Below are 57671 nucleotides of genomic sequence, written 5' to 3' on the forward strand. Positions count from 1 at the left end.
ATAAGTATATCGATCTTATTTTCATTAAAGTCTTTTAAAATAATATTAAGCTTTTTAATGCTTGTGATTTCATCGCTATCAAATTTTGCTATTTTTGCTAAAGGCAAAGCATTTTGCAAAAGCTCTAAAAGTTCAGCAGTCCCCATTTTTCTAGCTTCTAACATTTCTCCTTTGCAACTTGGACAATTTTGCTCTATTAAAGAAGTATAATTACAATAATGACATTTTAAAATATTTTTCTTTTTATGCATACTCATAGCAATAGAACAAAAAGGACATTTTATCGTTTCCCCACAATCCTTGCAAATGATTTGCCTAAAATTAGCCCTTGTAGGTAAAAACACTATAGCTTGTTTTTGATGTTTTAAACTTTTTTCTAATTCGCTTAAAAGCATAGGCGTTATACCAAGCTCATTTTCATCATATAAAAAATGCTTTTTACTCTCAAAAAAAGTTCCTTTTAGTCTAAAACTTTTTTGTTTGTAAAAACTCGTTAAAGATGGGGTTGCAGAACCTAAAACCACTTTAATATTATTTTTTTGACCCAAAAAAAGTGCTAAATCTCTCGCATTGATAAAAGGCTGATTAGAAGCCTTATAAGAATTATCATGTTCTTCATCTACTACAATAAGTCCTAAATTTCTAAAGGGTAAAAACAAAGCCGATCTTGCACCCGCTACTAAAAGCACTTCTCCCTTGCAAAAACGCTCTAAATATTCTTGCTTTTTTTTCTTTGAAATTTTAGAATGCCACAGGAAAAAATTATCCTTAAAATACACTTCTAAACGCTTTTGCATTTGTGGAGTAAGTGCGATTTCTGGCATTAAAAGCAAAGCTTGCTTACCCTGTTCTAAACACTCTTTTATCAAAGAAATATAAATTTCAGTCTTGCCACTACCCGTATCAGCAAAAAGCAAGGAATTGTTTTCTTTTTGAAGAAAACTTAAGGCATTTTGTTGTTGATTGCTTAGCTTAGGAGTATCTTTAAAAAACATTTTTTGACATTTATACTTAGGACTAGCTTCAAAAAAACCCAAAACAAAACCAAGTTTTGAAGCATAATAATAAACAATAAAATTTACCAATTCAAACTGCAAAGGAGTTAGAAAATACTCTGTAATTTCTTTAATTTCTACGGTTTTAAAATCGGGTTTTTGACATTCTTTAAGTACGATAGCTTTAAGGTTTTTTTTAGTTTTTAAATCCACTAATACTTGTGTTAAAGGTTTGATTTCATCAAAACTATGAAAAGTTAAATTATCCAAATACAAACCACAAATTGCAAGTTCATAATATCTTATATCAGATCTTTGCATCTAGAACTTCCTATACACTTTAACAAACCTTCTTTAGAATCATAAATAAATTCAACCATCTCTTTGGCATTTAATGCAAATCTATAGTGATTTTTACCTATTTTTATCCAAGATTTAAAATCAGAATAAATAGGTGTATCAAGCAAAGAATAATCACAATCATTTAAACAATAAAAGAGTTTTTCTTTGGCTTGATTATTTTGCGCATTATCTAAAATTTCTGGAAAATTTAAATTTTTAAGTCTCATTTGACTACGCATTAAAGCAAGAGCTGAGCTTAGCATTTCATAGTCCATTTTTAATTTTAAAATTTTAACCTCATCTTTTGTAGTATTGATAAAAGATAAAGATAAGCTTGACAAAATTCCCAAAATCAAAATCACAAAAACAAGCTCAAGCAGAGTAAAAGCTTTGTTCATTTTGTCGGGAGTTCTTCATTGATTGCTTTTATTAGTTTCTTAAGTTCTCTTTCTAGAATATAATTTTCATAACTTTTTTTAACAAACGCATCTACAAAGCGTTTAAGTTCTATTTTTTTAGTACCCCCTGAAATCAAAGCGATATCATCTTCTAAAAAATTTGCAAATTCTTCACTGCACTTAACAATGAAATCTTTTGCATTAACATTAACAATGACTTGTTTTAGATTATCTGCCAAGAACAGCCTCTATTTTCTTATAAATATCTTCGCTTTCTATATTGCGAGATTTAAGTTCTTCTTCTAAACGCATAATTTGATTACTTTTTGCTTCATTTTGTGCTTTAACGCTCACAAGCTCATTTCTTAAAGCCTCATTGGCTTCACAAACTTCGTTATACTTTTCAATTAATTCATTTACTTTATCTGTCATAGTATTGATTATTTTTTCATCAAACATATTTTTGCCTTCTTAAAAAATTTGTAATTTATGGAAAATATTATTTGATATTGTAGCAGAAAAAAATTTAAATTTAGGTTTTTATTGTCAATTAATTTTTAATTAAAGCATTTTCTTTTAAAATTTTTTCAAAAATAAAAATAAAGTAGAAAAATGTTAGAACTTACCAGCAAATTTAAACCTAGTCCTGATCAACAAGAAGCCATAAAAGGTATAGTAAAAAGTATAAAAAAAGGCAACAAATATCAAACCTTACTAGGCGTTACAGGAAGTGGAAAAACCTTTACCATGGCAAATGTCATTAAAGAACTTAATATGCCCACTCTTATCATGAGTCACAACAAAAGCCTTTGTGCGCAACTTTATAGCGAATTTAAAGTTTTTTTTTCTAAAAATCATGTGGAATATTTTATATCTTATTATGATTATTATCAACCTGAAGCCTACATTCCACGCACTGATGTTTTCATAGAAAAAGACAGCTCCACTAATGAAGACTTAGAGCGTTTAAGACTGAGTGCTACTGCTTCTCTTTTAAGTTATGAAGATGTAGTTTGCATAGCTAGTGTTTCAGCAAATTATGGACTTGGTAATCCAAATGAATACATAGGCATGGTTTTAATCTTTGAACTAGGTATGCAAATTTCACAAAAAGAACTTTTAAAAAAACTTGTAGATATGGGTTATAAAAGAAATGATAATTTTTTTGATCGTGCAGATTTTAGAGTTCAAGGAGATATTATAGACATTTATCCAGCTTATTATGAAGATGAAGTAGTAAGACTTGAATTTTTTGGCGATGAGCTTGATGCTATGTATCATTACAATGTTTTAGAAAATAAAAAAGGCAAAGATTTAAAACGCTTCATACTCTATCCTACAAGCCAGTTTAGTGTAGGTGAAACAAGACTAAAACAAGCGATAAAAGACATAAAAGCAGAACTTAACGAACGCCTTGCTTATTTTGAACATGAAAATAAACTCGTAGAATATCAACGCCTTAAACAAAGGGTTGAATTTGATCTTGAAATGCTTACAAGCACAGGAATGTGTAAAGGCGTTGAAAATTATGCAAGACATTTAACAGGGCTTAAAGAAGGTGATACTCCTTATACGCTTTTTGATTATTTTGCGATTAAAGATAGAAAATTTCTTGTCATAGTCGATGAAAGCCATGTATCTTTACCACAATTTAGAGGTATGTTTGCAGGAGATAGAAGCAGAAAACAAACTTTGGTAGATTATGGTTTTCGTTTACCTTCAGCCTTGGATAATCGTCCTTTAATGTTTGATGAATTTATCCATAAAAATTGTCAATTTCTTTTTGTTTCAGCCACACCTGCACCTTTAGAACTTGAACTTAGCAAAGAAAACATCTTTCATCAAATCATGCGTCCTACAGGACTGCTTGATCCTTTGATAGAATTAAAAGATAGTGACAACCAAGTTGAAATTTTATTTGATGAAGCTAAAAAAGTCATACAAAGAAACGAACGGGTTTTAGTAACCGTGCTAACTAAAAAACTCGCTGAAGAACTTACAAGGTATTATTTAGAGCTTGGTATAAAAGTCAAATACATGCACTCAGATATCGATGCTATAGAACGCAATGAAATCATAAGAGGTTTAAGAAGCGGTGCTTTTGATATGCTAATTGGCATTAACTTACTTAGAGAAGGACTAGACCTACCTGAAGTTTCACTCATTGCCATTATGGATGCAGATAAGGAAGGCTTTTTAAGAAGTGCTACAAGTTTAATCCAAACCATGGGAAGAGCAGCTAGAAATGTCAATGGTAAGGTTTTGCTTTTTTGCAAAAAAATCACAAAATCCATGCAAGAAGCTATGGATACCACCAATGAACGCCGCAAACTTCAAATGGCTTATAATAAAAAATACAATATCACGCCAACTTCAGTCAAACGCCACATTGAAGAGAGCTTAAAAAATGAAGAGAATTTGGGCGAAATTTATCGCAAAGGTAAAAAACTAGAAAAAATGCCCGCTAGCGAAAGAGCAAAACTTGTCAAAGAGTTAAGAAAGCAAATGCTTGAAGCAGCTAAAGCACTTGAGTTTGAAAAAGCTGCTGCAATTAGAGATGAGATTAACAAATTAAGGGATTTATAATAAAAATATATCCCTTGTTCTAACTCCTACCTCATTAAGTAAAGCACTTAAAATTTCATACTGAAAGTCTTGCAAGGGACGTTTTTCTTTTAAAACTATACCTATGACCCCTTTAGTTTTTTCCCATCTTCTATAGGTAAATACATAGCATTAGCATTAGGCAGGGTATTTGTACAAACACCTGCTCTTTCTTTATTTGTTGCAACCCATTGAGCAATAGCAATCTCATCGGCACTAAAACAATTTTTTAACATTTGCTTATCATCGTTAAAAAACAACAAAGGTTTCGATAAAATATTGTTTTTATTTATAGGATAAATAATAATAGGTAAATTTAATAATTTTAAAGCTTGATTTCCAAGTTGTTCCCAAAGCTCTTGTTTGCTTTTTACTCTTGCTAACTTTTCACTATTTTCAAGTAAAATAGCTGTTCTATAAGCTCTTTTGGTGAGTTCTTTAGATTGCAATTTTAATCTTCTTGTAAAAACAGCTGTTAAAAATCCAACTATAAACATAGTTGTAAAAGTAATAATATTTCCACTATCATGAACTTTAAGACTAAAAATAGGTTCTAAAAAGAAAAAATTATAAATCAAAACACTTACCAAAGAAGAATAAAAGGCGAAAATTTTATTATCAGAAATAAAAGAAGAGGCAAAAACTGCTAAAATAAAAATCATAACTATATTACTTGGTTGAGTATTAAATTTATGAAATACAAAAGCTATAAAAGTTGCCAAAAGTAAAACTCCTGTGATTTTTAAAAAACCTAAAAAATCAAAACCTTGTTTACTTCGTATTTTAGGAGTAGAAATTTGATTTTCATTGACAAGATATAAATCAATATTAGGTGCTTTTTTAGCAACAGCTTCAAAAATCTCTTCTTTAAACTTTTTTTTATCTTTATTTTTGCCTAAAACAATTTTAGAGACATTACTAAGGCTTGAATACTCTGCAATTTGTCTTGCTATATCATCATCATATACGCTAATGATTTCAGCATCAAAACTTTTAGCTAGTTCTATATTTTCTTCTAAAGCTTTTTCTTCTTTAATATTGGGATTTTTTATATAAAGCGCACTCAATTTAGCATGAAAAGCTAAAGCAAGTCTTGCAGCTGCACGAATAACCTTTGCATTTGAAGCATTAATACAAACTAAAATATGCTCTCCAGTATGATAAGCTAAATCATCATTAATAAGTCTTTGTTCACTTGCTCTTAAATTCACTCTTGAAGCAAGTCTTCTTAAGGCAATCTCACGCAAAGCTATAAGTCTTTCTTGGCGAAAGAAATTTTCAAGTGCTAGTTTAGCTTGTTTTTCCTTATAAATTTTACCATCTTGCATTCTTTTTAAAAGCTTATTAGGTTCAATATCAACAAGTTCAACCTGATCAGCCTCATCAAAAATACGATCAGGAATACGCTCTTTAACTTCTATCTTACTGATATTAGCTACTAAATCATTTAAGCTTTCTAAATGTTGTATATTTAAAGTAGTATAAACATCAATCCCTGCTTTTAGAAGTTCTTCTATATCTTGAAAACGCTTTTCATTACGTAAGCCTTTAGCATTAGTGTGTGCAAGCTCATCTACTAAAACCAAAGCAGGTTTCCTCTTAAGAATAGCGTCTAAATCAAATTCTTTTAATACTATATTTTTATAAGGAATTTCAAGATTAGCTATACTTTCAAAACCTTGTGTTAAAGCCATTGTTTCAGGTCTATCATGAGGCTCTATATAGCCTAAAACAACATCAACTCCATTATCCCTTAAAGTTCTAGCTTCACTTAACATAGCATAAGTTTTTCCAGAACCTGCAGCATAACCTAAGAAGATTTTTAATTTTGCAAGTTTGTTTTTTTCTTCTTCCTTAGCCTTAACCTCAAGTTTTTTAAGAATTTGTTCAGGACTTTGTCTTTGCATGTTTATTCTTTTTTCATGGCTTTAGCAATAGCTATATTAACACCTAAAACATTAACCTTTTCTTCCCCAAAAATCCCTAAAAATTTAGACTCTGTATTTTCTTGAATGATTTTTTCTAATTCTTCTTTGGTGATTTTTGAAGATTGACTTATCCTAGGAATTTGCACTAGGGCTGCTTGAAGACTGATATGAGGATCAAGACCTGATCCTGAAGCGCTTAATAAATCCAAAGGAATTTGTTCTTTTGTGATTTGCGGATTTTCATCTAAAAATTTTTGCAAATCTTTTTGCACACGCTCTTTTAAAGCAGGATTTGACATAGCATAATTAAATCCACCTGAACTCACACTGCTTTCATTTGTATCACTTGTATTGTAATTTGATACAGATGCTCTTGAATGTAGAAAATAAGGTTTATTAAAATCTTGACCCAAAAGCTTTGAACCTACCGCTTTGCTTATATCCAAAGTTGGATGACCTTCTTTATCCACTAAACTTCCACTTGATTGATAAGGAAAAATAAATTTTGCAACTGTATTTAAAGCAAAAGGATAAATAAGAGTACACAATATTAGCATTACCACAAAAAAACTAAGCAAAGTTCTAAGCATATCACACTCCTAAAATTCTAAGTATCCAAGCTGTAGGAATATCAATTATTTTTATCCCTATAAAAGGTGCTATCATACCACCTAAACCATAAATACTCAAATTTCTTAAAAGCAAATGCTCACTTTTCATAGGCTTAAATTTAACTCCACGCATAGCAATAGGTATGAGCAAAGGTATAATAATAGCATTAAAAATAAGTGCTGATAAAATAGCGCTTTGCGGGGTAGCTAAATGCATAATGTTTAAAATTTGCATTTGAGGTAAAACCGCACTAAACATAGCAGGTAAAATAGCAAAATACTTAGCAATATCATTTGCCATACTAAAAGTTGTAAGACTGCCTCTAGTAATAAGCAAACCTTTTCCTATTTCAACCACTTCTAAAATTTTAGTAGGATTAGAATCAAGATCTATCATATTGGCTGCTTCTTTGGCCGCTTGAGTTCCTGAGTTCATAGCTATACCTACATCAGCTTGCGCAAGAGCTGGAGCATCATTGGTTCCATCTCCTATCATGGCTACTATCTTACCTTGGGCTTGTTCTTTTTTAATGGCTTCTATTTTATCTTCAGGCTTGCATTCTGCTATAAATCCATCAAGCCCTGCTTCTTTAGCTATAGTAGCTGCTGTTAAAGGATTGTCTCCAGTACACATTAAAGTTTTTATACCCATTTTTCTAAGCTCGTCAAAGCGCTCTTTAAGCCCTGGTTTTACTGTATCCTTTAGATAAATCACTCCTAAAATTTTTTCATTTTTACACACTACCAAAGGAGTGCCACCAAGATTTGAAATTTCCATTACCTTAGTTTCTAAATCGCTAGGAATTTTTCCATTCATTTCGCTTATATAAGCTCTTATAGCATCAAAAGCACCTTTGCGAATTTTTGTATTATCTTGCAAATCCACACCACTCATTCTATTTTGAGCACTAAATTCTATAAATTCTTTAATATCATTACCTTCTAATTCATAACCCATTTTTTGAGCCAATGCAACTATGCTTTTGCCTTCTGGAGTTTCATCTTTTAAAGAGGATAAAACACAAGCTTTAATCATTTCTTCTTTGTTTATACCTTGAACTTCATAAAATTCATTTGCCAAACGGTTTCCAAAAGTAATCGTTCCTGTTTTATCCAAAATCATAGTATCAACATCACCACAACTTTCAACAGCCTTACCTGAAAGTGCGATCACATTAAAACGCGTTACCCTGTCCATACCTGCTATTCCTATAGCTGATAAAAGTCCCCCTATAGTTGTAGGAATAAGACATACAAGCAATGCTACTAACCATGAAATAGGCAAACTCACGCCTAAAAATTGTATAAAAGGATATAAACTTACAACCACCACCAAAAAACTCAAACTAAGTGCAATTAAAAGAGTATTAAGAGCAATTTCATTTGGAGTTTTTTGACGCGCAGCACCTTCTACAAGATTGATCATTTTATCTAAAAAACTTTCCCCAGCTCCAACTAAAATTTTAATCTTTAAAAAATCAGTTAAAACCGTAGTCCCACCTGTAACAGAAGAAAAATCACCGCCCGCTTCACGCATAACAGGTGCACTTTCACCTGTAATAGCTGATTCATCAACACTTGCAGCACCTTCTATAATTTCTCCATCATTAGGTATAAGTTCACCTGCTTTAACTAAAACTATATCACCTATTTTTAACTCGCTAGAATTAAGCATTTCTTCACTGCCATCACTTTTTATGCGTCTAGCTTTAGAATCCTTTTTGCTTTGTCTTAAGGTAGCTGCTTGGGCTTTACCCCTTCCTTCTGCAATACTTTCTGCAAAATTTGCAAAAAGCAAGATTATAAATAAAATAAAAGTGATTAAGATGTTATAAATTCTTTCATCAGAATTTCCATTAAACAAAGTAGGAAAAATACTTAAAATCAAAGTAAGAATCAATCCAACTTCCACCATAAACATAACAGGATTTTTTACCATCAAGCGTGGATCAAATTTTAAAAATGCTCCTTTTATGGCATTATTTAAAATTTCTTTTGTAATGAGTTTATTTTGTTTTTTAGACATTGACTCTCCTTAATGCCATAAAGATAAATATTCTGCAACGCTTGATAAAGTAAGCACTGGAAAAAAAGTAAGTGCAGCAAAAATATATATAATACAAACAAGCACAAACATAAAAGTTAAATTATCTGTTTTTAAAGAATTTGCAGTATTTTCTTGTGTATTTTTAGCCAAAAGCGATCCAGCTATAGCAAGCTGAGCTATTAAAACCAAATAACGCCCACAAAACATAGCAAAAGCTGTGCTTAAATTCCAAAATAAATTATCATCTTTTAAACCTTCAAGTCCTGAACCATTATTTGCTGCCGAAGAACTAAATTCATACAAAATTTGAGCCAAGTCATGAAAGCTAGGATTGCTTATACTATCTTTTGCAAAAACAACAGCTAATGCACTTAAAACAAGGATTAATAAAGGATGGATAAGAATTACCAAAGCTATAAGCTTCATTTGTGCGCTTTCTATTTTTTTACCCAAGAATTCTGGAGTTCTACCTATCATTAATGCACAAATAAACACGGTTAAGAGCACATAAATAATCATATTCATAAGCCCTACTCCTTCGCCACCAAAAGCCACATTTAGCATCATATTTAGCAAAGTAGCACTGATACTTAATGGATTTAAACTATCGTGCATATTATTAACGCTTCCTGCAGTAAAAGCAGTAGTTACAGCACTAAATAAACTCGAACCATCTGTGCCAAATCTTATTTCTTTACCTTCTAAATTTCCCAAATTTGCATTCAAACCCAAAGAATCCAAATTTGGATTTGGCATTTTTTCGCTAAAATAAACTAAAAGCAAAGAAATGATAAAAATAATCCCCATTGCACCAAAAATAACCCCCCTTCTTTTCCCATAAGAGCAAAACCTTGTCTTTCTTTTCTATGATAAACCATCAATCCAAAAGCTACAACACAGGCACTAGGAATAAGCATCATAGATAAAATTTGTAAAAAATTTGTAAGTAAAGCAGGATTTTCAAAAGGCATGCTTGAATTAGCACCAAAAAAACCACCCCCATTTGTCCCTAAATGTTTTATAGACTCAAGAGCTGCAACAGGACCTGTGGCAATGCTTTGAAATTTATTTTCTAAAGTAAGCACACTAAAATTTGCGTGATAGTTTTGCACCACGCCTTCAGAGATAAAAATTACAGCCAAAATAAAACTTAAAGGCAACATCAAACGCGTAATAATACGCGTAAAATCTTCATAAAAATTTCCCATTTGCATGCCGCATAAAGCACGACAAAAAGCCATACAAGCAGAATATCCACTCGCACTTGAAACAAACATAGCAAGTAAAATGCCTGTATTTTGCGAAAGCAAACTTAAAGCACTCTCTCCACTATAATGCTGAAGGTTTGTATTTGTAATAAAACTAATTACAGTATTGAAATTCAAATCCCATTTCATAGAATCTATAGAATTAGGATTTAAAAAAAGTTTATCTTGCAAATAAAAAATCACGAAAGAAAAAATAGCCACTAAGGCATTAAAAGCAATTAAATGCAAAGAATAATTTTTGCCAAGTCATATTTTTTCTATCAATTGCACAAATTTTATAAATTAAGTTATCAATTGGATTAAAAATAAAATCAAAAATAGTTTTTTTACAGCTTGCAATTTTATAAAGATAATTTCCAAAAATTAAAGCCAATATAAAAGCTATAATCAGTGTTATTAAATTTCTAGCATATTTTTCCTTTAAAATTTTTCAGGATATAATAGAGCATAAAATAAATAAAGAGCAAGCATTAAGCTTAAAACTAATAAAAATATCATCCACATACCCTAGTTTGAATTTCACAAAAACAGATAAAAAACCATAAATTACCAAAAGCTAAAAGCAGAAGCAAAGCAAAGATAACATCCATAGGATAGCCCTTTCTCATTGATTCAGAATAGGATTTATTCTATCCTTGTTAAGCTTATATTTTGATTAATACTAATTTTATGATTTATTTATAATTTTTATCTATATTAAATAAAAAGACAAATGAAGAATTTAGCAGGAAAAATCCTGCTAAAAATTGTTAAAGATAACCCGCTGCCATAGCGATAAAATATCCTGCTATACAAGAAGTGATTACACCTATAAGACCTGGTAAAATAAAACTATGATTGATAACAAATTTACCGATGTGAGTAGTACCTGATCTGTCAAATTGTATAGTAGCCAAATCGCTTGGATAAGTTGGTAAAATATAATATCCATAACAAGCAGCCGCAAAAGCAACAATTACACCAGGTTCAACACCAATTCCTAAAGCCAAAGGAACAAAAGCTGAAATAGCCGCTGCTTGAGAGTTTACAAATTTTGAAATTAAAAGAAGCATTACAGCATAAGTCCAAGGATGCTCTTTTACTATATCTCCAAGTACTGCTTTCATCATAGGAGTGTGAACTGCAAACATAGTATCAGCCATCCAAGAAATTCCAAAAACCGCAACAAGTGCTATCATACCTGATTTAAAAATTTCATTAGAGCCGATTTTCTTTGCATCTGTTTTAGTAAAGATGATAATCAAAGAACCTGCTAAAAGCATAAACATCTGAATAACTGAAACCATGGATAAAACATCCATTTTAGGATTGCCTAAAGCATCTACTTGAGGAATGCCATTTTTTACAACTTGTCCCCAGTTTGGACGCAAGAAATCAAATACACCCAATAAAGCTACTAAAGCAATAGCTCCTAAGAAAATCCACATTGCAACCCAATTGCTTTTTGGAAGTTTAACACCTAAAAGTGTTTTAGAATCCCCATAAACATATTTTTTAAATTCAGGATCTTTAAGTTTTTCTTGAAATACTTCATCTTTATCCAAATCTTTTCCTCTAAACCAAGAAAAAATTCCTATACACAATACGCCAAATAATGTACTAGGTATAGTAATTTGAAGAAGATTAATATAACCATCAAAACCTGCTAATTTATGATTAGCATTTAAAAGCAAAGCAGTCAAACTCACAACAGCCACAGATACAGGAGATGCAATAATACCCATTTGTGATGATATAGAAGCTGCTGCCATTGGACGCTCAGGACGAATACCGTTTTTAATCGCTATATCATAAATAATAGGCATAATAGTATAAACCACATGTCCTGTTCCACAAAGTATAGTCAAAAAGCAGGTTACAAAAGGCGCTAATATTGTTAAAAATTTGGGATTGCGTCTTAAAATTCTTTCTGCTATTTGAAGCATGACATCCAAACCACCACTTGCTTGCAAAGTTGCACTCGCAACCACTACCGCTAAAATTGTAAGCATAACATCTATGGCTGGTTTTCCAGGCTTTATATGAAAAGCAAATACAAGCATTAAAATACCTATACCACCAAGTAAACCAAGCGCTATGCCGCCTTTTTTTGCACCGTAAAAAAGACAAATTAAAACGATAATGATTTGGATTGCAAATTGCCCTCCCTCACTAAGGCTTGTTAAAAAGTCCATTTTAACTCCTTTGAAAATTAATATTTAAAAACAGTTATTATTGTATCACATTTTTAAATTAAAGAATAATATTTCTAAAAAATAAAACAATAATTTTTTATATTATTTAAATTAAATTTAAATATAAAACAAAAGTGTAATGGATTTGATAGATTGATAGAATTTTATCCTTCAAGTTCATATAATTTTTTTCTATCTGTAGAACTTGCTATATTAAGATGTTTGCGATATTTTGTAATAGTTCTTCGTCCTATATCGACTTTAAATTCTTCTTTGATTAATTCTAAAATTTTACTATCACTTAAAGGTTTATTGCGATCTTCATTCTTTACTAAATTTGCCACAAATTCTTTAACACCTACATTTGAAGTCTCTCCCTCTTCATCAAGAGCAAAAGCAAAAAAATCACGCAAAGGAATAAGTCCTCTTTCACAACTTAAATATTTATTTGCCACAGCTCTTGATACAGTCGAAGCATTGCGTTCTAAATCAAGTGCTAAATCCTTAAAAGTCATGGGTTTTATCTCTTTTCCCATGAAAAAATCATATTGATATTCTACTATCATAAGCCCTATTTTATAAAGAGTAGCTTTTCTCATCGCTAGAGCATCGACTAAATTTTTTGCTTCTTTGATGTAATGACTTAAAAAATCATGCTCTAAACCATCAGTTTGGATTGAAATTTCGGGATAATAATCATCATTGATTTTTACTTTAATTTCACCATTTTCTTTATAAACAAAAATATCAGGAACAATTGTACGAGAATCTTCAAAATATTCCAAAAAAGGGGGAGTGCTAAAACGCTTAAGTACAGCTAATGCTTCTTTATATAAAGGCTCTTTGGTATAGTTTTGTATATTTTCAAAATCCATAATCAACATTCTACAAAACTCATCAATATCTTCATCTAATTCCATATTTTCAAGAGCAAATAAAAATGCTTCTTTATAATCTTTAGCTCCCACTCCTACAGGATCTAAAAATTTAAATCTTGCTCTTACTCGCTCAATTTCTTCTAAGGAATACTCTTTTAAAAATTCTTCATCGTATTCAAAATATCCTTCCTCATTTAAGCATTCTATAATTTTTTTTGCAAGTTCTTGAGATTTGTTTGTAGGAAACAAAGGAGGAAGAATCTGTTCATTTAAAAGCTCATAAACACTTTTTTTGGCAAGTCCTTTACTATCCACAAAAGCCGAATTTACATTATGTTTATAAAATGAATCAAAATAATTCTTACCCTTATCATGAGTTTGTATCGAATCTTGAACATTTAAGAAAGGATTATCCTCAGCAAATTTATCTAAATTTTCTTTTAAATCTTCTATGTTTGCTTGTAAAATCGGCAACCAAGAGCGTAAAGTTTGAGAAATTTTAGTCTTGGGTGCTTGGGTGATTTTTTGCTTTAACATCAATCAAGGAGTTTAAACTCCGCTCCTAAATAATACTTTTTCACATCTTTATTGGTTGCAATTTCATCAGCATTCCCACTAGCAAGTAAAGAACCTGATCTTATAACATAAGCTCTATCACAAATAGCCAAAGTCTCACGCACATTATGATCGGTAATTAAAACCCCAATCCCCAATCTTTTAAGCTCTTTAATTAAAGTTTGAATTTCAGCCACTGCTATAGGATCAACACCTGCAAAAGGCTCATCAAGAAGCAAAAACTTAGGTTCACACATCAAGCTTCTAGCGATCTCACAACGCCTTCTTTCACCTCCACTTAAACTTAAACCTTTCCTTAAACGAATAGGCTCTATACTTAAGAGTTCAAGCATTTGCTCAACTTTATCATGTAAAATTTTTTTATCTTTATAAAAAATCTGAGCCGCTAAAAGCAGGTTATCTTCTACACTTAAATCCTTAAAAATACTACTTTCTTGAGGTAAATAACCTATCCCTGATCTAGCTCTTTTGTTTAAAGGATCTTTTGTTACATCTAAACCGTCTAAAAGAACTTTTCCACTACTTGGGGAAATAAGTCCACATATCATATAAAAAGTTGTCGTTTTTCCTGCACCATTTGGCCCTAAAAGTCCTACAACTTCTCCGCTATTAACCTCTAAAGAAATTCCATGTATAATCTTAGTTTTTTTAATAATTTTTTCTAAATTTATAATTTCTAATTTACTCATAAATTTCATACTTTCTTTTGTCATCTTTAATGCTAATTTTAATCTGGATAGCAGAAATTCCAAATTTCATTAAAGTTTTTTTCAAATTTTCACCGCCCCATTCAACCAAATGTAAACCTTTTTCAAAAAAATTTTCAAATAAACCATTTGCTAAAAGTCCTTCTAAACCTTCTTGATAAATATCATAATGATAAATGCAAATATCATGATTTTCATATTTTTGCATAGTGGAAAAAGTTGGAGAATCCACCCTTGCATCAAGACCAAGAAATTTAACCCAAGCTTGCACTAAGCTTGTTTTTCCACTAGCTAAATCTCCTTGAAGTAAAACAACACCTTCTTTAGGCATTATTTGAAGCATCGTTTTGATCTCATCTTTTGCTAAAATAAATTCTTTCATAATTTTACCACATATTCATTTTGTGCGTTTTTAGGAATACTTTTCGTACTAGGTAGAGCTAGCACTTTATATTTTTGAGTGTATTCAGTAAAATGTAAAGTGATAATATCACCCACCTTAACCTCTTTACTCGCTTTAACAATAACACCATTAATCCCCACTACACCACTTTTACACATATCTTCAGAAATAGCTCTTCTTTTCGTGATATTAACTACATTTAAAAATTTATCTACTCTCATAAAAGCAATTTTAGCAAAAAAAATCAATTTTTGGAACAAAATTTGCTTACGCCTTTGCTTTATTTTTTAAGAAAATAGCAAGTAAAAACTTTTCTTTAATGAAATTTGGATACAATTTTACAATTTTCAAATCTATTTTAACAAAGGATATCTTATGAAAAATGAAGTAAAAAAAGTAGTTTTAGCGTATTCTGGGGGGCTTGATACGAGCATTATTTTAAAATGGCTTCAAGATGAGTATAATTGTGAAGTTGTAACTTTTACAGCAGATATTGGTCAAGGTGAAGAACTCGAACCTGCAAGAAAAAAAGCCCTTTCTTTAGGCATAAAAGAAGAAAATATTTTCATTAAAGATTTAAGAGATGAATTTGTTAAAGATTATGTATTTCCTATGTTTAGAGCCAATGCGATTTATGAAGGAGAATATCTTTTAGGAACAAGTATAGCAAGACCACTTATAGCAAAAACTCAAGCACAAATCGCCCTGCAAACAGGTGCTGATGCAGTAAGTCATGGTGCCACAGGTAAAGGAAATGATCAAGTGCGTTTTGAACTTGGCTATCTTGCTTTTAATCCCGATTTAAAAATCATCGCTCCATGGCGTGAGTGGGATTTAAACAGTCGCGAAAAGCTCCTTGCTTATGCACAAAAACACGGTATTGATATTTCTAAGAAAAAAGGAAAATCTCCTTATTCTATGGACGCAAATTTACTTCATATTTCTTACGAAGGACTTGTCTTAGAAGATCCTGCACACGCACCTGAAGAAGATATGTGGAGATGGAGTAAAAGCCCAAAAGATGCTCCAAATGAAAGTGAAATTATAGAACTTGATTTCCAAAAAGGAGATTTAGTAGCGATAAATGGAGAAAAACTAAGTCCTGCAGGACTTTTAACCAAACTTAATGAACTAGGCTGCAAACACGGTGTAGGACGCCTTGATATAGTAGAAAATCGCTATGTAGGTATGAAAAGCCGTGGTTGTTACGAAACTCCAGGCGGTACTATACTTTTAAAAGCACACAGAGCGCTTGAAAGCATCACGCTTGATAGAGAAGCAGCACACTTAAAAGATGAACTCATGCCAAAATACGCAAGTTTAATTTACAATGGCTATTGGTTCTCGCCTGAAAGAATGATGCTTCAAGCCTTAATCGATGAGTCTCAAATTCACGCCAATGGCAGAGTAAAACTCGAGCTTTATAAAGGCAATGTGATGGTTATAGGACGCGAAAGTGCGAACGATAGCTTGTTTAACGCAGCTTATTGTACTTTTGAAGAAGATGAAGTGTATAATCAAAAAGATGCAGCAGGCTTTATCAAGCTTAATGCTTTGCGTTTTATCATCGCAGGAAAAAATGGAAGAAAATTTTAATAAAGGAATAAAATGAAAGTATTATTAATCAAAGATGTAAAAGCACTTGGAAAAGCAGGAGAAATAAAAGAAGTAAAAGACGGCTACGGACAAAATTTCTTAATCGCTAAAGGCTTTGCTAAAGCAGCTACTAATGAAGTTTTAAGAAAATACGAAAGCGATAAGAAAAAAGAGGCTGAAAATTTACGCTTTGAAATCGCAAATTTAGAAAAACTCAAAGAAGAACTTAGCAAAATCACTCTTGAAATTTCAAAACCCGTAGGTGCAAATGGAAGTTTGTTTGGTGGCGTAACCAAAGATGAAATCGCTCACGCCCTAAAAGAACAAAGCCATATAGAAATCGATAAAAAAAGTTTAGAATGCGACACCTTAAAAAGCTTAGGAATACACGAAGTAAGCGTAAAACTTGGACACGCAATCCATGCTAAATTTAACATAAATATAAAGGCAGAATAATGTTTCACGCAACAACGATTTTAGCTTACAAAGGTAAAAATAAATCTGTAATTGGCGGAGATGGACAAGTAAGCTTTGGAAATACGGTGCTAAAAGGCAATGCTGTAAAGATTAGAAAACTCAACAATGGCAAAGTTTTAGCAGGTTTTGCAGGATCAACAGCTGATGCTTTTAATCTTTTTGATATGTTTGAAAATCTCCTTCAAAGTTCTAAAGGCGATCTTTTAAAAGCAGCGATTGACTTTTCTAAAGAATGGAGAAAAGACAAATACCTAAGAAAACTTGAAGCCATGATGCTCGTACTTGATAGAAATCACATTTTTCTACTTTCTGGTACAGGCGATGTGGTTGAACCTGAAGATGGACAAATCGCAGCTATAGGAAGTGGTGGAAACTATGCGCTTTCAGCTGCTAGAGCCTTAGCAAAACATGCCAATTTAGATGAAGAAGAACTTGTAAAATCAAGCCTTCAAATCGCAGGTGAAATTTGCATTTATACTAATACCAATATCAAAACTTATGTAATCGAGGATGAGAAATGAATCTAACTCCAAAAGAAATTGTTAAATTTTTAGATGATTATATTATAGGACAAAAAAAAGCTAAAAAAATCATAGCCATAGCTTTAAGAAATCGCTACCGCAGAATGCAACTTAGCCCTGAGTTGCAAGATGATATAGTGCCAAAAAATATCTTGATGATAGGTTCTACAGGTGTTGGAAAAACAGAAATCGCTAGGCGTTTAGCTAAAATGATGGGCTTTCCTTTCATCAAAATCGAAGCAAGTAAATATACTGAAGTAGGTTTTGTAGGTCGTGATGTAGAAAGCATGGTAAGAGATCTTGCCAATGCGGCTTTAAATTTGGTAAAAAATGAGCAAAGAGAAAAAAACAAAGATAAAATCGATGAATTTATAGAAAATAAAATTTTAGAAAAACTTTTACCACCTTTACCAAAGGGTATCAGCGATGAAAAACAAGAAGAATATAAAAACAGTCTTGAAAAAATGAGAACTAAACTAAGAAATGGCGATCTTGATGAAAGCACTATAGAGATAGAAATTTCACAAAATATGTTTGATACCAATCCCAACCTACCTCCTGAAATGGGTGCAATGCAAGATATAGTTAAGGTTATAGGCGTTGGCAGTAAAAAAGTCAAAAAAGAAATGAAAATCAAAGACGCTAAAAATGCTTTAAAAAATGAGGCAGGAGAAAAAATCCTAGATCAAGAAAGCATCAAAAGCGAAGCCTTAAAAAGGGCGGAAAATGAAGGGATTATTTTTATTGATGAAATCGATAAAATCGCTGTTTCAAGCGGAAATTCAAACCGCCAAGATCCAAGTAAAGAAGGGGTACAAAGAGACTTACTTCCTATAGTCGAGGGATCAAATGTACAAACAAAAATAGGTACTTTAAAAACCGATCATATTCTTTTTATCGCTGCAGGGGCTTTTCATCTTAGCAAACCAAGCGATCTTATCCCTGAACTACAAGGACGCTTTCCTTTAAGAGTGGAATTAGATAGTCTTGATGATAAAGCTCTTTATGAAATTTTAACACGCCCTAAAAATTCACTTTTAAAACAATACTCTCAGCTTTTAAAAACTGAAAATTTAGAACTTGAATTTGATGATGAGGCAATCAAAGAAATAGCAAAAATAGCTTCAAGAGCCAATGAAGAAATGCAAGATATAGGTGCTAGACGCTTACATACTGTGATAGAAAAATTACTTGAAGATTTAAGCTTTGAAGCTGATGAGTATGCGGGTAAAAAATTCGTAGTAGATAAAAAAATGGTAGAAGAAAAACTCGGAGATATCATAGAAAATAAAGATCTTGCAAGGTATATTTTGTGAAAAGTGGCTTTGTTAGCATCATAGGGCGTACTAATGCAGGAAAAAGTACTTTAATCAATTCCTTATTAGAAGAAAAAATCGCCCTAGTTTCTCACAAACAAAATGCCACAAGGCGTAAAATCAAAGCCATAGTGATGCATGAAAAAAATCAAATCATTTTTATCGATACCCCAGGACTTCACGAAAGCGGTGCTACGCTTAATCAACTGCTTGTCCAAAGTGCTATTAAATCCATGGGGGATTGTGATATGATTTTATTTGTAGCAAGTGTTTTTGATAGCACAAAAGACTATGAAAATTTTCTTAGTCTAAACCCACAAGTACCACATATCATCGCTTTAAATAAAGTAGATTTAACCGACAATGCTACGCTCTTAAAAAAACTTAGCGAATATGCAAAATTTAGCGAATATTTTAAGGCTATCATTCCTTATTCCTCCAAGAAAAAAAGCTATAAAAAAGGTTTATTAGATGAGATAGTAAAATACCTTGATGAACATGAGTATTTTTATGATCCTGAATTTTTAAGTGCGAGTAGCGAAAAAGAACTTTATAGAGATTTCATACTTGAAAGTATTTATGAAAATTTAAGCGATGAGCTTCCTTATAGTAGCGAAGTGCTTATCAATCGCACCAAAGACACGCCTAATCTTTTAATCCTAGAAGCCAATATCATCACAGATACAAACTCTCACAAGGGTATGCTTATAGGAAAAGAAGGGGCAACTTTAAAAAGAATAGGCAAAGATGCACGCTTTAAAATTTCAAAACTTGCACAAAAAAAAGTACTTTTAAAGCTTTTCGTAACAGTGAAAAAAAACTGGCAAAAAGATGAAGAATTTTTAAAAAAACTTTTAAATGATGAAAATTAATTCATTAAATAAAATAAATTTTATAAAATCTACAGATTTGCTTTATGCTCAAAGAACAGGAATATCCAAAGAAGACGAACTTTTTAACAATTTAACCACAGATTTTAAGCTAAGCAAACCCTTTGACTATCAAATAGCTTTTTTTAAACATAATGAAATTTATCATTGTTTTTTAGCACCTGTTTACAAATTGAAAAAAAATCGTTTTTGCTTTCCTGAACCTTTAATTTTTCAAGCTTTGTTTGATGAAAGATTTATTGAGGAAAGTAATTATTGTGTTTTAAATTTATATGATCAAACTATATATTTATATTTTTACCAAGAGGGAAAATTTACCAATCTTAAAAAAATCGAAAATTTCAACCCAAGCAATATGGATTTATTTTTTAAACAAAATCGATTTATAGAACTTATAAAACACTATGAAAGCAAATTGCTGCTTTATCAGGATTTAGATACAATCAAACATTACTTCTCATCTCAAATAAAATGTTTAAATCTAAATGATATTCTTAATAAAAATAGTTTATTGAAATTAAGTTCATATAGTATAAAACATCTAAATCAAAATTGTAATTTTATCAAGCATAATAAAATAAAAATATCTATTTCTTTTAAAATTATATTAATATTTATTTTTAGCTTTAGCCTTAGTATGATGATTTTATTATTTAAAGATTTTATAGAATACAAACAAAATAAGGAAATTCAAAATAAAAATTTTATCATACAAGAAGAAATTTCTAAACTAAAACAAGATAAGCAAAAATTATTAACAAACATACAAGATTTAAACTTTACTCTTTCTAATAAAATATCATCTACACAACAACAATTTCATATTTTATCCACTATAACAAAAGAAATCAATTTAGACAAAAATAAGGCAATCATTCTAAATCAAATCATATCATGGCTTAACTCCAATGAACTCAAAATCACAAATCTTGAATTTGAACAAACAAAAATCATTCTTTCTTTTATCGATGAAAACCACTTTAAAAGAGCATTAAAAAATCTAAATTCTGCTTTTAAAATTCTTGATAAAAATGAAGAAACATTTAATATCATATTAGAAGTCATACATGAATAAAATAGAAGTATTTTTGCAAAATTTAAATCCTAGGGAAAAATTTCTTTTTATTTCTTTTATCTGCCTTTGTGCTTTGTTTTTAGCTTTTAAAATTCACGATCACTTTTTGGAAGATATTTTTCAAAAAACATTAGTAGAACATAATTACCTTACGTTAAATGAAGCAAAAATAGAAAATTCACATCTTAAAGAAATAGAGACAAAGCTAACAAAACAGATAAAAACAGAGGAAGAAAAATTAAAATACTATAAAGAAAAATTGCATTTATTTTTTTATGATAAAGATTTTTTCAATAAAAAAATCAATAATTTATCCAAAAATTTAACCATTAATGAAATAAAATTTTCCCAAGAAAACAAAAATTTTATCCACTATAATTATGTTTTTCTAAGTTTAAATGGCAACTTTAAAGACTTACTCAATTTTATACAAAATTTAGAAAATCTTCCTATAGCTTTAAAAATTGATAAAATAAAACTATACAACACACAGGGTTTAAAATTAAAGCTTGATTTAATGTTCAAATTTGTTAATTTATAATAATATTAAAATATTATAATTTAATTATTTTTTTATTACTATTAGTTAAAATATTTTAAGCATAAAAAAAGAAAGGTATTGGGAAGTGACTAAACAAAAAATACAAAAACTCGATACAAATTTCCTAGGTCATCGCAAGCCCTTATTCTCTTTATCAATGGTAGAACTTTGAGAAAGATTTGCTTTTATGGTATTTTTGCAGGAGCTTGTATTTAACAGCACGCTTCCTGGAGGCTGGATTACTGATAATTATTCAGGGCAAAAAAGGCTTTATTTCCAGGTTCTTTTATTATAGCTTTAGGACATATTAGCATAGCCTTATCTATTTTAAGCACATCTATATTTTCTAGGGCTTGCTTTTATCGTTATTGGTACTGGATTTTTTAAAACTAGCGCTTCTGTAACAGTTGGAATGTTATATAAACAAAATAATACAAGATGCAATACTGGCTATACGATTTTTTATATAGGAATTAACACTGGAACATTTATTACTCCTCTTTATATGTGGTTTTGTTCAAGCAAAATGGAATTTATCATTTAGGATTTGGCTAGGAGATTTAGGCATGCTAATCTCTTTGCTTATTTTATATTTTAAAGTTGCCCTTGAGCTTGAAGAATTTCATAAAAATTGTACCTTAAAGCAAAACTGGGAACAACCATTTAAAAAAGTAAAAATTTAACTCTTATACTAAGTATAAACTTGTTAAGTATTATTGGATTTTTTCTAATGTTTATTAATCTTGTAAATATTAATCCCATATAATACTATCAAAAAAACTTCTAATTGTAATTTTACTATGTTTGGTAATTTATTTCATATATCTTTTTGTTTTTAAAGCCTTAAATAAAAGAGAGAAACAACAATTAATAATTTTAATTGTTTTATTCTTTGCAGCCACTTTTTTGGAGTACTTTTAAACAAAAACCCTACCGCTTATAATCTTTTTGCGCAAGATTTTACAAATAGAAATATTTTTGATTGGAAAATTCCAACAAACTAGTTTCAATCTTTTAATCCAATTTTTATCATCATACTTGCTCCTATAGCAAGTTATATTTGGATATTTTTAGAGAAAAAAATATATATTTTTCTTCCATTAGAAAATTTATTTTAGGAATATTATTTGCCGGTATTGGTTTTATGATGATAACCTTTGCTTTACAAAATCTAATAAATAACAATGGTTTACCAATATCCATGGCTTGGATTATCATAAGTATATTCTTTTTAACACTTGGGGAACTATGCGTGTCTCCTATTGGACTCTCTATAATGACTAAGGTCGCCCCTGATTTAATCAAAAATCAAGTCATGGGACTTTGGTTTGTAGCAAGTGCATTAGGCAATGCTTTAGCTGGATTCATAGGTGATAAAGCAAGTGAAGAAAATATAGCTTATTTGCCAAATTTATTTTACCAATGTATGTGGATATTACTTGGTGCTGTTATAATTTTACTTATACTCAAAAAACCTATCAATAAAATACTAAAAAATTAATATTAAGGAGAAAATATGAGTATTTACAAACAAAGAGTATTAGAACTTAGAAGATTAATGAAAGAAAATAATATTGACGCCTATCTCATCTTAAGCGCGGATCCGCATTTGAGCGAATATTTACCAGAATATTACAAAAACAGAGTCTTTATCAGTGGCTTTAAGGGTTCTGTTGGAACAGTTCTTATCACACAAGAAAAGGGCTTTTTGTGGGTAGATGGAAGATATTGGCTTCAAGCACAAAAGGAATTAGAAGGTAGTGGCATACTTTTACAAAAGCAAGATGCTAAAAATACTTTTACCAAATGGTTGGAAAAAAATTTAAGCGAAGATCAGATTTTAGGCATCGATTTTGCACTTTTACCTTTATCTTTGCAAAAAGATTTACAGATTAATTGCAAGGCAAATTTAAAACATATAGATTTGATAAGTCCACTTTGGAAAGATCGTCCCACTTTACCACAAGAAAAAATTTATGAACACGAACTAGAATACTGCTCTTACTCAAGAAAAGAAAAATTAGCATTAGTGCGTCAAAAAATGAAAAATTTAAATGCTACTTCTCATTTAATCTCCAGCCTTGATGATATAGCTTGGCTTACAAATTTAAGGGGGAATGATGTAAATTACAATCCTGTATTTTTAAGTCATTTGCTAATCTTGGAAGACAAAGTTTTGCTTTTTGTTGATCAGAAAAAAGTAAATTCAGAACTTGAAAAAAAATTAAATTTAGATGGGTTTTGGCTTAAAAATTATGATGAAATCATCATGGAGCTTGAAAAACTTGCAAATACAAATTTGCTTATTGAACCTTCAAAAATGACCGCTTTACTCATGAATTCTTTAGACAAAAGCGTAAAAATCATTCAAGAAATTAATCCAAGCACTCATTTAAAAGCAGCTAAAAATACAAAAGAAATAGCGCATATACAAGATGCTATGATAGAAGATGGAGTGGCTTTATGTAAATTTTTTGCTTGGCTTGAAGAAGCGATAGAAAATAAAGAATTAATAAGCGAATTGGACATAGATACTAAAGCGAGCGAATTTAGAGCACAAAGCAAGTACTACATAAGTGATAGTTTTGCCACTATAGCAGGCTTTAACGAAAACGCAGCATATCCACATTATAAAGCCACAAAAGAGAGTTTTGCTTATCTTAAAAAAGATGGGCTTTTACTTATTGATTCTGGTGGACAATATAAAAACGGCACAACAGATATTACACGCGTTGTACCAATAGGAAAGGCTAATGCAGAACAAATTCATGACTATACCTTGGTTTTAAAAGCACACATTGCCATTTCTAGTGCAATTTTTCCAAAAGATATAGCTATGCCCTTACTTGATGCAATCACACGCGTACCTTTATGGAAAGAACAAATTGACTATATACACGGCACAGGACATGGCGTGGGATATTTTTTAAATGTCCATGAAGGTCCACAAGTTTTATCTTATCTATCTCCTGTGCTTGAAAAAACAAAAGCCAAAGAAGGTATGCTAACCTCCATAGAGCCAGGCATTTATAAAGTAGGCAAATGGGGTATAAGACTTGAAAATTTAGTTATTCATACCAAAGTAGAAAATCCCAAAAATAAAGATTTTGGAGAGTTTTTATACTTTAAACCTGTTACTCTTTGTCCTTTTGAAATATCTTGTATTGATACAAAAATGTTAGATGAAAAAGAAAAAGAGTGGTTAAACAATTACCACAAAGAAGTATTTGAAAAACTTTCTCCTAAGCTAGGTGATTTTCCAAAAGCTCTAGTTTGGCTTGAAAAAAGAACAAAAGCCATCTTTTAAGATATTTTTGTTAATATAGATAAATTTTCCTTGTATTAAACTTATAATTTATTTAATACAAGGTTTTTAAACCAAATGCTAAAAAAGTTTTTTTTGCAAAACTCAATTTACAACTAAAAATTATTTAAAATATCCAAGTTCAATCATTTTTTGATAAATTTTAGCTACAGTTGCCCCTGAAGTAATATTTCTCCCACCATGCTCCAAAAGAACGGTAACTACATATTTTGGCTTAGAATAAGGAGCATAAGAAGTAAGCCACGCATGAGATCTAGTATAATACTCAAATTGTTTTTCATCGACCCTATTTTTATCCGTCTGTGAAAATCCCACAACCTGAGCGGTTCCTGTTTTTGCTGCAACTTTCACATCAAGATTATGCAAATAACGATAAGAGGTTCCTCCTTGCTCATTGGCAACGGCATACATTGCATCTCTTATATAAGGCAATTGACTCTTTTCAAATAAAGTAAAAATTTCTTTTTTATTTTCATCCATTTGATTTTCTATAGTTGTATTATTATTTTCTATGCTTTTTAAAAAATGAGGTATAACCTCTCCACCTTTTGCAATTTGAGCTGTATATCTAGCAATTTGCATAGGTGTTGCAAGAAAATTACCTTGACCTATAGCTGTATTTAAAGTATCACCTTGAAACCAAGATTGTCTATATCTTTGCATCTTCCATTCTTTGCTTGGTAAAGTCCCTACAAATTCACTAGGTAAATCTACCCCTGTTTTCACTCCAAAGCCAATGCGAGATAAAGTTTCACTTATTTGATCGATTCCAACTTGCAAACTGCCATTATAAAAATAAACATCACAACTATATTTTATCGCATGTTTTAAATCCACAGGTCCATGGCCTGATCGATTCCAACATCTAAAAAACCTGCCTCCAAGCTCAATGCTTCCATTGCAAACATAATGAGTCGACGGGCTAATATTTTTAGAATTTAAAAAAGAAAGCCCTACTCCCATTTTTACAACAGAACCTGGAGGATAATATCCATTTATAAGTTTATTTGTAAAAGGATGATCAAGACTATTTGAAAGCTCATCCCAATCCTTAAAAGAAATCCCTGTTACAAAAGGATTAAGATCATATTCAGGGAAACTCCCTGCAGCTAAAATAGATCCATCATTTACATTCATAATTATAGCAGCTCCAGCATTCCCTTCAAACAATGAAGTTAAATAAGACTGAAGCTCTATATCTATCGTAAGTTCTATATCATTAGACATAGCAGGAGTGTAAGAAAGCTGTTCTACTTCTTGATTTAAGGCATTAACCTTATAAACCCTAGTTCCTTTTTCTCCTTGTAAAATATCATTATAATAGCGTTCTATACCGCTTTTTCCCGTATAGTTAGAAAGTTTTGCTATTTCATTTTCTTGAACATCTTGCAAATTTGCCTTACCTACATACCCAATAATATGCGAAGCCAATTTTCCAAAAGGATATTTTCTTTTTACAACAGGATCTATTTTTATTGTTTTATTAAGATTTAACTCTGAATAATGCGGAATAATCTCATCGTAGGGTATAAAATCTACAACTTTAATAAAATCTTGATTATAGTAAGAATCATTTCTCTTATAAATTTCTGCTAATTTACTAGCATTTAAATCGGGAAATAAATTTGTAAGTTCAGATAATTCTTTATCTAAAATTCCTTTATTTGACTTTTTAATACTTAAATAAGGTTTAATAGAAATACTAAAACCCAAATCATTAATAGCCAATAAAGTTCCATTTCTATCTGTAATTTGACCCCTAACAGGTGGTAAAAATTCAGTTTTTATGGCATTTTGTTTAGCAAGCTCTTCATAATATACATTTGATTTTATACTCAAATAATACACACGACTTAATAAAAATATAAAAAACAATAGTATAAATCCAACAACTAAACGCATTCTCATTTAAATTTTACCTTTAAAAAACACATAAGCTAAACAACATTCTATAAAAACTGAAACAATATACGCCCATCCTAAAATTTTAATTTTTTCATCTCCAATATAAGACAATATCATATCCAAAAACAAAATAATGCCGTAAGCACAAAGCACAAAAACAACAGGGATAAATTTACCAATTTTTAAATTTGTCTTAATCCAATCTGCACAAAGATAATAAAAAATAAAAAATGCCAACCAAGATGAAAAAATAAAAAAATTATAAGTTATATCAGTAAAAAATAAAAAAAATAAAGAAAAATACCATCTAAAATCAAGCTTTGAAAAAGTTCTCTCTCTCTCTTCTAATAAGCAAAACATATAACAGAAAAAAATCCCATAAAGTAACGGGGTATATACAAAAGTCGAACCAAGAATCTGATAAATTAGAAAAAAAAATCCTAAAAAGACATAAGCTCCATTAAATTTTGCTTTATAAGCACTTAAATTTCTTCTCATTTATCAAGACCTAAAGTTTGATTGATAATAATATCTTCTAAAGAATCAAGGCCAAATTTATTCAAATTTGAAACTAAAATAGAGTCTTTAAATTCATTTTTTAACTTAGCTTTTTCACTTTGATTTAATTTATCGCATTTGGTAAAAACTTTTAAAATTTTTTGATCAGGTCGTAAAAATCTTTTCAAATAGTCATTTAAATTTACATCGATCTCTAAATGAGTATGTCTTGAGTCGATTAAATGTATAAATAACTTTATCGAGGTTCTTAATTTTAAAAATTCATCTAAGTTTTGATTCCATATTTCTTTTAAATTTTTAGAAACCTTTGCATAACCAAACCCTGGCAAATCGATAAAATTGATATTAAATTTTTCTTCATTTCTTTTGCAAGCTACTTCGAAAAAATTTATAAGCTGAGTTTTTCCAGGAGTTGCCGAACTTTTGGCTAAATTTTTTTGTTTACACAAAGAATTGATTAAAGAACTTTTTCCGACATTGGAACGCCCCAAAAATGCTACTTCACTAAAATTTGAGCTCAAATTCTCATCAAATTTCACTAAAGAAGTGATAAATTTAGCACTAATTATCATTTGTCTTTAAGATCAAATACAAAACGAGCAGGTTTTTGATCCTTGCTCTCTACTCGATAAATATTAGCTTTTCTATCGACTATTATTTTATCACCAAAAAGTTTTTGATTGCTTCCAAGCTCATTTATATAAGCATGACCATTAATCTCGTAAGTATCTTTAATAACATTATAAATAAATTTATCTCCACTACCTTTATAAGTTTTACCTTTTAAAACAATCTTAAACCTAGCATTTTGCATTGCTTCATAACGAATAGGTTTGCGATTTTTATCCGTATAAATAATCAATTTTTCAGAATTTAAAATATCATCACCTCTAATTACTTCTACATTTCCACTAAGAATACTTTCACCCTTATTTTCATCTGAGTAAAAATTTAAAGCTTTTACTTCAATTTGAGTTGCCCAAGTTACACTTACACAAGCCAACAATAAAATTATTTGTCTTGCAACCACGCATTTACTCCTTGGATATTTAAAATTTTGTTTTTTACATCATAGTTTAAAGTATTTCCGTTAATAATACTTCCATTGATCAGAGCTTTAAAATTAGTATTTGTGTGTAAAATTTTATCCCTAGGTTGGTATTCTACCTCTTGAGAAATAATTTTGACATTATTAGAACCTATATAAGTAACATTTCCTTCAAACAAAACCTTGCTCATATCTTTATTGAAAAACTCTAAACGATTCGCACTAAGATTAAAATCTAAATTTAAAGTAATAAAATCATTAAATTCATCTCTATCTGCATATCTCACCCAAGAATTTGCCTTATAATATGCCTTAATTGTACTAGCATTACTCTCATAAGCTTTCAAATTTTTAGCCTCAATATTTTTAAAATTTAAAGCATTAGTTTGCAAATTTAAAGAATACGGATCTTGCAAACTTAAAATCGTAAAAGTAATTGTAAAAAGAGCAATTAAAATTCCAAAAATTTTTATAGCCAAAGCTTATTCCATTCTTCTTCTAGATGATTTTTTTCTACTAAAATTTCTATCATCTGTGCTACAGCAGCCTTACCACCTTTTTTGCTAAGCATTATGTCTACATTTAAATCTTTATGACCATCTTTTGGCTTAAAACTAAGTCCTACACTTTCAAGCAAAGCCTTATCGTTAAAATAATCCCCAATAGCCGCACACTGAGAAAAATCTAAATTAAGTTTTTGTAAAATTTCTTTTGCGCAAGCTAACTTATCCTTAATACCTTGATATAAAATTTCTATTTTTAAATCTTTAGCTCTTTTTTCAACACAAGGACAATTTCTACCTGTAATAATAGCAATTTTTTTACCAAGCTTTAGCCAAGCCTCGATAGCCGCTCCATCTTTTACATCAAATTCTTTAATAAATTCTCCATTAGAAGTATAAATAATTTTTCCATCAGTTAAACAGCCATCTACATCCAAAAAAATCAATTCTGTCATAATTTTTACTCTCTTACAACAAATGCACCTGCAAATGCACCATTTGCAGCAAAATCCCTTGCTTCATCTTCACTTCTAAAGCCTGTTAAGAAAACGCGATTTAACCCATCCACTGAGCTTGTGCGTATAGTAGAGCTATAAGTTCTATAAGTTTTATATCTTGCTGCTATCGTTTGTGCTCCAGCTGGGTTTTTAAAGGCTCCAATTTGAACCATGAAATTTCCACCTTCATAAATTTGTCCATTATTTGCAATCTCTCCACTATTTCCATAGTTTACATTAGAATGTACAATATTATTACCCGAATTACTTGATCCAAACCCTATAACCTCAAGCCTTACTGGAGCTGTTCCTGAAGCAATCATATCAATTTGACTAGCAGCTCCTTTTGATAAATCTATAATACGATTATTTACAAAAGGACCTCTATCATTCACACGAACGGTAACTTGACGATTGTTATTTAGATTGGTTACTTTTAAGATGGTATTCATAGGTAAAGTTTTATGAGCCGCGGTTAAAGCATTTTGATTATAGGTTTCGCCATTAGAGGTTTTCTTGCCGTGAAAGCCTGGCCCATACCAACTCGCAATACCATCAGCAGTTTCGCCTACTGCTACAACAGTAGGATAATAAGTTTTACCGTTGATAGTATAAGGCTTCATCGTTCCTTTAGTCCCTGAAGAACTAGGACTGCTTTTAAAATCATTTGAAGGATAATACACTTGAGCATTATCCAAGCTAGAAAAAAAACTAGTGCCTAAACAACCACTAAAAAATAAAGCCCCTAGACTAACGGCTGACAACTTTAGTGTAATTGTTTTTATTTGCATTTTTATTCTCCTTGATTGGTATAATTAATTTTTGATTAATGCTAAGATGATTTTTTGCTATTTTATTAAATTCTCGAATTTCATCAACACTTATATTATAATTTTTTGCTATTTTATATAAAGAGTCACCAGACTTAACGGTATAAGTTCTTGTCATAGGTATAGTTGTATCAACCTTTGCAAGTTTTTCTGCTTTAAAATTTTTATCAAAAAATGCTACTTTATTAAGTGGTATATACATATAATACCCTTTACCAGGAGGCGTAAAATTATGTTTAAATTGTGGATTATATTTCTTAAAAGTTGCAAGATCCATATTTAAATTTTTAGCTATTTCTTTTAAAGATGCAGAAGAAGGCACATCAACTTTTGCAAATTCATTGCTTAAAGCATAATTCATTAAAGACGCATCTTTATCTAGTAAAAAATCCCTATCATTAGCTAAAAAAGCAAGCGTTAAAATCTTTCTTATAAAATTTCTAGTTTCTAAAGAAAGATATTTCTTATCAGGGTTCAATAAAACACTTAAATCATCACTTCCTGCTTGCTTGATAGCTTGTCTTAGCTTGCCATTTCCGCAATTATAAGCTAAAAGTGCCAAATACCATTTGCCAAATTCTTCTTTTAACTCTTTTAAATAATTTGTAGCGGCATAAGTTGACTTGACCGGATCACGCCTTTCATCAACATAAGCATCGATTCTTAAACCCAAATTTCTAGCTGTTGGTTGCATAAATTGCCAAACCCCTACAGCCTTGGCATTAGAAACGCTATGAGTTTTCAAGCCTGATTCAACCATAGCTAGATACAAAATCTCATCAGGAACTTCCTGCTGGGCTAAAATTTTTCTTATCATAGGAGTAACTTTTGAAAAATTTTGCATACTATCTATTAAAGTTTGAGCATGTTTTGATTTTATATCTTGTTGAGTTTGCACAAAAATCAAATCACTAATAAAACTTGGATTAATATCTAAATTTCTTAAAACATTCATTTGTCTTTCATAAAATTCAGGAGTATTAATTTGTGCAAAAAGAAAATTAAAACATATTAAAAAACACAATAAATTTTTTTTCATTAATAACCTTTAAAAAATAATTTTTCAGAATTGTTAAAACAAATTTCTAGAAGTTCTTTTCTTGATAAATTCAATACTTCACACATTTTGTTTGCTACAAATTGAGTTAACAAAGGTTCATTTCTTTTACCACGATAAGGCTCTGGAGTAAGATATGGAGCATCAGTTTCAAGTAGTAGTTTATCTTTTGGAATTTTAGGCAAAATCTCAACTAATTTCTTAGCATTTTTAAAAGTTAAAACTCCCCCAATACCAAAATAAAATCCCTCTTCAAAAAGAGTTAGCAAATGTTCGCTTGCATTAAAGCAGTGTAAAACTCCTCCTACAAGATCCTTAGAATACCCATGTAAAATCTCATAAGTATCATGATTTGCTTCTCTTGAGTGAATGATAACAGGTTTTTTAAATTCAATAGCAAGCTCAAGCTGTGCAATAAAAATCTTTTTTTGATTTTCTTTTTCTTTTTGAATTTCTTCAGCAAGATCACTTTTAAAACGGAAATAATCAAGCCCACATTCACCTACAGCTACACACTTTTCATCGCATAAATACTGCCTTAAAATTTTCTCATCATAATTATCAATTTCATAAGGATGCACCCCTGCTGCAAAAAAAATATTTTTATATTTATGAGCAATTGTAGCTGCATAAGGCAAGTCTTTTATATCAGCACCAGGTATGATGATTTTCTCTATACCATTTTTAAAAGCACGATTTAAAGTTTCATCTAAATCATCTTTAAATGCTTCACTGTCTAGATGGCAATGCGTATCAACAATCCTTAAACCATCTTGAAAATCAAGATTTAAGAACATACTTCAACTCTATCCTTGCCATTATCTTTTGCTTGAGACAATATTTTACTTGCTTTATCAACCAAAGAATTAATCTTATCTCCACTTTTTCCAAAAACCACGCCTATAGAAGCTGTAAAAAAGACTTCATCTAAATTAACTAAAACACCAGCTTTTTTTATATTTACTCGTATACGAGAAAAGATTTTAATCGCTCTTTCTTGGGATATATTTTTAAGTAAAATACAAATTTTTTCTGCACTATATCTACCTACAAGATCTCTTCCTTTAGTTTCATTAACTATTTCATTGGCGCAGATTTTAATTACTTCATCACCAACTTCACGGCCGTATTCATCGTTAATCATTTGAAGATTATCTATATCTAAGAAAGCAAAAGCAAATTCCTCGTCTTTTGTTGCTATTTCGTTAAAATAATCATCTATTCCATCGATTAAAGCATTATAATTTTTAACCCCAGATACAGGATCTAAAACATTATAAGTGCTTAAAAATTTTTTATCATCCATGTAAGATAAACAACGATCTAAGCGACAATTAAAACTTTCTTTGCTTAAAGGCTTAAACAAATACTCATTAACTCCATTTTTAAAAGAATTCGCTTCAAATGAATCATTATGATCCCCCAAAAGAATCACACCTAATTCATCATCACTAAAACGTTCTCTTACTTGAGTCAAAAGCTCAAAACCACTAATTACTGGCATATTGACATCTGCTATAATAAGCTTAACATCATTATTATCATTTAAATAACTCATTGCTTCTTCACCATGAGCTGCAGCTAAAACATTAAATTGTCTTTGAGTAAGTATTTTTTTAATTTCATTACGTTCAGGTAGCTTGCTCATAGCTAAAATCACTTTAGTTTTTGCATATTGATTAAGTTTTACAATAGAACTAATAATCTCATCAATGCAAGTTTCACTTTCTTTAAAAATATAATCTAATATATCTTTATCCATAAATTTTTCTTTAGTAGCCTTATCACCACTAGCCGTAAGAACAATAGCAGGAATTTTCTTTTCTATAACATAATCCACAACTTCACCATTTGGGGCATCTGGCAAACATAAATCCACAAAAGCTAAAAAATAATCATTATTCATTAATTCCTTAGCTTCGGCAAAACCAAAAGCAATATCTACCTCATAATCTAAAGTCATTTGAATTTTTTTAGCTAAAAGTTTGCCGAGCATTTTATTGTCATCAATAATTAAAATTTTCTTATTCATAGTGTGTAAAATACCTTTATATCTAAAATTTTTAATATATTTGTTTCAAAGAAAGGAAATTTTATAGTTATATATTCTAACATAGTAAAATAAAAAATCCGCTTAATCCTTAAACAAGGTCTTAGCAAATTCGATCGCTTCATCACTAACAAGCTCTCCACTTACCATCCTAGCAAGCTCTTTAATTCTTTCTTCTTGATCAAGCTTTTTTACCTTGCTTTCTTCGCCATTTTTTTCAACTAAAAAATGATTATGCGCCTTAGAGGAAAGTTGAGGCAAATGAGAAATAGCAAAAATTTGATAAAACTTAGAAAGCTCCTCTAAAACCTTGGCTATACTCATAGCCTCTTTTCCGCTTAAATTTGCATCGATTTCATCTAAAAATAATATCCCTTTGCCTGCATTTAAAATTTTACATTCTGTGGCTATAAAAGCAAGTCTTAAGCGATTTAATTCACCCGAACTTAAATTTTTTAAATGAGCTAAATTAATATCTAGCCTTATCTCATCTTTGCCTAAAATTGAAATTTTTTCATTTTCTTTAAGTGTCAAACTTGCGTCTTTCATATAAAGATCTTTAAGATAATTATTTAAACATTTTTCTAATTTTTTAAGGTTTTTCTTTCTTGTTTGAGTTAAAATTTGTGCTTTTTCTTCTAATTTTTGTTTTAATTCTTGAAATTTTTTTTCAAGTTCTTTTTTTTCAAAACTTAAATTTTCATAATGTTCTAGTTCATGTTTCTTTTGCTTTAAAACTTCTAAAGCATTTTCTATGCTTTCATAACGCTTGATGAGATAGGATAAATTTTCAATGCGATCTAAAAGCGTCTCCACATCAAAATCCAAATCTTCCATTTTTTGATTTTCACAAATCACGCGTAATTCATTTAAACATTCACTAAAAAAACTTGCATCAACTTCGCTTAAATTTAAAGCTTCAATAACAACTTTTTCAAGCTCAAAAATACGCTCTGCCTTACTCCAAGCTTCTTCTAATTTATCTTTTTTAGAAAGCTTTTTTTTAAGTATTAAAAGCTCTTCATACTCACCTATTTTAGGATTAATGCTTGAAATTTTTTCAATTTGCACTCTAGCTAATTCTTTTAATTCTTCTACTTTTTTTTCTTCTTCTAAAATTGCATTAAGCTCATTAGAAATTTGACTATAAGCATTAAAATCTTTTTTAAAATCTTCTAAAAAGGAAATAAAATTTGTATTTTCTTGCATTTCTAAGGCATCTAAGAGATTTAAAAATTTTTCATTTCCAAATTCGTTATTTTCCTTTGCGCTTAAATACTTAATAAAAGTTTTACTTAAATTTTGCAAACTTTTTTTCGCTATGCTTTGATTGTTAATAAAATATTTTGTGTTTTTTTCTTTTAAAAGCTTAAAAACATTCTCCTCTTCGCTTTCTATGCCAAAACTTTCTAAATCTAACTTATCATCTAGTTCTATTTCGACAATTTTAGCCTCACTTTCACTCAAAGAAAATGCGGATAAAATTCCTTTAAACAAAACTGATTTTCCAGCTCCACTTAGGCCTGTAAAAACGGTAAGCCCTTTAGAAATTTCAAGCTCAGCCTTTTTAAAACCAAGATTTTCTTTCATAAAAATTCTATTTATCATCAATTTCCCCAGTGTAATTTTTCTTTTAAAATTTGAAAATAATCCCTATTTTTTGGGTGAATTAAAGCCACATTTTTATCACTTAAACCCACTTTTATACTTTTAAAATCATTCATTTTATAATTTTCTTGCCCATCAATACAAAGTATGCAATCCTTTGCCATAATCTCTATTTCAAAACCTTTTGGCAAAACAATAGGGCGTTGTGTTAAAGAATGAGAACAAACAGGAGTTAAGATAAAAGCTTGAGCTAAAGTATAAACTATGGGCCCATTTGCACTTAAATTATAAGCTGTTGAACCCGCAGGAGTTGCAACAATAAGCCCATCTCCAAAATATTCATTAAATTTCTTTTCTTTTCTAAAAACTTCTATATGAGCCATAGAAGCTTGATTGTTTTTACTGATGACCACATCGTTAAAAGCTAATTTTTCTAAAATTTTTCCTTGCTTATCTTCTAAAAAAACACTTAACAAATAAGGCTTTTCTATTCTAAATTCTCCTTGAAAAAAAGCTTGAAAAAAATTTTCAGCTTCATCAACTTTAAAATCTGTTAAAAAACCTAAATGTCCAGCATGAATTCCTAAAACTGCTTTATCATATTCACAAGCTTTACGGCATAAAGAAATCAAAGTTCCATCTCCACCTAAAGAAATAACAAAATCAGATATTTTAAACAAATCATCCAATCCATACTTTGGCAAATCTAAAATTTCAGAACTTTCTTTAAGCAATACAAGTTCAACTTTATATATAGATAAAATCGATTGAAGTTTTAAAATTTCCTTATCTAAACTCACATTGGGTCGCGTAACAAGTCCAATTTTTTTAATATTTTTATAATCTATTTTATTTTGCATAAAAAATTATATCAAATCTTAGCAAAGCAAAAGAATAAAAATACTATAATTTTGCTCATTATCTTAAAAAATCTTTTTCAAGGAATAAATTTGCGAAGTCATTATAATACAGACTTGGGAATTTCCCATGTTGGTCAAAGCGTTAAACTTTGCGGTTGGGTAAATAGCTACCGCGATCATGGTGGAGTTATTTTTATAGATTTAAGAGATAGAAGCGGTATTATCCAACTTGTTTGCGATCCAAATGATAGCAAAGAAGCTCATGAAATCGCTTCCAATGCAAGAAATGAATTTGTACTTATTGCAGAAGGTGCTATTCGTCCGCGTGGCGAAGGACTTGTAAATCCTAAATTAAAAACAGGAGAAATCGAAGTAGTTGTTTCTAAACTTACCATAGAAAATGAAAGTGCCGTACCTCCTTTTGCTATCGCTGATGAAAGTGTAAATGAAGAATTACGCTTAAAATATCGCTTTTTAGATTTAAGAAATCCTAAACTTTATGAAAATTTTGCCTTGCGTTCTAAAGCTTGTATAGCAGCTAGAAATTCTTTGGCAAATATGGGATTTTTAGAAGTTGAAACCCCTATTCTTACCAAAGCTACTCCCGAAGGTGCAAGAGATTATCTCGTGCCTTCTCGTGTGCATCAGGGTGAATTTTATGCTCTTCCACAAAGCCCTCAGCTTTTCAAACAACTTTTAATGTGTAGCGGTTTTGATCGTTATTTTCAAATCGCAAAATGTTTTAGAGATGAAGATTTAAGAGCTGATCGCCAACCTGAATTCACACAAATTGATGTTGAAATGAGTTTTTGCGAACAAAAAGATGTAATCAATGTAGCTGAAACTTTTTTAAAAGATATTTTCAAAGCTTGCGGCAAAGAAATTCAAACCCCTTTTAGACAAATGCAATACAAAGACGCTATGGAAAATTATGGCTCTGATAAGCCAGATTTAAGATTTGATCTTAAATTTATTGATGTGATTGATATTTTTGCTAAGTCAAATAATGAAATTTTTGCAAATATTGCCAAAGATACAAAGAAAAATCGCATCAAAGCCATACGCGTTCCAAAAGGCGATACTATTTTTTCAAAAAGACAAATGCAAAGATTTGAAGAATTTGTGCGTAAATTTGGTGCTCAAGGCTTAGCTTTTATACAAGTTAAAGAAGATGGGCTTAAAGGTCCACTTTGTAAATTCTTTAGCGAAGAAGATTTAAATGAGCTAAGCAAACGCTGTGAACTTGAAGTAGGAGATGTGGTATTTTTCGGTGCAGGAGCTAAAAAAACAGTGCTTGATTATATGGGAAGATTTAGAATTTTCTTAGCCAACGAGTTAAATCTTATAGATCCAAATGCCTTAGAATTCTTATGGGTTGTTGATTTTCCTATGTTTGAGCAAAATGATGACGGAAGTTATTCTGCGATGCACCATCCTTTTACCATGCCAAAAAATATCGATGAGACTGATTTAGAAGAAATTTCATCTATTGCTTATGATGTAGTGTTAAATGGCGTTGAGCTAGGTGGAGGTAGTATAAGAATCCATAAAAATGATATTCAACAAAAAGTATTTAAACTTTTAAATATCGATGAAGAACAACAAAAAGAAAAATTTGGCTTCTTGCTTGATGCTTTAAGTTTTGGTGCTCCACCACATGGAGGTATCGCTATAGGACTTGATAGACTCATCATGCTAGTTACAGGAGCAAACAACATAAGAGAGGTTATAGCCTTTCCAAAAACCCAAAGAGCGCAATGCTTAATGACAGATGCACCATCGCCTGCTAGCAATGAAGCAATGAGAGAATTAGGAATCAAATTAAGGGAGAATATAAAATGAAAGAATTGTTTTTAATCATAGGTGCACCAGGTAGTGGAAAAACTACTGATGCTAGTTTAATCGCACAAGCAGATGCGACAAATATTACACACTATTCAACAGGAGATCTTTTAAGAGCTGAAGTAGCAAGTGGGAGCGAGCTTGGAAAAACTATAGATAGTTTTATCTCCAAAGGCAATCTTGTTCCTTTAGATGTTGTTATAAATACTATAGTTTGTGCTCTAAAAGCTGCTCCAACTAAAACTATCATCATCGATGGCTATCCAAGAAGCATAGAGCAAATGATGGAATTTGATAAGGTTTTAAGTGAGCAAAATGAAATTTGTCTTAAAGGCGTCATAGAAGTAAGAGTAAGCGAAGAAGTTGCTAAAGAAAGAGTTTTAGGCAGAAATCGTGGTGCAGATGATAATGAGGAAGTGTTTTACAATAGAATGAAAGTTTATACAGAACCTTTAAATGAAATTTTAGATTTTTATCAAAAGAAAAAACTTCATTTTATTATCGATGGAGAGCGCACTATCGAACCTATCGTTGCAGACATGAAAGAACTGATTAAAAAAATTCAAAGTATATAAGGAGAAAAAATGGATTTAAGCAAAATCAAAATCGGAGATATTCCAAATAAAATCAATGCCGTAATTGAAATTCCATATGGCTCAAACATAAAATACGAAATCGATAAAGATAGCGGTGCTATCATGGTAGATCGCGTTATGGCTAGCGCGATGTTTTACCCAGCAAACTATGGTTTTATTGCTAATACTTTGGCCGATGATGGTGATCCTGTGGATATTTTAGTGCTTAATGAATATCCTATCCAAGCTGGAGCTGTGATTCCTTGCCGCTTAATCGGTGTTTTAATCATGGAAGATGAAAGTGGAATGGACGAAAAACTTCTTGCAGTTCCAAATTCAAAAATAGATGCGAGATATGATAATATAAAAACTTATACAGACTTACCACAGGCAACTTTGAATAAAATCAAAAACTTCTTTGAAACTTATAAAATTTTAGAACCAAATAAATGGGTTAAAGTGCAAGACTTCAAAGATGAAAAAGCCGCAATTGAAATTTTAGAAAAAGCAATCAAAAACTATAAATAATCTTAGCCCTTTCAAAGGGCTAAGCTTAAGGAAAACTCGCAATGAAAAATATCATTTTAGGTGGTGGTTGTTTTTGGTGTATTGAAGCCGTATTTGAACGTCTAAAAGGTGTAATCAATACTGAAGTTGGATATAGCGGAGGAAAAACAAATCCTAGCTATGAAAGCGTGTGTAATGGTGATGGTAACATAGAAGTTGTCAAAATAAATTACGATGAAAAACAAATCTCTCTTCTTGAAATCCTAATACTCTTTTTTAAAATTCATGATCCAACAAGTATAGATAAACAAGGTGAAGATATTGGCATACAATATCGCTCAATAATATTTTACGAAAATGAAGAAGATAAAATTTTAGCTCAAAATTTCATTGAAGAACAGCAAAAAATATTTAGTAAAAAAATAGTTACTAAAATTTCAAGATTGCAAACTTACTATAAAGCTGAAAACTATCATCAACATTATTTTATAAATAATCCCGATCAAGGATATTGTCAAGCTGTAATAGCTCCAAAACTGCAAAAAATACAATCAGACTAATTTCATCTTTTTAAGGTTAAAAAAAATTCAACTTTATTCACAGCCTTTTCACGCTGTGATTTTCTTTTCAAAGTACTTAAAAATAGAACTTTAAGCTTTAAAATAAAGAAAAAATTATTTATTGTTTTTTAAGTTTTTTTATGAATTTGTATTTAAATGTGAATAATTTTATTAATTAACATAATTTCCTAAGTTTAGCTATGAAAAATCCATCATAGTCTAAGCTTGGTAAAATCCGTCTGCATTTTGAAATTTCAGCAAATTCTTCACTTTGCCCTGCTTTAGCCTCAACATTTTCCAAATCAATATCTAAAAGCTCTAATTTAAACTCACTTTTTAAAGCATTCTCTATCACTTCTTCATTTTCTTCTTTGGTAAAGGTGCAAGTACTATATACAAGCTCTCCACCTATTTTTAATGCCTTTAAAGCAGAATGTAGAAGTTTTTTTTGAGTTTTTGCAATATTTTTGATTTCTTTATAACTTTTTTCCAAATCAAAACCTATTTTAGCAAAAGTCGAACAAGGTGCATCAAGTAAGATTTTATCAAATTTTAAAGGACATAAATTGCCTATATTTTTACCATCTTTCATAAAAACTTTAGCATTCACGCCGTAATTTTTAAGATTTTTTTGCAAAATAAAAAATCTATCCCTACTCATCTCATTGCAAGCTAAATAACCTGTATTTTGCATAAAATTTGCAAGATTGATACTTTTGCCACCCGGAGCTGCACACATATCAAGAACACTTTGCCCTGCTTTGACCTCTAAATTTAAAGCACACAAATAAGAAGAATAATTTTGTATATAAAAGTGCGCCTCATTAAAAGCTTTCATAGAACTTAAGATAGCCTTATCTTTGGCATCAAACAAATAACAATAAACATTGATCTTTTTAAATTTTAAATTTTGTTTTAAAAATTCTTTTTCTAATTCTTCAATGCTAGTTTTTAAAGTATTTGCAAATACACAAACATTTTTTTCTTGAGCAAAAGAAGATAAAATATTTTGCATTTCATCTTTAGTATAAAGTTTTTCTATTCTAGAGAGCAAAATAATCCTTTATCATGATAAAAGCAGCTAAAGAATCTAATTTACCATCTTTTTTGCGTGTATTGGCTACGCCGTATCCTAAAGCTTCTTTACTTGTTCCGCTTTCATCTACAAAACAAATTTCTTTATCAAATTCAAGCAAAGAAACAAAATGCTTAATGCGTCTTGTCATTTCTTCTTCTCTTGATCCACCCTTAGGAATGCCTACAATGAGTAAAGAAATTTCATGTATTTTAAGTAAATTTTTGATTTCATTGGCAGCTTGATTGCGATTTTTTCTTAAAACTGCATCTAAAGGCAAAGCGATCTTTTTATCTATGCAAAGCGCTACACCTATGCGTTTTAAACCTACATCTAAAGCCAAAGCTCTCATACTAAAACCCTTATAAAAAGCCCTTCTATGGAAATTTTTCCCTCAAGTTCATATTCATAAACTTTTTGTCCATAAATTTTTAAAGCCTCATCAACACTCACACCTTTTTTACAAAACTCTAAAAACTCATCTTGATTCATATCTATACTTGCAAACTCACTTACAAATTCTTTAAAATCACAAATTAACTTTGCTTTATTTTCCTTTAAAAGTAAATTAGTCCCTGTGCTTTCTCCTAGTCTTTGCGGTAAAACATATAAAGGCTTATTGAGTTCTAAAGCAAGTTTTGCACTTTGCATGGAACCACTTTTTATATCTGCTTGCGCAACCACAACAGCCTTACTTAAAGCAATAACCAAACGATTTCTTAGTAAAAAGTCATAATTTTTTGGCAAATAATCATCTTCGTATTCGCTTAAAGCTAAAGCATTTTCATAAATTTGCTTAATGATTTTTTCATTAGTTCTTGGATAAATTTGATCTAAACCATTGGCAAAAATACCTATAGTATTTGGCATAGCCGCCATACTTGCGGTGATATCCACACCCAAAGCACCGCCACTTACCACACAAAGATGAGCATTTTTAAGCATACTCGCTAAAGAAAAAACACAATTTTTCGTATAAATACTCATACGCCTTGAACCTATAATAGCGATTTTATCTTGTTTTAATAAAGATAAATTTCCTTTATAGTGTAATTTTTTAGGAGGCTTTTTTAAATCTTTAAAAAGTTCTAAAAATTCATCAGGCAAAATTTCACTTGCCATAAATTTCACTCAAATACACAAGATCAACGCCTTTTAACAAATCCTTACTTTGCTCTAAAGCTTTAAAAGTATTTTTCCTAGGATGTCCTATGGCTATAACAAAACCTTTTTTTTGTGCAAGTTTTACCGCACTTTCAAGTTGTTTTTTAACATAATTAACATCATCTTCATTATCCAAAAACACATCTCTTTGTATATAAGGAACATTTAACTCTTTGGCTATTTTATTTGCTTTAGAATTTCCTATAGTTTTAGAATCTACAAAAAATATATTTTGATTTTTTAAAACCTCATAAAGCTTTCTCATAGCTTCTTCATTGCTTGTAAATAAACTTCCCGTGTGATTATTGATGTATCTTAAATCCTTAAAATCTTTTTTAATTTGCTTGATTTTTTTAAAAATTCTTTCTTTGCTATCATTTGGATTTAAAGTATCAAGCTCAGGTTTATTGTAATTAATCGCTGCTAAAGGTAAATGCACCATATAAAAATCAAATTTTAAAGCAAGTTTTGGCGTTTCGCTATGGTTTTTATCTGGCGGAAAAAAAGAAGGATTTAACTTTAAATTTAAAGCTTTTAAACCTCTAACCTGACTTGCATTTGCCATATCATCGATAATAATAGCAAGTTTTGGTTTTTTAGAAATTTTATTTAAATGAATATCTTCATCAAAAGTTAAATTTTGATCTTGGGTTAAATTTGTATCTTTTGGAATAAAATTTTGTTCTAAACTCTGATTTTGCTCTAAACTTAAATTCTGCTCTACATTGCTTAAATTTTGCTCATTTAAACTTGTGTTTAAATCATCAATTTCTTGAATTTTTTGCTCTAAAATACTTACAGATTTATTATTATCAAACTCATTCTCTTGAAAAATACCAATTTCATAATGATCTTTATTTGATGAAATTAAATCTTCTTGCTTATCAATAAAATAATCCGGCTTAACAGAAGAAACATCTTGGGAATTTTGATATTTTACTAAAATTCCCAAAGCTAAAGCTATGCAAAGTAAAAAAAGTATAGCTATGATTAAATAACGCTGAATTTGAACTAATTTTTTCTTTGACAATGTTTAGTTCTTATCTTTATCTACTAATTTTTTAGCACTGATCCAAGGCATCATAGCACGCAAATTGCGTCCTGTTTTTTCTATCAAAGAATCATTCATATTTTTGCGTTCTGCATGCATTCTAGCAAAACCTGCACGGCGTTCTAAGATAAAATCTTTTGCAAAAACACCATTTTGTATATCTTTTAAAACACCTTTCATCGCTTTTTTAGTCTCTTCAGTGATAATCTTTGGCCCTGTGATGTAATCGCCGTATTCTGCAGTATTTGAGATAGAATAACGCATATCTGCAATACCACCTTGATAAATCAAATCCACAATGAGTTTCATTTCATGCAAACACTCAAAATAAGCCATTTCGGGTTCATAACCTGCTTCAACCAAAGTTTCAAAACCTGCTTGAATCAAAGCACTAAGTCCACCACAAAGCACAGCTTGCTCACCAAAAAGATCTGTTTCTGTTTCGGCTTTAAAGGTTGTTTCTATAATACCTGTACGTCCACCCCCAATCGCGCTTGCATAACTTAAAGCTAAATTTTTAGCATTTTTACTTTCATCTTGATGAATAGCTATCAAGCAAGGAGTTCCACCACCTAAAGTAAATTCATTTCTTACTGTATGTCCTGGTGCTTTAGGTGCTATCATGATAACATCTACACCTTTTGGAACAACAATTTGACCATAGTGGATATTAAAACCGTGTGCAAAAGCTATAGCCTTGCCTTCACTTAAATTTGGTTTTATTTCGACATTAAAAATATCTGCTTGAATTTCATCAGGAGCTAAAATCATAATCACATCCGCTATCTTAGAAGCCTCACTCACACTCACCACTTCAAAACCAGCATTTTTTGCTTTAACAGCACTTACACTACCTTCACGAAGTCCGATAGTTACATTTACGCCATTATCTCTTAAATTCATCGCATGAGCGTGTCCTTGAGAGCCAAAGCCTATAATTGCTACTTTTTTTGATTTGATTAAATTTAAATCACAATCTTTATCATAATATACTGTAATAGCCATATTCACTCCTTAAAAATTCAAAAATTAAAGATACTATTATAGCAATTAAAGTATAAATTTCATATTTTTTTTATAAACTTTATGTAAGAATTTTATAAAAAATCATAAAGTATCAAAAGTGAAAGAATTTTTAAACAGTCTTAGTTATGGCATTAGTTCTCATGAAGTAAGCAATGAATTTAAACAAATTTTAAGAGAACTTTTAACCAATCATATCATCAAAGAACACAAAAACAAATACTATCTTAACAATGGTTTTGCCTTTGGAGTACTTGATATTTCAAACAAAGGCACAGGTTTTTTACAATGCTTTGATGAAGGTTTCAAAAAAGATCTTTTGATAGAAAACAAAAACCTAAAAGGCGCAAACTATAAAGATATAGTCGCGGTAAAACTTCTACCTTTAAAGAAAAAACGTCCCAGTGCAAAGGTGATTTTAGTTCTAAAAAGAGCTAATGAAACCTCTTTAGTGATCACCAAAAGATATGGCGAAGCCGTGCTTGGAATGAATATCAAAACAGGATTAAGCACTGCCTTAAAAGCTTCTCAAAAATCCTTAAAAGCACTACCTTTAGGGACAATTTTAAAAATAGAAAATGAAAATAATAATATCATAGAAGTTTTAGGACATATCGATGATGAAAGCGTGGATGAAAAAATCTCCTTAGCTCTTTTTAATAAAAATAACGAATTTAGCGACGCTTGTATCAAGGAAGCTCTAGCAAACGGTGATAGCGTTGATGCGAGTATGTATGAAAATCGCATGGATTTAAGAGCCTTGCCTTTTTGCACCATAGATCCTATACATGCAAAAGATTTTGATGATGCGATTTATTTTGACATCCAAAAACGAGAAATTTATGTAGCTATTGCTGATGTTAGCGAATATGTTTATGCTTATAGTGCTATAGATAAAGAAGCAAGAAATCGTGGATTTTCTATTTATTTTCCGCACATTGCTATACCTATGTTACCGCATCCTTTAAGTGAAAATATCTGTTCTTTAAAACCTCATTTAGATCGCTTAGCGTATTGTTTTAAAATCACACTCGATCATGAAAATAAAGTCATAAAAGAAGAACTTTTTGAAGGTATTATCAACTCAAAACGCCGTTTTAATTACGATGAAGTTGATGAAATTTTGATACAAAAACCTGATTTAAAAGAGCTTTCATGGCTTTATGAGCTTTTTGAAATCACAAAAAATTTACGCAAAATGCGTCTTAAAAATGCCTTTGAATTTCGCACCGAAGAATTAAGAATGAATTTAGATGAAAATTTAAGTCTAAAAAGTACAGTTTTTGAAAAAGACACGCCTTCGCATAATTTAATCGAAGATTGTATGCTTTTAGCCAATAAAGCCGCAGCAAAACTCATAGATATAGGCGTTTTTAGAAATCACTTAAGTGCTGATACAAGAAAAATCGATAAGCTTTTAAATGAATTACGCGAACTCGGAATCGATGTAAATTTTAAACCCAATCTTCCTGAGCTCATACGCGACATACAAGCTTTAGCTGATGAATTAAATTTAAGAGCAGAAGTAGATAAACTCATCATCAAAGCACAAAAAAAAGCGGAATACTCTAGCGTAAATGCGGGGCATTTTGGCTTAGGTTTTGATAAATACTCACATTTTACAAGCCCTATAAGAAGGTATTCTGATCTTATTTTACACAGACTTTTAAAAGCCAAACAAAAAAACGATGAAAAACTTTTTAATTATCTACTTTTAAACATAGAAAGTACTTGCGAGAATCTTAGCACACTTGAAAGAGAAGCAGATAAAGTTGCTTTTGATTTTATGGATAGAAAATTTGCTAGATGGGCAGCTAAAAATATAGGCAAAAAATTTAAAGCTTTAGTTGTGCAAAATGACGGAGTTTGCATAGCTAAACTAGATGATGAAATCAAAGGAGCGGATATAATCCTTTATGATACGCGTGTAAATTTGCTAGAAAATGTTGAAGTACAAATCATGGAAGCGGATATAGTTATGGCAAAAATTTATGCTAAAATCACCCAAAGACTTATAAAGGAAGAAAATGTATAGAAAAGAGCTCCAAACCCTGCTTTCTAAAGATTCAATACCTAATTTTTTCTTTCTTTATGGAGCAGATAATTTTCAAAGCGAACTTTATGCTGAATTTATAAAAGAAAAATATAAGCCCGATGAAACTTTAAAACTTTTTTTTGAAGAATACAACTTCACTCGTGCGAGTGATTTTTTAAGTGCAGGATCGCTTTTTAGCGAAAAAAAATTACTAGAAATCAAAACTTCTAAAAAAATTCCAACAAAAGATCTTAAAATTTTAGTCGAACTTTGCAAAAACAATACGAACAATTTCTTTCTTTTAGAGCTTTATGATGAAAGTTCTAAACAAAGCGATATAGAAAAAATTTTCTCTCCTCATTTTATAAGATTTTTCAAAGCTAACGGAGCTAAAGAAGGCGTGGAACTTTTAAGCATAAAAGCAAAACAACTAGGGGTTGAAATCACTCAAAATGCTTTATTTACTCTTTTTACAAGTTTTGATGAGAATTTATATCTTGCTGCGAGTGAGCTTAATAAATTTAGTGGTTTAAGAGTAGATGAAAAAACCATAGAACAATACTGCTATAGTTTGAATACAGGAAGTTTTGAAAGCTTTTTTGAGAAAATTTTAAAAAAACAAGACTTTAAAAGCGAACTTGAAAAAATTTTAGATAATTTTAATGAAATTGCTTTAATCAACTCTTTGTATAATTCTTTTTATCGTTTGTTTAAAATCGCACTTTATGCTAAAGTCAATGGTAAAATTGATTTTAAAGATCTTTTAGGCTATACTCCACCTCCTCAAGTGGGACAAAATTTAAGCTCTCAAGCCTTTAGTTTAAAAATCGAACAATATAAAGAAATTTTCACTCTTTTGCTTAAAAGCGAATACGAGCTTAAAACCAATTCTAAGCTCGTAAAAAAAGAATTTTTGATTTCAAATTTGCTTAAACTTGCAAGGATTTTAAAAAGCTAACTCACTCCATCACAAGTCGCATAAGGTGTAAGTCCTCACCTTGTGTGATTTTATATTCTATACTTTGACATTTAGGACACTTAAAAACATTTTCTTCTAAAATGCTTACTTGATCACATTTTAAGCATAAAATTTCAAGTGGAGCAAGTTCTATAAAAAGTTTAGCATTTTTACAAATATTTGAGTTTTCTTTAAAAGTTTCAAAACAACGCTTAAAAAGATCCACTTCTATACCACTCAAACGCCCGATTTTTACATAAATTTCTTGCACATTGTAAGCCTTATTGTTTAAGGCATTTTCTTCACAAAGTTCGATTAAAGATTCTACTATACTTAATTCGTGCATTAGCAAATTCTTGGTAAAAGTTCGCCTTTAGGACTTTCTAAAAAGCGTTTTGCCCCATAAGCGTTTTGTAAGATCACACGCGCTTTTTTCTCTTCTAAAACTTCTCCTATAATACTCGCATTTACATTGTATTTTTTTAGAATTTCTAAGGCTTTTAACTCATCTTCTTTTTCCACGCAAAGTATGAAAGTGCCTTCATTTGCAAGCTCATAAGCTTCATAACCAAAAAGCTCGCAAAGTCCTAAAACCTCATCTTGAACGATGATTTTTTCTTCAAAGATCAAAAGATCATTTCCGCTTTGCTTTGCCCACTCATTTAAAACCGCACTAAGCCCCCCACGAGTAGCATCTCTCATTGCTACAACCTTTATATCTTTTTCTAAAAGCTCTAAAACCTCTTTATCCAAAGCCTTACAATCACTTTTAACATCAGCTTCTAACTCATTTCTTTTGATTAAAACACTAGCTCCATGCCTTCCTATATCACCTGAAAGAAGTATGCTAAGCCCTGCTTTGATATTTTTACTTTCTTTTTTAGAAATAATTTCACCTAAGGCTGTAGTGTTGATATAAATTTCATCTGCTTTGCCCTTAGGAACAACTTTAGTATCGCCACAAACTAACATAACTCCGCATTTTTCACATTCTTCTTTAATGCTTTTTAAAATGCGTTCTAGTTTTTCTAGCTCAAAACCTTCTTCTAAGATAAGCCCTAAACTTAGATATTTTGGCTTAGCACCTACCATCAAAACATCGTTAATAGAACCACAAACACAAAGTTTGCCTATATTGACCTCTTCATCTAAAAAAATCGGACTTAAAACAAAAGAATCCGTGCTTAAAGCCAAATTTCCTAAAATCGCTGCATCATTATTTGCATTTAAAATTTCATTATCAAAGATCTTAAAAAGCTTAGTTAAAAGCTCGTTCATCTCTTCTCCGCCACCTCCGTGGGCTAAGGAAATATTTTTCATACATTCACCTTTGAGTATTTATAATACGCCGCACAAGCACCCTCGCCAGAAACCATACAACTTCCTATAGGACTTCTTGGCGTACAAGCCTTACCAAAAACTTTACAATCATAAGGCTTGGCCAAACCTCTTAAAATTTGCCCACAAATACAGGCTTTGCTTTCATTTTTACTTTGCACCGTACAATCAAATTTTTTACTCGCATCGTAAGCGCTAAATTCTTCTTTTAACTCCAAGCCTCCATCTTTAATAAGTCCTAAGCCACGAAATTCAAAATCACACACCCTAAAGTATTTTTTTACTAAATTTTGTGCTTTAACATTACCTTCTTTGCTTACGGCTCTTTTGTATTGATTATACACTTTAAAAGTGCCTTCATTGCTTTGTTTTATGATATTTAACACACTTTCTAAAATATCAACTGGCTCAAAACCACTCACCGCTATAGGGGTTTTAAACTTTGCTGCTAAAGGCTCATAAATACCATAACCTGTTATCACACTCACATGAGAAGGGCCTAAAAAAGCATTGATTTTTACATTTTCATCATTCATGATCGCTTCCACAGGTGCTGGAACCGTGATATGATTGATATGAAAAAAGACATTATTTATTTTTTCTTCTATAACCTTTTGAAGAAGTAAAGCACTCATAGGCGTAGTGGTTTCAAAACCTATAGCAAAAAAGATGATATTTTTGTTTAAATTTTGCTTAGCGATTTCCAAAACTTCAAGCGGAGAATAAAGTGCTCTAACATCAGCCCCTTTAGCTCTTAAATCCAGTAAAGAAATTTCACTTCCAGGCACCCTTAAAAGATCCCCTAAGGTACAAAAAATCGTATCTTTCATGGAGGCTAGCTTAATAGCTGTATCAATGCGAACTCTTGGCATAACACAAACAGGACATCCTGGCCCATGGATAAAGTTAATTTCCTTTGGCAAAATAGAAGGCAGGGCATATTTCATAATACTATGCGTATGCCCACCGCAAATTTCCATGATATTGATAGGATTTTTAAGTTCTTGTTCTATAAGTTTTTTTAAAGCTAAAATGCTTTCTTTATCTCTAAATTCATCGATGAAATTCATTTAAACCCAAATCTCCCTCATCACTTTTTATCTCTCCACTATTCATTTTTTCTACTATTTCTTGATAGGTTTTAATGCTTTCTAGTGCAGCTTCTTTGTCGATTTTTTCCATAGCAACGCCTACATGGATTAAGACATAATCGCCCTGTTTTAAAGGCTCATCAATCAAATCCAAATTAACTTTTCTTTTCACACCTAAAGTTTGTACTAAAGCATTGTTTAATTCATCGATTTCTAAAATTTCAGAAGGTATAGACAAACACATTAAAAAAGCTCCTTTTTAAGTTTAAGCACCTTATACCAAAGCTCCATATTAGTGCCATTTTTTGCATCAAGAGTGATAATATCTGCTCTAGGATTTAATTCTTTAATCAACCTAGTCGCCTCTTTAATATCGAAATCAAAATGATGAGCCAAATCTGCCTTTGTGATTAAAACTATATCAGCCTTTTTAAACATCACAGGATATTTTTGCGGTTTATCACTTCCTTCAGTTACCGAAAGCAAAACCACATTTAAATGCTCTCCTAAATCATAACTTGCAGGACAAACCAAATTTCCAACATTTTCTATAAAAAGCAAATCCACATCATCAATGGCTAAATGATGCAAAGCCTCATGCACCATAAAAGCGTCCAAATGACAGCTTTGCCCTGTAGTGATTTGATACGCCAAAGCTCCGGCATTTTTTACCCTTAGAGCGTCATTATTGGTTTCTAAATCCCCTTCAATCACAGCAATTTTAAGTTCATTTTTCAAAGCCTTAATCGTGCTTTCTAAAAGCGTGGTTTTTCCACTACCTGGAGAACTCATTAAATTGATACAAAGCGTGTTAGCTTCATTAAAATGCGCTCTATTATGCTTAGCTTCTTCATCATTTTTGCTTAAAATTTTAGAAATCACTTCTATGGTTTTACTTTCTTTTAAGCTTGGATTTTCATGATGGTGATCGTGATGATGACCATGCGTATGGCTTGAATTTATAGAGCAGCCGCAATCTTTACACATTTTCTTTCCTTATATATTTTTTGTTTCATTTTAACCTTAAAAGCATTAAAAAATTATGAGTTTTTAGAATATTTGCTTTATTTTTCTAAATTTAAAAAATGCACCATTTGTCCTAAGGCTATGGAGCTATCATTACAAGGGTACTTTAAAGGTATAAAAAAATCAAAATTTTTAGCTTTTAAAATTTCAAGCAAGGTTTTGTTTTGAAAAACCCCTCCGCTTAAAAGCACTTTTAAATCATAATCTTTGCTAAAATCTATGATAAAATTTGCCAAGGCATTAAACATACCTGTAATCGCCTTAGTTTTTTCATCTTGCAAAGCCCCTAGGATTAAATTTTTAAAATTAACCTGCCCTTTTTCTACAAAAAGCTTATAAGAAAAATCAAGATTTTTATCATAAAAAGCTTCACACATTAAGCCAACTTGAGCTTCATAAGAACTTTTTTCTAAGTTAAAAACAATACTTCCAAAAGCATCGATAATGCGTCCTAAAGAACTTGTTTGTAAGTTAGAATGAGAATAAATTTTTTTAAGATTTTTAAGTTTAATTTTTGGAATTTTTGCTAAAAAATCCTTAGCCTTATCTTCTAAATCATAATGAAAAATAAGACTTAAGGCTAAATTTTGTATATTTTTAATATCACTATTTATAAGAGTGAAATTTTCAAAATGTGCAATTCTTTCATATTCTTTTAAATTTCCTACAAAAACTTCTCCACCCCAAATTTTACCATCTTCGCCATAACCTGTTCCATCACAAATAAAAGCTAAAGCCTTTTCATCTTTTGCAAAATTTTCTTCATATTCAAAATAAGCCGCACAAAAATGCGCATAATGATGAGAAATTTTAATCCTTTCTTCAAATTCTTTTGCATAGCTAAAATGCGGGTGTTTATCGCACAAAATCGCATCAAATTTCAAATCATAATTTTGTTTAAAAAATTCTAAAAGTTTAAAAAATCTCTCATGCGCATCAAGACTTTTCAAATCCCCTATATAAGGAGAAATTAAAAGTTTATTTTCATAAAAAATCACAAATTCATTTTTAAGTTCCGCACCTAAAGCTAAAAAAGTGCCTTTTTTATTAAAATTTCTTTCCAAATAAAAAGGATTTAAACCCCTTGAAGTACGCAAAAACATAGTTTCACCATTTACCACTTGAGCTATGCTGTCATCACTTGCATTGATAATTTCCCTATCATAATCCAAATAAAAATCAAAAACTTTATCAAGTTTTTTACACAAATTAAACTCATCTTTAATAATACTTTCTCCGCTTAAATTTGCACTCGTTGCTACAAGGCTTCCTTTAAAATACTCAAAAAGCAAAAGATGTAAAGGTGTATAAGCTAACATAATACCGATTTTATCAACATCAGGAGCGATTAAAGAAAAGGCTTTTTTTGCCTTTAAAATCACAATAGGAGCTAAAACCCCACCAAGCAAAGCTTCTTCTTTTTCATCTATAAAGGCAAGTTCTTTAGCACTTTGTAAATCTTTACACATCAAAGCAAAAGGTTTTTTAGGGCGATTTTTTCTAAGTCTTAGAGTTTTTAAAGCTTCTTCATTAAAAGCATCGCACATGAGATGAAAACCACCTATGCCTTTTATGGCTAAAATTTTACCTTCCTTTAAAAACTTCGCACTTTGCATAAAAGCTTCTTGATCTTTAGCTAAAATTTCACCCTTTGGATTTTTAAGAAAAACATTGATTTTGCATTTAGGACAACTAATAGGCTGGGCATGAAAACGCCTATTTTTAGGATCTTCGTATTCACTTTTACAAAACTCACACATCAATAATTCTTGCATAGAGGTATTAAATCTATCATAAGGAAGACTTTTTATAATACTAAAGCGTGGCCCACAATGTGTGCAAGTGATAAAAGGATATAAAAAGCGTGGATTTTTTTCATCAAAAAATTCTTTTTTACACTCCTTACAAAGCGCAAAATCGCTTAACATAGGCGTGCTTTTTGTATTCTCTAAAGAAGGAGTAATGCTAAAATTCTCATAGTTTGAAATAGAAATTTGCGTGATTATAAGCTGATCTATTCTTGCTAAAGGTGGAAGATGATTTTTTAAATTTTCTATGAAATTTTCACATTCTTTTTGAGTGCAAGCAAGGATGATTTCTACCCCAAAACCATCATTTCTTACCTCTCCAAAAAGCTTTGATTTCAAAGCTAGTTCATAAACTAAGGGGCGAAAACCCACCCCTTGAACTAAGCCTGAAATTTTGATCTTATACCCTAAGTGGTACATCGCTTAACTGACAATTTTTAAGATGTTTTAAAGTATTTTTAAGCAAAGATTTATGTTCAAACAAAGATCCACTTATAAGCGCTAAATCACTTTGCTTTTTCTCTCTTAATTCATCATAAGTATCACGTAAGAAATAAGCCAAACTCTCAACCGCTCCATAAGCGATATTAGCACTATCTACACCTGCTAACATAAAACTCATAGCAGATCTTAAGGTTCTTGTATAATCAAAACTTTTATCTTCTTTCAAACGATAATCAATCTTTACTCCACGAGGCATTTTTGACTCATCAGCGATTTTTAAAAGCTCGCTAACACTCTCTTGTAAATTTTTACCCAAATTTAGCACTCTACCTACTAACCCAAGCAAAGAATAAAAATTGTTTTGAAGCTCAAAATTTTCATCTAAAAGAGGAAATTCCTTGCTAAAATTTTCTAAAAGCCTTGCACCAATTTCATCTTTTTTAATTTCTTCATAAAGTTCTTTGCTGTGTTTTGGCAAGGAAAGTTTAAGTAAATTAAGCTCTTTATTGACAAGCAAAATATCTTCATAATCCTTACTAAGCTCTAAAATAAAAGCCTTTTCTTTATAACGGCTTACAAGATAAGAAATTCTTGCCATATTTTTATCTTCTTTAGAAAAAATAAGCTCTCTTGCCTTAGCATTGATAAATTCAAAGCCTTCCAAAACCACCACTTGCTCATCTAAAGCACTGATATAAAAATCTTTTTGATATTCTTCTATCTTTTTTACGCTCAAAAATTTATATTCATTTTCAAAAAGTTTTAAACCTAAAGCAAAACAAAACAAATCCCTAGCAAGTCTGATTTTAAAATCACTAAAATCAAGATTGTGATTTTTTCTAAACATGGCATTAAGCCTTAGTTTCATCAAAGGTTTTTCTAAACTTGCAAGAAATTTTAAATTTTCATTTGAACAAACAAAAACTGAATTTATAGCCTTAATATCACAAGGAAGCAAAAAATCTCCTATAAATTCATTCTTAAACAAAGAAAATTCATAAATACCATTTTTATCTTTTAAGTAAATCTTTTTTTCTTGACTTAACAAATCAAAGGCAAGATTTAAAAAAGTATTAAAATTGTCTTCATTAATTTTTTCAAATTCTGATAAATTGCTTGAAAATTCACACTCACAAAACACGCCCCATTCGTTTTTGTTTAAAAGTTTTTTTTCTTGATAAGCATTAGAATTTAAATGAGTAATATAAGAAAATCTTGAAAATTCTTTATCTTCTGGTATACAAGGGTTAAAACCATGCCCCGCTTTTACATCAAATTTTTTCAAAAAAACACTATGACTCATGAAATTCAAAGAATCACAAAAAGTCTTTAAATTTTCTTCATCTGCATCGATAGAAAAATGATAAGTATTTTCTTCTTTACTAAGGATATAATTGTAATTTTTCGCATAAAAACGCAATAAATATTCAAAAATATCATTATCTGCATTATAAATAAAATCAAAATCCAAAGTCATATTATGCCTTTTTTGAAAAATAAACTATAAATATAACATTTTTAACTTAAAAATTCTTTCTCTCTTTGCCTAAAATCACTCATAAAATGCTCTATAAAAGTATAAAATTCTTTGCTATGATTGGGAAATTTTAAATGGCTAATTTCATGCAAAATCACATATTCAATAGCTCTTAAACTCTTTTGAATGAGTTTTAAATTTAAATTAATATAAGCTTTATTGTGATTGCAAGAACCCCAACGCGTTTTCATATTTTTAATGCTTAAATGCGTGTAAAATAAGCCTGTTTTTTTACTCCATTTTTTAAGATAAAAAGTAAAAATCTTTTTAGCATTTTGTCTTAAAAATAAATCTAATTTTGCTTTATTTTGACAAATTATTTTATCTTTATCAAAATAAATTTTTTTGGCATTTTCATCAAAAATAATTTTATATTTTTTAGCTAAAAAGATTAACTCATCATCTTTTAAAACTTTTTTTTCAAATCTTATTTTTGCCTCATTCATCCAAGAACTTGATTTATCTAAAAACTCATAAACACTTTTAAAGGTGCAAAAATAAGGAATACTAAGAACAAATTCACCCTTTTCATTTAGCCTTAATCTTAAAGTTTTTATGCATTTTTTAGAATAAAAATAGCACTCATCTTTATAAATAAATGATTTTAAACTAGAGCTTTGCCTTGCCATTTTTTACTTTTCCATCTGTATGAATTTACCATTCCACGCAAAAACTCATCTGCACAAAATCCTATCCAAACCCCTAAAATTCCAAGATTAAAATGAAAACAAAGCACATAACCCACAGGCAAAGATACCCCCATCATAAAAACAAGTCCGCTAAAAAATGGAAACTTAGCATCGCCACTTGCGCGCAAGGAATTAACCATAACTATATTAAAAGTTCGTGAAATTTCAAGAAAGATTGAAAGAGCAAATAAAGGTATCATTAAATTTTTTAGCTCTTCTTTAAGCCCTAAAATTTGCATAGTAAAATCTTGACAAAGATAGTTTAAAAACGCCACTAAAGCACTCGCTATTACACTAAAATATAAAGCACGCCAAGCATGTTTATAAGCGATATTTTCATATCTAGCACCGACTAATTTACCTACTATGATTTCATTAGCTATGCTTATAGCTTGTCCTATAAGCATGATAAGCATTGAAATTTGAAAATAAATCGTTTGCACACTCAAACTCGCCTCACCCAAGCTTGCTACAAAAGCAAAAGCTATAGTGTATTGGACTATCCACAAAAGATTTTCCCCTGCTGAAAATCCTCCTATATTTAAAACCTTTTTTAAAACTTCTTTTTCAAGTTTTATCATTTCTTTGATTTTAAGATGAATTTTAAGTTTATAAAAAAGTATCGCAAACAAAGCAACTATAGCAACAATGCGAGCAAAAATATTACTAAGCCCTATTCCAAAAAGTTCTGACTTTGTATAATGCAAAACATAATAATTTCCACAAATCACCACTATATCCATCAAAAAACCTATAAACATGACCCAATAAGCCATATTATAAACCCTTACAATAGCAGCTAAAACAATACCTATGGCATCAAAAAACAAACAAATTGCAAGCATATGTAAGTAAATTTCGCTATCTTTGAGCAATTCTTGTGGAATTTTTAAAAGATAAAGCAAATACTCCCCATGCCATAAAATAAGCACACCGCATACAAAGCCTAAAAGTGCATTTAAGAACAAACTTTGATGAATCACTTTTCTTGCTAAAACATGATCTTTTGCACCAATAGCTTGTGCGATCACCACACTACAACCCACACTTAAAAATGAAAAAATAGTGATAAAAAGATCTAAAATTTGATTTCCAGCCCCCATAGCACCGACAATAAAATTAGAATAATGCGACACCATAGCGGTATTGATAATCACAGTTAAATACTTAGAAAGCAAATCCCAAAATATAGGAAAACTAAGTCTTGTTAAAGAGAGTTGTTTTTTTGCCATGATGTTATCTTATCTCTTTTTTTAAATATTTTTTTAAAAAACAATTCTACTTAAAAATTACTTTTTTAAATATAAACATTTAATATACTCAATTTGTTATATTTAAAATAATTTGATGATTTTCTTCTTTGAAAGTATACACTAGCTCATCACATTTATATGAGACTTCCTTCTTGCAAATTTTATCTTGCAAAGGTTCTTTTAATATTTGCAATAAATGTTTTTTAAAAAATAATTTTGTGCTCAATCCCATTCCATGATTTAAATTTTTAATAAACTTATTATCAACTTGTGAAATAGCAAAAAATTCTACTTTAAAATTTAATTCTTTTAAAATATGTACAAAATTTTCCTTATTTTTAAAAGGAGATCTTTCATCAAAAATACTATGATATAAAATATATTTTGGATTTGGGTATAAGCTTTGTATTATTAGATGTTCTTTGTTTAATGGTTCTCTTATGATTTTTCTAGCATTTGAAAAATAATTTTTTGAAAATTTATTATTATTCCAATAAGTTTTATCACTTAAATATAAAAATATATTTTTAAATAAAGTATCATCATATGTTCCATGATATCTAGTAAAATCGATTTCTTTTCCAAAACCTATAAGTCTAAAAATATTTCCAAACAAATTAACAAAAGAAGAATTATCTAATATAAAATCAATACTCCAAGGAGCTATTTTTGCACATAAATTTGCTAAATATCCGCCATATGAATTTCCAAACAAAATCGTTCTAATACCCCCCCCCATTAGTTTAAATGGAGAATTTTCTTTTATATAAAAAATAGCATTTAAAATATCCATAGCTTGCATTATACCAAAATTTGATATTCATTTTTAAATGGTAAAAAACTTACATGTGTTTTTAACTTATAGTTTTGATGTAATTGTTGATTTAATTTTAATTTTTGAATTTCTTGATCTATTCTTATAAAAGCATTATTTAGATTTTCATAAGAATTTATACCATAAACATTTATACATTTTAAATTTATAGCCTTTAAACTAGTATCTAAAATGAATTTATCTATATCATCCAAATAAAAACTAGAACCCAAATGAGGTCTATTTCCTATACAATGATAGTTAATATTAATAACAGCAACTTTATAATTTCTAGTCAAATAATCATCAATATAAATATAACTATTCATATCTTCAGCACCACCTGGAATAATACAAACAATAGCTTCTATTTCTTTACTATCATCATAAGTCAATCTAAATTCTAATTTACTTCCCCTTTTGATATTTAATTCTACATCATCACAAGAATCTATAGAATAAATTTGGTTTATAATCATATTAAACCTTTTTTTGGAAATTTTTAATTAATTATATCATCAAATTTCCAAAAAATAAATCTTATCCAAAAGCACCGCTTAAATAAGCCTTGGTTTTTTCTTGTTTTGGATTTTCAAAAAATTCTTTACTTTCACCAAATTCTATAAGCTCGCCTAGATGAAAAAATGCAGTATAATCAGCCACGCGTTTGCCTTGTTGCATGTTGTGCGTTACCATAATCATGGAAAGATTATGACTTAATTCTTTTAAAAGCTCTTCTATAACACCTGAGCTAATAGGATCAAGTGCGGAAGTTGGCTCATCTAAAAGCAAGAGCTTAGGTTTTATTGCTAAAGCTCTTGCGATACAAAGGCGTTGTTGTTGTCCACCTGAAAGAGCTAGGGCATTTTGCTTTAATTTATCTTTAACCTCTTCAAAAAGCCCTACTTTTTGTAAACAATCCACCACCAAAGCTTCTTCTTCATCTTTGTTTTTAATCATACCATGAAGTTTTGGTGCATAAGAGATGTTTTCATAAATGCTTTTTACAAAAACATTGGGTTGTTGAAAAACCATGCCTACATTTTTACGCAAGGCTACTACATCTTGATTTTTAACATCTTTTCCTTCAATTTCCACTAAACCATCGATTTTTGCAATTTTATCATTCATTCTATTAAAACAACGCAAAAAAGTGGATTTACCACATCCTGAAGCACCGATGAGTGCAGTAATTTTGTTTTGCTCTATTTGCATATTGATATCAAATAAAGCTTGTTTTTTTCCATAAAATAAATTTAAATTTGTTGTTTTTGCTATCACTTTAATTTTCCTTGAAAATATTTTCTTAATAATATTGCACTAAGATTTAAC

The 57671-nt window shown here is 30.2% G+C and carries 60 protein-coding genes and 2 pseudogenes (2 of these 62 cut by a window edge); 17 read left to right on the forward strand and 45 right to left on the reverse strand.

Annotated features, from left to right (window positions below; translation table 11 throughout):
• The 4 genes in view from ELQ06_RS01915 to ELQ06_RS01930 are tightly spaced (each overlapping or abutting the next) and all read right to left on the reverse strand, a layout consistent with a single transcriptional unit that may run on beyond the window.
• On the reverse strand, nt 1–1316 hold the 5' portion of the coding sequence (locus tag ELQ06_RS01915; RefSeq protein WP_079460102.1) for a primosomal protein N'. Its footprint begins 538 nt before the window's first position; the window shows 1316 of its 1854 coding nt (coding positions 1–1316); its start codon is at nt 1314–1316; its stop codon lies off the left edge, out of view.
• On the reverse strand, nt 1298–1735 hold the full coding sequence (locus ELQ06_RS01920; protein ID WP_002852324.1) for a prepilin-type N-terminal cleavage/methylation domain-containing protein: 438 nt from the start codon (nt 1733–1735) through the stop codon (nt 1298–1300). Before ELQ06_RS01920 ends, ELQ06_RS01915 begins: the two co-directional genes overlap by 19 nt.
• Entirely contained in the window at nt 1732–1974 is a 243-nt protein-coding gene (locus ELQ06_RS01925; RefSeq protein ID WP_002854947.1) for a hypothetical protein, read from the reverse strand. The genes ELQ06_RS01920 and ELQ06_RS01925 overlap by 4 nt, the downstream gene beginning before the upstream one ends.
• Complete coding sequence (locus tag ELQ06_RS01930) at nt 1964–2194, reverse strand: hypothetical protein (protein WP_002852327.1); 231 nt, start codon at nt 2192–2194, stop codon at nt 1964–1966. Before ELQ06_RS01930 ends, ELQ06_RS01925 begins: the two co-directional genes overlap by 11 nt.
• A 153-nt stretch (nt 2195–2347) precedes the next feature.
• On the opposite strand from ELQ06_RS01930, the gene uvrB reads away from it, so the two are divergent.
• A complete protein-coding gene (uvrB, locus tag ELQ06_RS01935; RefSeq protein ID WP_052797763.1) occupies nt 2348–4321 on the forward strand; it encodes an excinuclease ABC subunit UvrB in 1974 nt (657 codons plus the stop codon).
• A 101-nt stretch (nt 4322–4422) separates the two neighbouring features.
• Here uvrB and ELQ06_RS01940 read toward each other — a convergent pair whose 3' ends face one another.
• The 12 genes and pseudogenes from ELQ06_RS01940 to ELQ06_RS01985 form a co-directional block, all read right to left on the reverse strand.
• Nucleotides 4423–6246 carry a sensor histidine kinase KdpD gene (locus ELQ06_RS01940; RefSeq protein WP_230095729.1) on the reverse strand — a complete coding sequence of 608 codons (1824 nt, stop codon included), beginning with the start codon at nt 6244–6246 and terminating at the stop codon, nt 4423–4425.
• Between the two features lie 2 nt (nt 6247–6248).
• A complete protein-coding gene (gene kdpC / locus ELQ06_RS01945; RefSeq protein ID WP_052797764.1) occupies nt 6249–6857 on the reverse strand; it encodes a potassium-transporting ATPase subunit KdpC in 609 nt (202 codons plus the stop codon).
• Between the two features lies 1 nt (nt 6858).
• The gene (gene kdpB / locus ELQ06_RS01950) at nt 6859–8904 is read right to left on the reverse strand and encodes a potassium-transporting ATPase subunit KdpB (protein WP_052797765.1); all 2046 of its coding nucleotides are present in this window, start codon (nt 8902–8904) and stop codon (nt 6859–6861) included.
• 9 nt (nt 8905–8913) lie between these two features.
• The gene (locus tag ELQ06_RS08875) at nt 8914–9732 is read right to left on the reverse strand and encodes a potassium-transporting ATPase subunit KdpA (RefSeq protein WP_243833220.1); all 819 of its coding nucleotides are present in this window, start codon (nt 9730–9732) and stop codon (nt 8914–8916) included.
• The gene (locus ELQ06_RS08880) at nt 9699–10421 is read right to left on the reverse strand and encodes a potassium-transporting ATPase subunit KdpA (protein WP_243833221.1); all 723 of its coding nucleotides are present in this window, start codon (nt 10419–10421) and stop codon (nt 9699–9701) included. The genes ELQ06_RS08875 and ELQ06_RS08880 overlap by 34 nt, the downstream gene beginning before the upstream one ends.
• On the reverse strand, nt 10402–10566 hold the full coding sequence (locus tag ELQ06_RS08885; RefSeq protein ID WP_079474376.1) for a potassium-transporting ATPase subunit KdpA: 165 nt from the start codon (nt 10564–10566) through the stop codon (nt 10402–10404). Before ELQ06_RS08885 ends, ELQ06_RS08880 begins: the two co-directional genes overlap by 20 nt.
• 47 nt (nt 10567–10613) lie before the next feature.
• Nucleotides 10614–10801: pseudogene (gene kdpF, locus ELQ06_RS01960) on the reverse strand (K(+)-transporting ATPase subunit F).
• A 141-nt stretch (nt 10802–10942) separates the two neighbouring features.
• Nucleotides 10943–12367, reverse strand: a complete 1425-nt coding sequence (locus ELQ06_RS01965) for an anaerobic C4-dicarboxylate transporter (RefSeq protein ID WP_052794053.1) — start codon at nt 12365–12367, stop codon at nt 10943–10945.
• 164 nt (nt 12368–12531) lie between these two features.
• A complete protein-coding gene (locus ELQ06_RS01970) occupies nt 12532–13782 on the reverse strand; it encodes an RNA polymerase factor sigma-54 (RefSeq protein ID WP_052794054.1) in 1251 nt (416 codons plus the stop codon).
• Nucleotides 13782–14510, reverse strand: a complete 729-nt coding sequence (gene lptB, locus ELQ06_RS01975) for an LPS export ABC transporter ATP-binding protein (protein WP_044261312.1) — start codon at nt 14508–14510, stop codon at nt 13782–13784. The genes ELQ06_RS01970 and lptB overlap by 1 nt, the downstream gene beginning before the upstream one ends.
• Nucleotides 14503–14910, reverse strand: a complete 408-nt coding sequence (tsaE, locus tag ELQ06_RS01980; RefSeq protein WP_052797766.1) for a tRNA (adenosine(37)-N6)-threonylcarbamoyltransferase complex ATPase subunit type 1 TsaE — start codon at nt 14908–14910, stop codon at nt 14503–14505. The genes lptB and tsaE overlap by 8 nt, the downstream gene beginning before the upstream one ends.
• Nucleotides 14907–15152, reverse strand: a complete 246-nt coding sequence (locus ELQ06_RS01985; protein WP_002864726.1) for an RNA-binding S4 domain-containing protein — start codon at nt 15150–15152, stop codon at nt 14907–14909. The genes tsaE and ELQ06_RS01985 overlap by 4 nt, the downstream gene beginning before the upstream one ends.
• Before the next feature lie 154 nt (nt 15153–15306).
• On the opposite strand from ELQ06_RS01985, the gene ELQ06_RS01990 reads away from it, so the two are divergent.
• The 10 genes from ELQ06_RS01990 (at nt 15307) to ELQ06_RS02045 (ending at nt 24654) form a co-directional block, all read left to right on the forward strand.
• Nucleotides 15307–16527 carry an argininosuccinate synthase gene (locus ELQ06_RS01990; RefSeq protein ID WP_052794056.1) on the forward strand — a complete coding sequence of 407 codons (1221 nt, stop codon included), beginning with the start codon at nt 15307–15309 and terminating at the stop codon, nt 16525–16527.
• A gap of 12 nt (nt 16528–16539) precedes the next feature.
• Complete coding sequence (gene rplI, locus ELQ06_RS01995; RefSeq protein ID WP_002781628.1) at nt 16540–16983, forward strand: 50S ribosomal protein L9; 444 nt, start codon at nt 16540–16542, stop codon at nt 16981–16983.
• Nucleotides 16983–17525, forward strand: coding sequence for an ATP-dependent protease subunit HslV (hslV, locus tag ELQ06_RS02000; RefSeq protein ID WP_002776411.1), 543 nt, complete (start codon nt 16983–16985; stop codon nt 17523–17525). The genes rplI and hslV overlap by 1 nt, the downstream gene beginning before the upstream one ends.
• On the forward strand, nt 17522–18841 hold the full coding sequence (gene hslU / locus ELQ06_RS02005) for an HslU--HslV peptidase ATPase subunit (RefSeq protein ID WP_052797767.1): 1320 nt from the start codon (nt 17522–17524) through the stop codon (nt 18839–18841). The genes hslV and hslU overlap by 4 nt, the downstream gene beginning before the upstream one ends.
• Entirely contained in the window at nt 18838–19713 is an 876-nt protein-coding gene (era, locus tag ELQ06_RS02010) for a GTPase Era (RefSeq protein ID WP_052782007.1), read from the forward strand. Before hslU ends, era begins: the two co-directional genes overlap by 4 nt.
• Nucleotides 19700–20806 carry a hypothetical protein gene (locus tag ELQ06_RS02015; protein ID WP_079460103.1) on the forward strand — a complete coding sequence of 369 codons (1107 nt, stop codon included), beginning with the start codon at nt 19700–19702 and terminating at the stop codon, nt 20804–20806. Before era ends, ELQ06_RS02015 begins: the two co-directional genes overlap by 14 nt.
• Entirely contained in the window at nt 20799–21347 is a 549-nt protein-coding gene (locus tag ELQ06_RS02020; protein WP_052797769.1) for a hypothetical protein, read from the forward strand. The genes ELQ06_RS02015 and ELQ06_RS02020 overlap by 8 nt, the downstream gene beginning before the upstream one ends.
• Nucleotides 21348–21714: 367 nt before the next feature.
• On the forward strand, nt 21715–21891 hold the full coding sequence (locus tag ELQ06_RS08890) for a hypothetical protein (RefSeq protein WP_230095730.1): 177 nt from the start codon (nt 21715–21717) through the stop codon (nt 21889–21891).
• Nucleotides 21892–22407: 516 nt separating this feature from the next.
• The gene (locus tag ELQ06_RS08895) at nt 22408–22848 is read left to right on the forward strand and encodes a hypothetical protein (protein WP_052797770.1); all 441 of its coding nucleotides are present in this window, start codon (nt 22408–22410) and stop codon (nt 22846–22848) included.
• Between the two features lie 15 nt (nt 22849–22863).
• A complete protein-coding gene (locus ELQ06_RS02045) occupies nt 22864–24654 on the forward strand; it encodes an aminopeptidase P family protein (protein WP_052797771.1) in 1791 nt (596 codons plus the stop codon).
• A 120-nt stretch (nt 24655–24774) separates the two neighbouring features.
• Here ELQ06_RS02045 and mrdA read toward each other — a convergent pair whose 3' ends face one another.
• The 12 genes from mrdA to ELQ06_RS02105 form a co-directional block, all read right to left on the reverse strand.
• The gene (mrdA, locus tag ELQ06_RS02050; protein ID WP_002868421.1) at nt 24775–26580 is read right to left on the reverse strand and encodes a penicillin-binding protein 2; all 1806 of its coding nucleotides are present in this window, start codon (nt 26578–26580) and stop codon (nt 24775–24777) included.
• Nucleotides 26581–27075 carry a membrane protein gene (locus ELQ06_RS02055; protein ID WP_002852364.1) on the reverse strand — a complete coding sequence of 165 codons (495 nt, stop codon included), beginning with the start codon at nt 27073–27075 and terminating at the stop codon, nt 26581–26583.
• The gene (yihA, locus tag ELQ06_RS02060; protein ID WP_002859990.1) at nt 27072–27668 is read right to left on the reverse strand and encodes a ribosome biogenesis GTP-binding protein YihA/YsxC; all 597 of its coding nucleotides are present in this window, start codon (nt 27666–27668) and stop codon (nt 27072–27074) included. Before yihA ends, ELQ06_RS02055 begins: the two co-directional genes overlap by 4 nt.
• The gene (locus tag ELQ06_RS02065) at nt 27665–28126 is read right to left on the reverse strand and encodes an LptA/OstA family protein (RefSeq protein WP_002859586.1); all 462 of its coding nucleotides are present in this window, start codon (nt 28124–28126) and stop codon (nt 27665–27667) included. The genes yihA and ELQ06_RS02065 overlap by 4 nt, the downstream gene beginning before the upstream one ends.
• Nucleotides 28108–28623, reverse strand: a complete 516-nt coding sequence (locus ELQ06_RS02070; protein ID WP_052797772.1) for a hypothetical protein — start codon at nt 28621–28623, stop codon at nt 28108–28110. Before ELQ06_RS02070 ends, ELQ06_RS02065 begins: the two co-directional genes overlap by 19 nt.
• Nucleotides 28614–29102 carry an HAD-IIIA family hydrolase gene (locus ELQ06_RS02075; RefSeq protein ID WP_002859584.1) on the reverse strand — a complete coding sequence of 163 codons (489 nt, stop codon included), beginning with the start codon at nt 29100–29102 and terminating at the stop codon, nt 28614–28616. The genes ELQ06_RS02070 and ELQ06_RS02075 overlap by 10 nt, the downstream gene beginning before the upstream one ends.
• A 5-nt stretch (nt 29103–29107) precedes the next feature.
• The gene (locus ELQ06_RS02080; RefSeq protein ID WP_052797773.1) at nt 29108–29935 is read right to left on the reverse strand and encodes a septal ring lytic transglycosylase RlpA family protein; all 828 of its coding nucleotides are present in this window, start codon (nt 29933–29935) and stop codon (nt 29108–29110) included.
• A complete protein-coding gene (locus tag ELQ06_RS02085; RefSeq protein WP_002855040.1) occupies nt 29895–31013 on the reverse strand; it encodes a lytic transglycosylase domain-containing protein in 1119 nt (372 codons plus the stop codon). The genes ELQ06_RS02080 and ELQ06_RS02085 overlap by 41 nt, the downstream gene beginning before the upstream one ends.
• On the reverse strand, nt 31013–31828 hold the full coding sequence (locus ELQ06_RS02090) for a TatD family hydrolase (RefSeq protein ID WP_002856820.1): 816 nt from the start codon (nt 31826–31828) through the stop codon (nt 31013–31015). The genes ELQ06_RS02085 and ELQ06_RS02090 overlap by 1 nt, the downstream gene beginning before the upstream one ends.
• On the reverse strand, nt 31819–33063 hold the full coding sequence (cbrR, locus tag ELQ06_RS02095; RefSeq protein ID WP_052797774.1) for a bile resistance response regulator CbrR: 1245 nt from the start codon (nt 33061–33063) through the stop codon (nt 31819–31821). The genes ELQ06_RS02090 and cbrR overlap by 10 nt, the downstream gene beginning before the upstream one ends.
• A gap of 102 nt (nt 33064–33165) precedes the next feature.
• Nucleotides 33166–34689, reverse strand: a complete 1524-nt coding sequence (locus tag ELQ06_RS02100; protein ID WP_052797775.1) for an AAA family ATPase — start codon at nt 34687–34689, stop codon at nt 33166–33168.
• Nucleotides 34689–35549, reverse strand: coding sequence for an NAD(+) kinase (locus ELQ06_RS02105; RefSeq protein ID WP_002852365.1), 861 nt, complete (start codon nt 35547–35549; stop codon nt 34689–34691). Before ELQ06_RS02105 ends, ELQ06_RS02100 begins: the two co-directional genes overlap by 1 nt.
• A gap of 90 nt (nt 35550–35639) precedes the next feature.
• On the opposite strand from ELQ06_RS02105, the gene aspS reads away from it, so the two are divergent.
• From aspS to msrA, 4 genes are read left to right on the forward strand one after another with little or no spacing between them, the layout of a single operon-like run.
• A complete protein-coding gene (gene aspS / locus ELQ06_RS02110) occupies nt 35640–37391 on the forward strand; it encodes an aspartate--tRNA ligase (RefSeq protein ID WP_052797776.1) in 1752 nt (583 codons plus the stop codon).
• Entirely contained in the window at nt 37388–37966 is a 579-nt protein-coding gene (locus ELQ06_RS02115) for an adenylate kinase (protein WP_052794065.1), read from the forward strand. The genes aspS and ELQ06_RS02115 overlap by 4 nt, the downstream gene beginning before the upstream one ends.
• Before the next feature lie 9 nt (nt 37967–37975).
• Entirely contained in the window at nt 37976–38494 is a 519-nt protein-coding gene (ppa, locus tag ELQ06_RS02120) for an inorganic diphosphatase (protein WP_002871349.1), read from the forward strand.
• Nucleotides 38495–38535: 41 nt separating this feature from the next.
• Entirely contained in the window at nt 38536–39033 is a 498-nt protein-coding gene (msrA, locus tag ELQ06_RS02125) for a peptide-methionine (S)-S-oxide reductase MsrA (RefSeq protein WP_002875505.1), read from the forward strand.
• Nucleotides 39034–39208: 175 nt separating this feature from the next.
• Here the strand turns inward: msrA and ELQ06_RS02130 are convergent, their stop codons facing one another.
• The 5 genes from ELQ06_RS02130 to ilvC are packed head-to-tail and all read right to left on the reverse strand — an operon-like array spanning nt 39209 to nt 43328.
• Nucleotides 39209–40048 carry an RsmB/NOP family class I SAM-dependent RNA methyltransferase gene (locus ELQ06_RS02130; RefSeq protein ID WP_010891872.1) on the reverse strand — a complete coding sequence of 280 codons (840 nt, stop codon included), beginning with the start codon at nt 40046–40048 and terminating at the stop codon, nt 39209–39211.
• 28 nt (nt 40049–40076) lie between these two features.
• Nucleotides 40077–40460: a Holliday junction resolvase RuvX gene (gene ruvX, locus ELQ06_RS02135; RefSeq protein ID WP_052797777.1), complete on the reverse strand. Its 384-nt coding sequence runs from the start codon at nt 40458–40460 to the stop codon at nt 40077–40079.
• Nucleotides 40457–41230: a DNA-processing protein DprA gene (locus tag ELQ06_RS02140; protein WP_052794066.1), complete on the reverse strand. Its 774-nt coding sequence runs from the start codon at nt 41228–41230 to the stop codon at nt 40457–40459. The genes ruvX and ELQ06_RS02140 overlap by 4 nt, the downstream gene beginning before the upstream one ends.
• Entirely contained in the window at nt 41220–42302 is a 1083-nt protein-coding gene (locus tag ELQ06_RS02145) for a divergent polysaccharide deacetylase family protein (protein WP_052797778.1), read from the reverse strand. The genes ELQ06_RS02140 and ELQ06_RS02145 overlap by 11 nt, the downstream gene beginning before the upstream one ends.
• Before the next feature lie 3 nt (nt 42303–42305).
• The gene (ilvC, locus tag ELQ06_RS02150) at nt 42306–43328 is read right to left on the reverse strand and encodes a ketol-acid reductoisomerase (RefSeq protein WP_002858483.1); all 1023 of its coding nucleotides are present in this window, start codon (nt 43326–43328) and stop codon (nt 42306–42308) included.
• Between the two features lie 118 nt (nt 43329–43446).
• Here ilvC and ELQ06_RS02155 point away from each other — a divergent pair, with 118 nt between their 5' ends.
• Entirely contained in the window at nt 43447–45381 is a 1935-nt protein-coding gene (locus tag ELQ06_RS02155) for a ribonuclease R family protein (protein ID WP_052794068.1), read from the forward strand.
• The gene (gene holA, locus ELQ06_RS02160) at nt 45374–46339 is read left to right on the forward strand and encodes a DNA polymerase III subunit delta (RefSeq protein WP_052794069.1); all 966 of its coding nucleotides are present in this window, start codon (nt 45374–45376) and stop codon (nt 46337–46339) included. Before ELQ06_RS02155 ends, holA begins: the two co-directional genes overlap by 8 nt.
• Nucleotide 46340: 1 nt before the next feature.
• On the opposite strand, the gene hypA is transcribed toward holA, so the two are convergent.
• From hypA to pstA, 12 genes and pseudogenes are all read right to left on the reverse strand, one after another.
• Nucleotides 46341–46685 (reverse strand): hydrogenase maturation nickel metallochaperone HypA, encoded by a 345-nt coding sequence (gene hypA, locus ELQ06_RS02165; protein WP_002876687.1) that lies wholly within the window; start codon nt 46683–46685, stop codon nt 46341–46343.
• Nucleotides 46685–47659 carry a hydrogenase expression/formation protein HypE gene (gene hypE, locus ELQ06_RS02170; protein ID WP_002787379.1) on the reverse strand — a complete coding sequence of 325 codons (975 nt, stop codon included), beginning with the start codon at nt 47657–47659 and terminating at the stop codon, nt 46685–46687. Before hypE ends, hypA begins: the two co-directional genes overlap by 1 nt.
• Nucleotides 47656–48747: a hydrogenase formation protein HypD gene (gene hypD, locus ELQ06_RS02175; protein WP_002785902.1), complete on the reverse strand. Its 1092-nt coding sequence runs from the start codon at nt 48745–48747 to the stop codon at nt 47656–47658. The genes hypE and hypD overlap by 4 nt, the downstream gene beginning before the upstream one ends.
• On the reverse strand, nt 48731–49012 hold the full coding sequence (locus tag ELQ06_RS02180; protein ID WP_002776342.1) for a HypC/HybG/HupF family hydrogenase formation chaperone: 282 nt from the start codon (nt 49010–49012) through the stop codon (nt 48731–48733). The genes hypD and ELQ06_RS02180 overlap by 17 nt, the downstream gene beginning before the upstream one ends.
• A complete protein-coding gene (gene hypB / locus ELQ06_RS02185; protein WP_002781680.1) occupies nt 49012–49755 on the reverse strand; it encodes a hydrogenase nickel incorporation protein HypB in 744 nt (247 codons plus the stop codon). The genes ELQ06_RS02180 and hypB overlap by 1 nt, the downstream gene beginning before the upstream one ends.
• A gap of 77 nt (nt 49756–49832) precedes the next feature.
• Entirely contained in the window at nt 49833–52022 is a 2190-nt protein-coding gene (gene hypF, locus ELQ06_RS02190; protein ID WP_052794070.1) for a carbamoyltransferase HypF, read from the reverse strand.
• On the reverse strand, nt 52003–53523 hold the full coding sequence (locus ELQ06_RS02195) for a hypothetical protein (protein WP_052794071.1): 1521 nt from the start codon (nt 53521–53523) through the stop codon (nt 52003–52005). Before ELQ06_RS02195 ends, hypF begins: the two co-directional genes overlap by 20 nt.
• A gap of 41 nt (nt 53524–53564) precedes the next feature.
• On the reverse strand, nt 53565–54212 hold the full coding sequence (locus ELQ06_RS02200; RefSeq protein ID WP_002855023.1) for a M48 family metallopeptidase: 648 nt from the start codon (nt 54210–54212) through the stop codon (nt 53565–53567).
• Entirely contained in the window at nt 54188–55504 is a 1317-nt protein-coding gene (locus tag ELQ06_RS02205; protein WP_002876671.1) for an MATE family efflux transporter, read from the reverse strand. The genes ELQ06_RS02200 and ELQ06_RS02205 overlap by 25 nt, the downstream gene beginning before the upstream one ends.
• Nucleotides 55505–55592: 88 nt before the next feature.
• Nucleotides 55593–56818, reverse strand: a pseudogene (locus ELQ06_RS02210) (DUF2920 family protein).
• Between the two features lie 61 nt (nt 56819–56879).
• Complete coding sequence (gene pstB / locus ELQ06_RS02215) at nt 56880–57620, reverse strand: phosphate ABC transporter ATP-binding protein PstB (protein WP_002776307.1); 741 nt, start codon at nt 57618–57620, stop codon at nt 56880–56882.
• Nucleotides 57617–57671: the final stretch of a phosphate ABC transporter permease PstA gene (pstA, locus tag ELQ06_RS02220; RefSeq protein WP_002797470.1), read on the reverse strand. Its footprint extends 1034 nt past the window's final position; only the last 55 of its 1089 coding nucleotides appear in the window; its start codon lies beyond the right edge, outside the window; its stop codon occupies nt 57617–57619. Before pstA ends, pstB begins: the two co-directional genes overlap by 4 nt.

Source organism: Campylobacter sp. CH246 (assembly GCF_004378835.1).
Lineage (GTDB): Bacteria > Campylobacterota > Campylobacteria > Campylobacterales > Campylobacteraceae > Campylobacter_D > Campylobacter_D jejuni.

What these genes read in the sequence shown, in the direction of transcription:
- ELQ06_RS01970 (WP_052794054.1), bottom strand. Translation starts at nt 13,782, where the DNA reads ATGTTAAAGCAAAAAATCACCCAAGCACCCAAGACTAAAATTTCTCAA.
- hypD (WP_002785902.1), bottom strand. Translation starts at nt 48,747, where the DNA reads ATGAATTTCATCGATGAATTTAGAGATAAAGAAAGCATTTTAGCTTTA.
- hslV (WP_002776411.1), top strand. Translation starts at nt 16,983, where the DNA reads ATGTTTCACGCAACAACGATTTTAGCTTACAAAGGTAAAAATAAATCT.
- ELQ06_RS02045 (WP_052797771.1), top strand. Translation starts at nt 22,864, where the DNA reads ATGAGTATTTACAAACAAAGAGTATTAGAACTTAGAAGATTAATGAAA.
- lptB (WP_044261312.1), bottom strand. Translation starts at nt 14,510, where the DNA reads ATGAGTAAATTAGAAATTATAAATTTAGAAAAAATTATTAAAAAAACT.
- ELQ06_RS02140 (WP_052794066.1), bottom strand. Translation starts at nt 41,230, where the DNA reads ATGGCAAGTGAAATTTTGCCTGATGAATTTTTAGAACTTTTTAAAGAT.
- ELQ06_RS02075 (WP_002859584.1), bottom strand. Translation starts at nt 29,102, where the DNA reads ATGACAGAATTGATTTTTTTGGATGTAGATGGCTGTTTAACTGATGGA.
- ELQ06_RS02055 (WP_002852364.1), bottom strand. Translation starts at nt 27,075, where the DNA reads ATGAGAAGAAATTTAAGTGCTTATAAAGCAAAATTTAATGGAGCTTAT.
- ppa (WP_002871349.1), top strand. Translation starts at nt 37,976, where the DNA reads ATGGATTTAAGCAAAATCAAAATCGGAGATATTCCAAATAAAATCAAT.
- hslU (WP_052797767.1), top strand. Translation starts at nt 17,522, where the DNA reads ATGAATCTAACTCCAAAAGAAATTGTTAAATTTTTAGATGATTATATT.
- yihA (WP_002859990.1), bottom strand. Translation starts at nt 27,668, where the DNA reads ATGATAATTAGTGCTAAATTTATCACTTCTTTAGTGAAATTTGATGAG.
- holA (WP_052794069.1), top strand. Translation starts at nt 45,374, where the DNA reads ATGTATAGAAAAGAGCTCCAAACCCTGCTTTCTAAAGATTCAATACCT.
- msrA (WP_002875505.1), top strand. Translation starts at nt 38,536, where the DNA reads ATGAAAAATATCATTTTAGGTGGTGGTTGTTTTTGGTGTATTGAAGCC.
- hypE (WP_002787379.1), bottom strand. Translation starts at nt 47,659, where the DNA reads ATGAAAAATATTTCCTTAGCCCACGGAGGTGGCGGAGAAGAGATGAAC.
- hypA (WP_002876687.1), bottom strand. Translation starts at nt 46,685, where the DNA reads ATGCACGAATTAAGTATAGTAGAATCTTTAATCGAACTTTGTGAAGAA.
- hypB (WP_002781680.1), bottom strand. Translation starts at nt 49,755, where the DNA reads ATGTGTAAAGATTGCGGCTGCTCTATAAATTCAAGCCATACGCATGGT.
- ELQ06_RS01965 (WP_052794053.1), bottom strand. Translation starts at nt 12,367, where the DNA reads ATGGACTTTTTAACAAGCCTTAGTGAGGGAGGGCAATTTGCAATCCAA.
- ELQ06_RS02090 (WP_002856820.1), bottom strand. Translation starts at nt 31,828, where the DNA reads ATGTTCTTAAATCTTGATTTTCAAGATGGTTTAAGGATTGTTGATACG.
- uvrB (WP_052797763.1), top strand. Translation starts at nt 2,348, where the DNA reads ATGTTAGAACTTACCAGCAAATTTAAACCTAGTCCTGATCAACAAGAA.
- ELQ06_RS08875 (WP_243833220.1), bottom strand. Translation starts at nt 9,732, where the DNA reads ATGGGGATTATTTTTATCATTTCTTTGCTTTTAGTTTATTTTAGCGAA.
- cbrR (WP_052797774.1), bottom strand. Translation starts at nt 33,063, where the DNA reads ATGAATAAGAAAATTTTAATTATTGATGACAATAAAATGCTCGGCAAA.
- mrdA (WP_002868421.1), bottom strand. Translation starts at nt 26,580, where the DNA reads ATGAGAATGCGTTTAGTTGTTGGATTTATACTATTGTTTTTTATATTT.
- ELQ06_RS02100 (WP_052797775.1), bottom strand. Translation starts at nt 34,689, where the DNA reads ATGATAAATAGAATTTTTATGAAAGAAAATCTTGGTTTTAAAAAGGCT.
- ELQ06_RS02020 (WP_052797769.1), top strand. Translation starts at nt 20,799, where the DNA reads ATGAATAAAATAGAAGTATTTTTGCAAAATTTAAATCCTAGGGAAAAA.
- rplI (WP_002781628.1), top strand. Translation starts at nt 16,540, where the DNA reads ATGAAAGTATTATTAATCAAAGATGTAAAAGCACTTGGAAAAGCAGGA.
- ELQ06_RS02080 (WP_052797773.1), bottom strand. Translation starts at nt 29,935, where the DNA reads ATGCAAATAAAAACAATTACACTAAAGTTGTCAGCCGTTAGTCTAGGG.
- ELQ06_RS02205 (WP_002876671.1), bottom strand. Translation starts at nt 55,504, where the DNA reads ATGGCAAAAAAACAACTCTCTTTAACAAGACTTAGTTTTCCTATATTT.
- ELQ06_RS02180 (WP_002776342.1), bottom strand. Translation starts at nt 49,012, where the DNA reads ATGTGTTTGTCTATACCTTCTGAAATTTTAGAAATCGATGAATTAAAC.
- hypF (WP_052794070.1), bottom strand. Translation starts at nt 52,022, where the DNA reads ATGTACCACTTAGGGTATAAGATCAAAATTTCAGGCTTAGTTCAAGGG.
- tsaE (WP_052797766.1), bottom strand. Translation starts at nt 14,910, where the DNA reads ATGAAAGAATTTATTTTAGCAAAAGATGAGATCAAAACGATGCTTCAA.
- ruvX (WP_052797777.1), bottom strand. Translation starts at nt 40,460, where the DNA reads ATGAGAGCTTTGGCTTTAGATGTAGGTTTAAAACGCATAGGTGTAGCG.
- ELQ06_RS02195 (WP_052794071.1), bottom strand. Translation starts at nt 53,523, where the DNA reads ATGACTTTGGATTTTGATTTTATTTATAATGCAGATAATGATATTTTT.
- ELQ06_RS01940 (WP_230095729.1), bottom strand. Translation starts at nt 6,246, where the DNA reads ATGCAAAGACAAAGTCCTGAACAAATTCTTAAAAAACTTGAGGTTAAG.
- ELQ06_RS01920 (WP_002852324.1), bottom strand. Translation starts at nt 1,735, where the DNA reads ATGAACAAAGCTTTTACTCTGCTTGAGCTTGTTTTTGTGATTTTGATT.
- ELQ06_RS01990 (WP_052794056.1), top strand. Translation starts at nt 15,307, where the DNA reads ATGAAAAATGAAGTAAAAAAAGTAGTTTTAGCGTATTCTGGGGGGCTT.
- ELQ06_RS02200 (WP_002855023.1), bottom strand. Translation starts at nt 54,212, where the DNA reads ATGGCAAGGCAAAGCTCTAGTTTAAAATCATTTATTTATAAAGATGAG.
- kdpB (WP_052797765.1), bottom strand. Translation starts at nt 8,904, where the DNA reads ATGTCTAAAAAACAAAATAAACTCATTACAAAAGAAATTTTAAATAAT.
- ELQ06_RS01930 (WP_002852327.1), bottom strand. Translation starts at nt 2,194, where the DNA reads ATGTTTGATGAAAAAATAATCAATACTATGACAGATAAAGTAAATGAA.
- ELQ06_RS02115 (WP_052794065.1), top strand. Translation starts at nt 37,388, where the DNA reads ATGAAAGAATTGTTTTTAATCATAGGTGCACCAGGTAGTGGAAAAACT.
- ELQ06_RS02105 (WP_002852365.1), bottom strand. Translation starts at nt 35,549, where the DNA reads ATGCAAAATAAAATAGATTATAAAAATATTAAAAAAATTGGACTTGTT.
- ELQ06_RS02085 (WP_002855040.1), bottom strand. Translation starts at nt 31,013, where the DNA reads ATGAAAAAAAATTTATTGTGTTTTTTAATATGTTTTAATTTTCTTTTT.
- ilvC (WP_002858483.1), bottom strand. Translation starts at nt 43,328, where the DNA reads ATGGCTATTACAGTATATTATGATAAAGATTGTGATTTAAATTTAATC.
- ELQ06_RS01985 (WP_002864726.1), bottom strand. Translation starts at nt 15,152, where the DNA reads ATGAGAGTAGATAAATTTTTAAATGTAGTTAATATCACGAAAAGAAGA.
- ELQ06_RS02130 (WP_010891872.1), bottom strand. Translation starts at nt 40,048, where the DNA reads ATGCAAAATATTTTATCTTCTTTTGCTCAAGAAAAAAATGTTTGTGTA.
- kdpC (WP_052797764.1), bottom strand. Translation starts at nt 6,857, where the DNA reads ATGCTTAGAACTTTGCTTAGTTTTTTTGTGGTAATGCTAATATTGTGT.
- ELQ06_RS02015 (WP_079460103.1), top strand. Translation starts at nt 19,700, where the DNA reads ATGATGAAAATTAATTCATTAAATAAAATAAATTTTATAAAATCTACA.